The sequence below is a fragment of the Pseudomonas sp. PLB05 genome, assembly GCF_021106615.1.
Taxonomy (GTDB): Bacteria; Pseudomonadota; Gammaproteobacteria; order Pseudomonadales; family Pseudomonadaceae; genus Chryseomonas; species Chryseomonas benzopyrenica.
On record NZ_JAJOHO010000003.1, the window covers coordinates 505145 to 560208 of the forward strand.

Genomic DNA, 55064 nt, shown 5'->3' on the forward strand with positions numbered 1-55064 from the left:
TGGCTACCGTCGGGGAGAGTAATGACAGGCATGGCGCCTCCTCAACTCAGTGGTGACCCATACCAAGGGCCACATGGTGGGATTGGCCAGTAAGCAGCCGCACCGCTGGAAATCCCGCCGCACAGTGGCAGGGCCGCAAGGCATTCCGGGCGACGCGAAAGGATCACTGGAAAGTTTGGGACGGAAATCCTTTCAGAAACTGAGACCTGGCGCAACCTCGCAAGGGGCGGTTGCCCGCTCAACGTGCCACGTCGGGGTACTTCTTGAGGAACTGCTTCTGCATTTCCTGGCAGTTTTCCATCAGCGCCTGGCGATCCGCCGGCGAGGTGTCCGCGGCATTGGCCCGCGCCAGGCACTGGTCGATGGCCTGCTGCTCGTTGGCGCGGCTGACCGGCGTGGCATTGTGGCGATAGACGTAGATGATGGAGCCGAAGACCACGACCGCGAACAGGATCGACAGCAGGATCAACCCCAGGCAACCACCCTTGCCGATCTGCCGGCCTTCACCACCCTGCGTCATCATTCGCTCCTCGTTGTGGCGGGCCCATGCTCGCGCCTGGCGAGGCAGTGGAGCCCCAGGAAAAATCGTCCGCCAGTCTACGTGAAAACCTGGATCGCCACGACCGAGGCAAGCGGTCACACCCCTACCCGCCTGAGTGATCCGTATAAACCTCAGACTTCCAAAAGTTCTTCCAGGCGAAACATATTCACACGAGATTCAACTAAAGGCGTCCTTGGTTAACGCCCGACAAGATTACCCGCATTTAACAGCGCAAGACTGTTCAGCGGCTATTCAAGAAAAGCTCGGCTCCTATTAATCCAGTGTTAAGGGATCCGCCGGAGTATCGATTCCAGGCACTACAGAACAAGGTTCTGTTACCTGAGCGATAACCCTACTTCAATTGTATATCCGCTGGAGGCAGCACATGAACGTCAAGAATAAACTGGCAAAGAGCCTGCTGGTCGTCGCCGTCGTAGCCGCCTGCTCGTCTGCGGCCTTCGCCGCCACCCAAGCCCCCTCGCCCAGCGAAGTGGGCAATTTCCAGGCGCTGTCCACTCAAGGCCAAAGAGCCTTCACCGATATATCCGCCGCACGCCTGGAACTCTTTCAAGGGCAAACGAAGAAAGCGGTAAGCCATGTCAAGGATGCGCAACAGGCACTCAAACTTGCACAGTCGGATAATACGACGCTGGAAAAAGCCGCGAGTGAGTTGCAGGTCAAGGATAATCAGGGCAAGGCCGACACCAGCACGACCGTAACCTCCTGGCTACCGATCTGGGGTGACACCGTGGTGCAGGACAGTTATATGGCCAGCCCGCAAAAAGTGAAAGCAGTGGCGGACGCCAACAACAAGCTCAAACACGGCGACGCCAAGGGCGCCGCGGAAACCTTGCGTCTGGCCAACGTCGATATCGACACCGCCATCGCCCTGGCACCACTCAAGCAGACCATGACGGACGTCGATCAGGCGGCCAAGCAACTGGCCAGCGACAAGTTCTATGAAGCCAACCTGACGCTCAAGCAGGCTCAGGATGGCGTGCGCTACGCCTCGACGGCCCTGGACTTCACGGCGAACAAACACGGACTGCAACCGGCCGGCTCCTTTACCGAAACCGTTACGCCGAGCAGTTGATGGCTTGGCGCGGGCAACAGGGCGATCGCAAGGTCGCCCGGTTAAACGACTCCACGCCCGGCAAGTCCGCCTCGATCACGGCGTACAGCCCAGGCAAACACGAAAAGGGCGATCTCTCGGATCGCCCTTTCTATTACCCGCCACCGATGGGAATTTCGTTTTGCCAGGTCCAGCTGACCCCAAACCCATACCCCTCCCCGCATAAGCCTTGGCGAAACCTGTCTACAGCCGCCGGCACCTAAAACTTCAAGGCGCCAGACATGGGCTGCCGCTGCAGGAAAGGCAGTCGGTGTGCAGATGACACCCAGGCCTATTGGCGTGTTGACGCTCCGCTCCGCCCATCGATCCGCACGAGCCTTCACCTCCCCCTCCCCGCAGGCAGAGCTACCAGGCCCCGCCGATACCTCCCCGCCAGGCGGCTGCCAACGCTCGGATCAAACATGGTCATCCAGCTCTGCGCATATCGTCCTGAAACGCACGATTGTGCGTAATCTTGCTTAATCATGCATGATCAGCTAACACTGGTATGAGGTGTGATTACCCCTACTGCCGTCTTATTTCGGAGCCTCTCCAATGCAACATGTGCAACTCGCCGCCCAACAGCCTTCGGGAGCGATCGAGCAATGGGCGACCCGCGCCGGCTTCCTCATTGCGGGTTCGGCCATGGCCGCGTGGGCACCCCTGGTGCCCGTCGCCAAGGCGAGGATCGGCGCCGATGATTCGACGCTTGGCCTCCTGCTGCTTTGCCTGGGCCTGGGATCCATTGTCGCGATGCCCATCGTCGGCATCCTCGCCAGCCGCTTCGGATGCCGTGCAGTGATCGCGACCAGCTCGGTGGCACTGGCGCTGGTGCTGCCGCTGCTTGCGGTCGCCGATTCGCTTCTCGGCATGGCCATAGCCCTAACCCTGTTCGGGGCAGGCGTTGGCGCCCTGGACGTCGCCATCAACATTCAGGCGGTGATGGTCGAGAAGGACAGCGGTCGCAACATGATGTCCGGCTTCCACGGCTTGTTCAGTGTCGGCGGCATTGTCGGCGCCGGCGGCATGAGCGTTCTACTGGGAGCAGGAATGCAACCTCTGGTGGCGACCCTGGTGTTCAGCGCCCTGCTGATCGTGCTACTCGCGGCCTCAATCAAGGGTCTGTTGCCCTACGGTAATCATGACGCGGAGCATACCCCGCTATTTACACTGCCCCGCGGGATCGTCGCCTTCATCGGCTTGCTGTGTTTTCTGATTTTTCTCGGTGAAGGCGCGATCCTGGACTGGAGCGCCTTGTTCCTGATCGATGCCCATGACGTCGCCCCGGCACAGGCCGGCTTTGGTTACACGGTATTCGCGCTGGCCATGACCCTTGGTCGTCTGACCGGGGATTGGATCGTGAAGACGCTGGGCGGCCTGAAAGTGGTCGTAGGCGGCGGCCTACTCGCCGCGGCAGGCTTTCTGATGGCGGTGCTGGCACCCAGCCAGCCCTTTGCCTTCGCCGGCTTTCTGCTCGTTGGCCTCGGGGCCTCCAACATCGTCCCGGTGCTCTTCAGTGCCGCAGGACGGCAGACCCGGATGCCTCCAAGCCACGCCATTGCCGCGATTACCACCATCGGCTACGCCGGCATTCTCATCGGTCCGGCAGCGATCGGTTTCGTGGCCCAGCATTGGAGTTTGAGTGCAGCGCTGGTGCTGGTGGGGGGCGGGATGGCGTTTGTTGCGCTCACCTGGCCGATGACAGCAAGACAACAAAACGCCTAGCGCTTCACCTTCGCCAGAGCCTGGCGGCCGCTATCGAGCCCTTGGCGACGGCGGAATGGCATAGTCGCCGGTCACTGCTCCTTCTTCCATGCGGATCGAGCACCAGGCTCTCGGCTCAGGCCCCTTTCCAAAGGAACACACCAGACGCCAGGGGGGCATGTCGATCCGACAGGGTCTCGCTGTCACCAAGAAGGCCAAGGCGAACAGGTCGTTGAGTATCAGGACGCCGAGACGGATCAGCAGCCCTGACAGCTGAACGCCTTCCCATCTCATCCCCAAACGAAAAAAGGGCGACCCTTTCGGATCGCCCTTCTTCTTACCCGCCAGCAGTGCGGGTTTTGTTTGGTAGGCACGATTGGATTCGAACCAACGACCCCCACCATGTCAAGGTGGTGCTCTAACCAACTGAGCTACGTGCCTGCTGTGGGTGCGCATTCTACAGCGCGAGACTTTAGCGTCAAGCCCTTTTTTCAGCTAAACGCCTGAAAACGTGAAATTTTTTTTGCGCACTAGGAAAGACGCCGGGCTGGGCGCCGTGGATAGAGCAGGATGGAAAGCCAGAGCGCAAGGGTTTCCACTGTCACCGCCAGCGCCAATCCCAGCCCTATTCCCCAGCCGATGGCTTCGGGGGTAAGGACCACCTGATAGCGATATTGCCGCAGGGTCTCGTCACGCAGCTCGCCGTTGGGCCGTACCAGGATGTGCCAGGCCCGCTGGTACCAGGGCCCCTGCAGCGCCTGCCACTCTTCGTTGAACAGCGCATTACGGCGCATCAGTACGGCGAGGCTGTCGGCATCGCTGCGGAAAACCGGATCCTCACTGGTCTGATAGTGGGCCAGCAAGCCGTCGAGGCTGCCCTCGAAATATTGCTGCGCGGTCCGCCTGAAGCCGCTCAGGGCCTGATCGGACTCCAGGCGATGGGCATCCACGCGCTGCTCGTAGTCGAGCATGAAGCCAGGGATCTGTACCCCTACCAGCAAGGCCAGGGTAAACAACAGCAGACGAATATAGCTGCGCAGCATCGTGAGGTAGGTTCCTGTCTAGACGCGACCCTGGGTGACGATCTCGCCATCCCACCAGAGATGCCATTCCCCCGGCTGGTGCAGGGTCCAGACCTCGTCGCAGGTCAGCGGCTCGGTGGCGATGATGGTGACGACATCATTGGGCGTGGTCTCGGCCTTGAAGTCGATGCGTACTTCCGCATCACGCAACTGGGCCGGACCGAAGGGGGAACGGCGGGTGATATGGGCCAGCTTGGTGGTGCAGAAGCTGAACAGCCAGTCGCCATCGCTGAGCAGGCAGTTGAAGACGCCCTTCTTGCGAAAACCATCGCAGGCGTTCACCAGCTGCGGCAGCAGCATCTCCACCGGGACGGGTTCGGGAAAGCGCTCGCGAACCTGATCCAGCAGACTGCAAAAGGCCGTCTCGCTGTCGGTATTGCCTACCGGTCGGTAGAAACGCGGCTCTGGATGAAAATCCTGCAGCTGGCCATTGTGGGCAAAACTCCAATAGCGCCCGCCCAGCTCGCGCACGAAGGGATGGGTATTGGCCAGATTGACCGCCCCGACATTGGCATGGCGGATATGGCCGATCACCGTGTGGCTCTTGATCGGATAGCCCTGGACCAGCTTGGCCACTTCGGAATCGGCGCCCGGCAAGGCATCCTTGAACAGGTGCAGGCCCCTACCCTCGTAGAAGGCCACGCCCCAGCCGTCTCGATGCGGACCGGTACGACCGCCGCGCTGCATGAGGCCCTGGAGACTGAAGACCAGATCCGTGGGCACGTTGGCACTCATGCCTAGCAATTCGCACATGTCCGTCCCTCCGGGGTGGCTGCCTGATTCAACGGCGGCTGCAGCCGCTGCCCTTCGCGATCATGCTGAAGGGGTCACGGCCCAGGCGCAAGCCTGGATTACAGACGGGGTTCGACGCGCTCGCTGCGGCCACGGGGTTCACGGCGCTCGGCAGGTGCTGCCGCGCTGCGCAGTGCCGTCGGCGATTCCGGCTGCGGATCATCCGCCGGGCTTTCCGCAGCGACCGCCGCAGGACGCGGATGGGAGCGGCGGTACAGCCAGCGACAGAGAACGAAGATCAGGTAGAGCACCACGCCGATGGTGCCGGCCGCCGCCAGATTGGCCACGGCCGACCAGGCACTGTTGCCGACCTTGAACACCAGGTCCAGCACCGTCACGGCGATGGCCGGAGCATAGAGGCCATGCTCGGCATCCACCAGGGCCGGGGTCACCAGCAGCACGGCCACCACCAGGCGGATAGGTTCGCGCAACCAGCGCCAGAGCCAACCGGTGGCCTTGAAAGACACCACCAACAGCAGCAGCGCGGCGACGGCGTAGACGGCCCAGGCGATCAGGTACTCTTGCTCGGTCATTGCGATCCATGGCGATAGCGGAAAGGAGAAGCCTATGATAGCGGTTTTGCCCCGCCCGCGTGTCTTTGCGCGGCGCCCAAGGAGCCCGCATGACCCAAGCCCCCACCGCCCGCCGCGCCCCTGGCGACGATCCTTACGTCTGGCTGGAAAGCCGTGACGCTCCTGAGGTACTGGCGCACCTGGAAGCCGAGAATGCCTACCTGGAAGCCCAGCTGGCACCCGAGGCCGCCCTGCGCGAGCAGCTGTTCGAGGAGATCCGTGCACGCATCCGCGAGACGGACCTGTCGCTGCCCGTCCCTCGCGGCGACTACCTCTACTATCAGCGGACCCAGGCCGGTGACGAATACGGCCGCAACTATCGCTGCCGCCGTCCAGCCGACGGCGATCTCACGCCCGATCCGGCGACCGAAGAATTGCTGTTCGACGGCAACGCCATCGCCGACGGTGGCTTTCTCTCCGTCGGCCGCTTCACCATCAGCCCGGACCAGACCCGGCTCGCCTACAGCCTCGACCAGGTCGGTGACGAGACCTACCGGCTCTATGTGAAGGAACTGGCCACCGGCATAGTGACCGAACTGCCCTTCGAGGAGTGCGACGGCAGCCTGACCTGGGCCAATGACAGCCGCACCCTGTTCTTTGGCGAGCGCGACGAATCCCATCGTCCGCACAAGCTCTATCGCTACCACCTGGGCGATGCCGAGCCGCAACTGGTCTTCCACGAGACCGACGGGCGCTTCTTTCTCGGCTGCTATCGTTCGAGCTCCGAACGCAAGCTGCTGCTGCTGTCCCACAGCAAGACCACCAGCGAAGCCTGGGTGCTGGACGCGGACCGGCCGGACGAGGCCTTCGTCTGTCTGGCGCCCCGCGAAGAAGGTCATGAGTATTTCCCCGATCATGGCGTCGATGGCTGGTACATCCGCAGCAACCAGGACGGCATCAACTTCGCGCTCTACCAGGCCGCCGAGGAAAGTCCCACGCGCTCGCACTGGCAGCTGCTGGTACCTCACGATCCCGCGGTGATGCTGGAGGACGCCAGCCTCGGCGCCCAGGCGCTGGTCTTGAGCCTGCGCACCGCCGGGTTGCCGATCCTGGAGGTTCGCCCCTATGGTCAGGCCTCCTACCGGGTCGACCTGCCGGACGAGGTCTACAGCCTCGATGCCATGGACGTACTGGAATTCGACAGTCCCGTCATGCGCCTGCGCTACGAGGCGCTCAATCGCCCCGCCGAGATCCGCGAACTGGACCTGGTAAGCGGTACCCAGCGAGTGCTCAAGCAGGTGCCGGTGGAAGGCCCCTTCGACGCCGACGCCTACGAGAGCCGACGCCTGTGGGCCACCGCCGCGGACGGCACGCGCATTCCCATCAGCCTGGTCGGTCGGCGCGATCTGCCGCAGAGCGCCCCGCTCTACCTCTATGGCTATGGTGCCTACGGCCACAGCCTGGACCCCTGGTTCTCCCATGCGCGCCTGAGCCTGCTGGATCGTGGCGTGCGCTTCGCCATCGCCCATGTGCGCGGCGGCGGCGAACTAGGGGAAGCCTGGTATCGCAGCGGCAAGCTGGAACACAAGCAGAACACCTTCGATGACTTCATCGCCTGCACCGAGCATCTGCTGGAACAGGGCCTGACGACGCCGCAACAGGTGGTCATCAGCGGCGGCAGTGCCGGCGGTCTGCTGATCGGCGCCGTGCTCAACCAGCGGCCCGAGCTCTATGCCGCGGCCATTGCCGAGGTGCCCTTCGTCGACGTGCTCAACACCATGCTCAAACCGGACCTGCCTTTGACCGTGACCGAGTACGACGAGTGGGGCGATCCGAACGAGCCCGAGGTGAGGGCGCGCATCGCCAGCTACGCGCCCTACGAAAACGTCAAGGCCCAGGCCTATCCGGCCATCCTGGCGGTGGCGGGCTATCACGACACCCGGGTGCAGTATTGGGAAGCCGCCAAGTGGGTGGCGCGGCTGCGCGAGCAGCGGACCGATCAGGCGCCCCTGCTCCTGCTCAAAACCGAATTCGGCGCCGGACACGGCGGCATGAGCGGGCGTTACCAGGCGTTGCGCGACGTGGCCCTGGAATACGCCTTCGTCTTCCGGGTACTGGACCTGACCGGCTAGGGAACGGCGGGGGCTCTGGGCAGGTCTTTTCCACAGCTAAAGGAGAATCTGCCATGCACCTAGATGCCCCCACTCCCCCTCTCGCTCCCCCGCCTCGCGACGCCGCTGCCATCCAGGGCGTGGAACGCCTGGCCTCCGTGGCCGGCGGTGGCCTGCTGATCAGCCGCGGCCTGGTGCGTGGCGGTCTGCTCGGCCTGCTGACCGGCGCCACCGGCGCCTGGTTGCTGAATCGCGGCCTGCGCGGTCACTGCTCGATCAAGCGCACCCTGACCAAGGTGCGTTTCGAGCGCGACGTCCGCCGTTCGTTGGCCTGGCATTCGGCAGCCTCCCAGACCCGCCGGATCGTCATCGCCCGTCCCCGCGATGAGCTCTATCGCTTCTGGCGCGACTTCTCCAATCTGCCGATCTTCATGCGCCACATCGAACGCGTGGACGTGCTCAACGACCGCTATTCCCACTGGGTGGTCAAGGCGCCCATGGGCCGTTTCGAATGGGATGCCGAAGTCACCGACGACGTGCCTGGCCGCCTGATCGGCTGGCGCTCCTGTGGCTATGCTGGTCTGAACAACCTAGGCTGGGTCAGCTTCGAAGATGTGCCCGGTGGCACCGAGGTGACGGCCGTCATGGCCTACGAACCGCCGGCCGGCCGCCTCGGCCACCTGTTCGCCCGCCTGCTGCGCCGCGACCCTGGCACCCGCATCGCCCAGGACCTGGCCGAGCTGAAGGTGCTGCTGGAACGGGCCCACGCCGTCGGCGATCGCTATGGCGCCGTCGAGCGCACCTCGCACATGGAGTCGCCGCTGGGCTGATCTTCGGCTGTACCGCGGCGTCTCGCTCGGGACGCCGCCACCCTCCTCCCAAGCCATTCAGCCTGTACCGGCTTATCTCGTACCGACCCCAAACCCCGCTTTGCGACACCGCGGTGACAACCGGCGTGCAGCCGCTTGCGACGCCTGAAAAATCAATGTTAGCTTTCGAACAACTGAGCAGTTAATGACAACTCGATAACATCGCAGGCCATCCGGTGTGACCAAGCCACTCTTCTTCCAAGCCCTTGAAGGCGCCTTCGCCGACCTTACGCCCACCGGCAAACGCGTCGCGGGCTACCTGTTGGCCAATCCGGAGAAGCTGCCCTTCGAGACCGCCGACAGCATCGCCCAGCGCACCAACACCACCGGCATTTCCGTGGGTCGGCTGCTGCGCTCGCTGGGCTATCGCAACCTCGACGACGTCAAGCAGAGCCTGAGAGACGAAGGTCTGGAAGGCTGGCGCATCACCGACCGCTTCAGTGCCTTTCGCCAGCAGAGCGGACGCAGCGACGCCCTGGACCGCTCTCTGGCCGCCGAGCTCGCCGCCATCGAGGACGTCTACCAGCTGGCCCGCGGTCCGGTGTTCGAACAGGTGGTCCAGCAGCTGACCGGTGCGGACGCCGTGTTCATCGCCGGTATTCAGACCACCCGCGGCGTCCTGGGTAGCTTTCACAGCCTGCTGGAATACATCCGCCCCAAGGCCTTCTACGTCGACGGTCTGTCGGGCACCTACGCCGACATCTTCAACAGCGGCTTCGCCCGGCCCTACCTGGTGGTGGCCGACTTTCGCGCCTATTCCAGCGTGACCCGCAAGCTCTGCGAAGCCGCACGCGATGCCCAGCTGCCCATGGCGCTGATCACCGACTACCACTGCCCCTGGGCGCGGGATTACCCCGCCGACCTGCTGCAACTGCGCCTGGAAGTCGACCAGTTTTGGGACTCCCTGGCCCCGCTGGCCTGCCTGCTCAACCTGCTGGTGTCAGCGGTGGCGGATCGCTCGGGCGATGCCTTGGAACAGCGTCTGGCCAGCAACCGCGCCCTGCAGCAGCGCTTCGGGCAATTCGAATGAGCGCCGGCACCCCTCTTTACTCCAAGGAAGCATCCCGTACCGTGAACCATCCGGAACTCGTCGAGATCGACGCCCACCACTATGGTGTGGACATCCACCTGGTCTATGCGACCGCCGACAACCTGGCCGGCAAGGTGCTCTATCAGGACGGCCACTGCCTGCTGCACCGGGATGCCGCCGCCCGCCTGCAACGCGCCAGCGCGCTGGCGCAACAGGCCGGTCTGCGCCTGCAGGTGCTGGATGCCTACCGCCCGCCCTATGCCCAGCAACTGCTGTGGCGGGTGCTGCCCGACGCCCAGTACGTGAGCGATCCAGCGCAGGGTTCGCACCACAGCCGCGGCGTGGCCGTGGACGTGACCCTGCTCGACGAGGCCGGTGAACCGCTGGATATGGGTACCGGCTTCGACGACATGCGCGAGCTGTCGCACCTGTTCAATCCGGCGCTGCCCGCTGCCGCCCAGCGCAACCGCCTGCTGTTGCTCGGCATCATGCAGAGCGCCGGCTTCACCTTCATCCCCAGCGAGTGGTGGCACTTCGAACTGCCCGACGCCCGTCGTTATGCGCTGATCGACTACCACCATCTCAGCCAGGAGGAGCTCGCCGCCCTGCTGAACTGATCCTGCCGGCGACCGGGTCATTCGAATCCGGCGCCGCGAGCCCATCGCTCGACCGCCTTGCCCACTGCCGAAACACCCATAAACCCAAACAATCCGAGGTACCGGCATGTTCTCGTCTTCGCGCACCTGCGTTTCATCGGCGTCCCGCGTGCTCGCCCTGGTTTCCCTGCTGGGCCTCGGCGCCTGGCAACCAGCCAGCGCCGCCACCGCGACCGACACCCTGGTCATCGGTAAGCCTGCAGATCTGCAGACCGTCGATCCGGGCGTGACCTTCGATAACAACGACTGGACCGTGACCTATCCGGCCTACCAGCGCCTGATGCGCTACAAGGTGGAAGACGGCAAGGGCAGCACCGACGTCGAGGGCGACCTGGCCAGCGGTTGGACCGTGTCCCCCGACAACCTGGTGTGGACCTTCACCCTGAAGCCCGGCAACAAATTCGACGATGGCAGCGAGGTCACCGCCGAGGCGGTCAAGTTCTCGGTCGAGCGCCTGATGAAGCTCAAGCAGGGCCCGTCCAGCATCTTCCCGGCGGACATGGCGGTGACCGTGGTGGATCCGCAGACGATCAGATTCACCCTGCAGAAGCCCTTCGCGCCCTTCCTCTTCGCCCTGGCCCACGACGGCGCCAGCGTGATCAACCCCAAGGTGGCCAGCACCCACGGCAAGGACGTGGACGCCTGGCTGGCCGGCCATACCGCCGGCTCCGGCGCCTATCGCCTGGCCGCCTGGCAGAAGGGCCAGTCGCTGACCCTGGAGCCCAACCCGCACTACGCCGGCCAGGCGCCCACGCTCAAACAGGTGGTGATCCGCATCATCGCCGAGCCTTCGGTACGGCGCCTGCAACTGGAACAGGGCGATCTGGACATCATCGAGGACCTGCCCGAAGACCAGGTCAAGGCGCTGGCGCAGAAGTCCGGCTTCGTCACCACCGCCTACCCCTCGCTGCGGGTGACCTACCTCTACCTCAACAACAGGCGCTCGCCCCTGAACGACGTCAACGCGCGCAAGGCGGTGGTCGACTCCCTCGACTACCAGGGCATCGTCGAAGGCATCGCCATGGGCAAGGCCAAGCTCATGAACGGCCCGATCCCGGACGGCATGTGGGGGCATGATCCGAGTCTGCCAATGCCCAAGCAGGACCTGGAAGCCGCCCAGGCCGCCCTGGGCAAGGCGCCCAAGGTGCGGGAGCTGCAATTCCTCTACTCGGACAAGGATCCGGCCTGGGAGCCCATCGGCCTGACCCTGCAGGCGGGCCTGGGCACCCTGGGCGTCAACCTGAAGATGGAGAAGCTGGCCAACGCCACCTTCCGCGAACGCCTGGGCAAGGGCGACTTCGACGTCGCCATCGGCAACTGGAGTCCGGACTTCGCCGACCCCTACATGTTCATGAACTTCTGGTTCGACAGCACCAATGCGGGACTGGCGGGCAACCGCGCCTTCTACAGCAATCCCAAGGTGGATCAGCTGCTGCGCGACGCCGCCAGCGTTAGTGACGTGGCTCAGCGCAAGGCGCTGTACCAGGAGGCCCAGAAGATCGTGGTGAGCGACGCCGCCTACGCCTACCTCTACCAGAAGGCCTACACGGTGCCGATGCGCGCCGTGGTCAAGGGGTACGTGTTCAACCCCATGCTCGAGCAGGTCTTCAATTTCGCTGCGATGTCCAAGTAAGGGCGACGGGTGCCGGCGCGCTCCGGCACCCGCCTCGCGAGGTATGCCATGGCCTTCTTCCATCTGCTGCGCAAGCAGCTGACCGATATCCTCATCGTGGTGATCGGGGTATCCCTGATTACCTTCGTCATCTCCCACCTGATCCCGGGCGATCCGGCGCGGCTGATCGCCGGCGAGCGTGCCAGCGATGAAATCGTCGCCGGTATCCGTCAGCAGCTGGGTCTGGACCTGCCGCTCTACCAGCAATACTTCCGCTACATGGGGGACCTGCTGCAGGGCGATCTGGGCCAGTCGATCCGCACCCATCGCCCGGTGTTGGAAGACCTCCAGCTGTTCTTTCCGGCCACCCTGGAGCTGGCCCTGGCGGCGCTGCTGCTGTCGATCCTCATTGGCGTACCCCTGGGCGTGCTCTCGGCGGTCTACAACAACCGCTGGATCGATCACATCAGCCGCACCCTGGCGGTGGCCGGCATCTCCACCCCGGCCTTCTGGCTGGGCCTGGGGCTGATCGTGCTGTTCTACGGGCATCTCGGCTGGCTGCCGGGCGGCGGGCGGCTGGACCAGGGGCTGACGCCACCGCCGACGGTGACCGGCTTCTATCTGATCGATACCCTGCTGGCGGGCGATCTCACCGGCTTCGTCAGTGCGGCCAGACACCTGTTGCTGCCGGCGGTGACCCTAGCCTTCGTCAATCTCGGCGTCATCACCCGGCAGATCCGCGGCGCCATGCTCGAACAGCTGGGCGAGGACTATATCCGCACCGCCCGCGCCTATGGCCTGTCGCAGACCACCGTGGTGCTGCGCCACGCGCTGCCCAACGCGCTGATTCCCTCCATCACGGTAATCGGCCTGGCGCTGGGGGACCTGCTCTATGGGGCGGTGCTCACCGAAACCGTGTTCGCCTGGCCGGGCATGGGCGCCTATGTGGTCAAGTCGATCCAGGCGCTGGATTTCCCGGCGGTCATGGGCTTCGCCATCGTGGTGTCCTTCATCTACGTCCTGCTCAACCGCTTCATCGACCTGCTCTACCGGCTGGTCGATCCCCGCATCGGCAAGGTGAACTAGCATGACGACCCTGACCGCTGCGCGCCCCCGCTGGCGCGAGCAGACCGCCTGGCTGGCCTGGCGGATCCGCCGCAATCCGCTGATGCTCACGGGGCTGGTGATCACCCTGCTGGTGCTGCTGTGCATGGTCGCCGCGCCCTGGCTGGCCCCCTATCAGCCCAACGCGCTGAAACTCACCGCCCGCCTGCAGGCACCCAGCGCCCTGCACTGGTTCGGCACCGACGAGGTGGGTCGCGACTTGCTCAGCCGGGTGATCTACGGCAGCCGCCAATCGGTGGGCGTCGGCCTGTTCGTGGCCTTTGCCGCCTGCGCCATCGGCGGTCTGCTCGGCTGCCTGTCGGGCATCGTCGGCGGCGCCTTCGATCGGCTGATGATGCGCCTGATGGACATCATCCTCTCGGTACCTTCGCTGGTGCTGATCATGGCCCTGGCCGCCGCTCTCGGGCCGAGTCTGTTCAACGCCATGCTGGCCATCACCCTGGTGCGCATCCCCTTCTATGTGCGCCTGGCGCGCGGCCAGACCCTGAGCATCCGCCAACTGGCCTACGTCCAGGCAGCACGCACCTTCGGCGCCGGCAAATGGCACCTGGTGCACTGGCACGTGGCCCGCAACGCCATGCCGCCGCTGCTGGTGCAATTCAGCCTGGACATCGGCAACGCCATTCTTATGGCCTCGGCGCTGGGCTTCATCGGCCTGGGCGCCCAGCCGCCCACCGCGGAATGGGGCGTGATGGTCGCCAGCGGCCGCAATTTCATCCTCGACCAGTGGTGGTACTCGACCTTCCCGGGCCTGGCGATCCTGGTCACCGCCATCGGTTTCAACCTGCTGGGCGATGGCATCCGCGATCTGCTCGATCCTCGCCAAAAGGGCAAATGACATGGGCCAGTCCGTTCTGCATATCGACCAGCTGAATTTGGAATTCCCCGGCTTTCGCAGCAGTGCCAAGGCGCTCAACGGCGTCAGCCTGAGTGTGGCCCCCGGCGAGATCGTCGGCGTGGTGGGCGAGTCCGGCTCGGGCAAGTCGGTCACCGCCATGCTCACCCTCGGCCTGTTGCCCCCCGGCAGCTACCGAGTCACCGGCGGCAGCGTCAACCTGGTGGGCCACGACATGCTCGCCTTGAGCGAGCGCCAGTTGATGGAAGTGCGCGGCCGCGAGGCGGCGATGATCTTCCAGGAGCCGATGACCGCGCTCAATCCGACGCGGCGCATCGGTCGCCAGCTGCTGGACGTGATCCGCCGCCATACCGCGCTGGATGCCGCTCAGGCCCGCGCCAAGGCGATCGAATTGCTCAAGGACATGCACATCGCCGATCCCGAGCAGATCCTCGAACGCTATCCCTTCGAGCTGTCCGGCGGCATGCGCCAGCGCATCATGATCGCCCTGGCCTTCTCCTGCGATCCGCAGCTATTGATCGCCGATGAGCCGACCACCGCGCTGGACGTCACGGTGCAGCGCCAGGTGCTGCTCCTGCTGCGCGAAAAGGCACGGGCCCGGGGTACCGCCATCCTGCTGATCACCCATGACATGGCCCTGGTCTCGCAATTCTGCGACCGCGTCTATGTGATGTACGCCGGCGGCATCGTCGAACAGGGGGCTACCGCGGCGGTCATGCAGGCACCCCGGCATCCCTATACCCAGGGCCTGATGGCCTGCCTGCCGGAAAAGGCGGTGCCCGGCAGCGACCTGCCCAGCATTCCCGGCCAGGTGCCCAACCTGGCCCAGCTGCCTGACGGCTGCAGCTTCAAGGATCGTTGCAGTCGGCGCCATGAGCGCTGCGAGACGCGCCCCGCACTGCTGCCGACGGACACCCCCGATCACCTGAGCGCCTGCTGGCTGCAGGCGGAGGACGCCCTGGCATGAACACCTTTTCCCCGCCCGCCGTACCGCTGCTGGAGCTCAGCGGCATCGAGGTACGTTATCCGGTGGGCCGCGACTGGCTCGGGCGTACCAAGGGCCAGGCCCATGCCCTCAACGGCATCGACCTGCGACTATTTTCCGGCGAGACCCTGGGCGTGCTCGGCGAATCCGGCTGCGGCAAGAGCACCCTGGCCCAGGTCCTGATGGGGCTGGTGGAGCCGGTGAGCGGCTCCCTTCAAGGCTCGGCCCGTGGCGAGCGCAACGTCCAGATCGTCTTCCAGGACCCGCAGTCCTCGCTGGATCCACGCCTGCCGGTGTGGAAGCTGATCACCGAGCCGCTGGTGGTGCGGGGTCGCAGCTCCTCTGTCGAATTGCGCGCCCTGGCCGAGCGCCTGGCGGCGCAGGTCGGTATCCGTCCCGAATACCTGGATCGCTACCCGCACCAGTTCTCCGGCGGCCAGCGCCAGCGCATTGCCATCGCCCGGGCGCTGTCGTCGGATCCGGACGTCATCATTCTCGACGAGCCCACCTCGGCCCTGGACATCTCGGTGCAGGCGCAGATCCTCAACCTGCTGGCCCAGCTACAACGCGATCGCGGCCTGACCTTCGTACTGATCTCCCACAACGTCTCGGTGGTGCGCCACCTGGCCGACCGGGTGGCGGTAATGTACCTGGGGCAGATCGTCGAGCTAGGGGCGGCGGCAGAGGTGCTGGAGCAGCCCAGCCACCCCTATACCCGACTGTTGCTGGAGGCGGTGCCGCGGCTGGATCAGCCGCTCACCGGCAATGCCGCGGCACAGCGCACCGAGCTACCGGGCAACCGAGTACTGCCGACTGGCTGTTTCTTTCGGGATCGCTGTCCGCAGGCGGGCACCGGTTGCGAGCGACCTCAGGCACTGCTGCCAGGTGAGTTGGCGGAGGTACGCTGCCATCGCGCAACAGGCCTGACCGCGCCGCTGCGGACCAGCCCCGCGGCAGTCTGAAGCCGGGATCAGCCCGCGCGAAAGATCAGATAGTCTTCCCAGTCGTCTTCGGCGACCTGGGTTTCGCTGAGCATGCGGCCGGACTGGGAAATGCCGGCCTTGTGCACCGCCTCGCGGTCGTCGCAGATCAGCGGGTGCCACTCCGGCAGATCCTTGCCCTCGGCCACCAGGCGATAGCCGCAAGTAGGCGGCAGCCAAGCGAACTGGTCGGCCTGGGCCGGGGTGAGCTGGATGCAGTCGGGGACGAAGCGGGTGCGCTCGGCGTAGCGACTGCACTGACAGGTCTTGAGATCCAGCAGCTTGCAGGCGATGCGCGTGTAATAGACGGCGCCGTCGTCCTCGTCTTCGAGCTTCTGCAGGCAGCACAGGCCACAGCCGTCGCACAGTGACTCCCATTCCAGGGCATCGAGCTGATCGAGGGTCTTGCGCTTCCAGAACGGCTGGGTGATGGCGGCCATGGCAGAGATCGTGGCAAGGAAAGGGGGCGCGCAGTCTAGTGCCGCACGCCGCGAGCGCCAAGCACCGTTCGCGCCCTTGTCGACGCCGCTCGACCGGATTACCGTGCCGGACTCCCCTTTCCTCCCGTGGTGAAGCCATGACCAGCAGCAGCCGTACGCCCCAGTATCCCGTCGATCCCCAGTTCGTCCAGCGCTGGTCGCCCCGCGCCTTCGACCCGGTCGCCATCGAGGAAGAGACCCTGCTCGGTTTCATCGAGGCCGCGCGCTGGGCGCCGTCAGCCTTCAATGCCCAGCCCTGGCGCTTCCTCTATGCACGTCGCGACGACGCCCATTGGGAGCTGTTCCTGTCGCTGATCAGTGAATTCAACCGCGGCTGGGCGCAGCACGCCTCGGCGCTGGTGATCATCCTGTCGAAGACCACCCTGCTGCGCGCCAGCAGTGGCGAGGAAGTCCCCTTCCCCAGCCACAGCTTCGATGCCGGTGCGGCCTGGGCCTACCTGGCACTGCAGGCGACCAATGCGGGCTGGCACGCCCACGGCATGGCCGGGATCGACCGCGAAGGCATCCAGCGCGAACTCAAGGTGCCGGCGGCGTTCAAGGTCGAGCTGGCGGTCGCCATCGGCAAGCTGGGCGACAAGGCCAGCCTGCCGGAGTCCCTGCAGGGGCGCGAGTTGCCCAGTCCGCGCCTGACCGTCGAGGAGCTGGCGGTGGCCGGCCCCTATACCTTCGACTGAGCGGCCAACTCGACGGCGCCACGCAGGGGCTGCCCCTGTTGCAGGCGCTGGAGATTGTCGAGAAACAACCGGACCGCCGCCGCCGGCGGCGTGGGCCCGGCGACATGGGCGGTGAGGTGCAGGTTGGGCGTCCGCCAGAAGGGATGCTCGGCCGGCAACGGCTCCTGACGGAACACGTCGAGCACCGCCCCGGCCAGCTGCCCGCCCTCCAACGCGGCGATCAGCTCGGCGTCCACCACGCTGGTGCCGCGTCCGGCATTGATGAATAAGGCACCTGCAGGCAAGGCGGCGAAGAAGTCCGCATCGTAGAGATCCCGGGTGCTGCCGCTGTCCGGCAACAGATTGACCACGAAGTCCGCATCCCGCGCCGCCTGACGCAGTTCCGCGAGCGGCACCACTCGGGCAAAGCCAGGCAAGGTTCGTGCGCTGCGAGCGATGCCGGTGAGGATCATGCCGAACGGCGCGAACAGGCGTGCGATGTCCTGGCCGATGTCCCCTGCCCCGACCAGCAACAGCCGCCGCCCGGCCAGGGTGCCCGGCGCCCGGGTATCCCAGCGTCCTTCCTGCTGACTGAGCTGCCGCGCAGCCACCTGGCGCTCAAACTGCAGCAGATAGGTCAGGACGTATTCGCCGATGCTCTGGCCGAACAAGCCCACTGCCCTGCTGAAGCGGTAGTCGCAGGGCAGATCCGCCGCCAGCAGCGGTGCGTAGCCGGCCCAGGTCGATTGCAGCCAGAGCGGCTTGACGCCCTCATGCAGCAGGGCTGCGGCACGATCCGGCTGGCCGAGCCAGTAGCATGGCCGCTGGGCAAGACGCACGGCCTCGACCGGGTCCGCCGGCACCTGCAGTTCCAGCTCCGGCGCCAATTGGCGCCAGGCCTCGACATAGCCGGCCGGCGCGTCTTCCAGCAGCAGGACGGCGGTCATAGCGGATCGTTGAGACGCAGCAGTTCTTCGGGCAGGTGCTCGATGTAGTCGTCGCGCTCCAGCTCCGGCGGTGGCATCTGCAGGTGATAGCCCTGCTTGGCGATGTTCTCGAGGACCTTGGCGACGTCTTCCCGGGCCAGCGTGCGCTGCGGGGTGAGCACGAACTCGAAGGCCAGTGCCGGGGGCCCGAAAGCCGCGAGCAAGCCTTCAGGGACCAGAGTCAGGCCCTTGAGCTTGTCGACATAGAGGTACATTTCCGGCTTTCGCGGGCTTCGGTAGATGGAGCACAGCAGTTTCATGGAGTGTCTTCCAGGGGCGCCGGCGGAGTGCGCTGCGCCTGCAGGTGATCGAGAAGGGCCTGGCCGAAACGTTCGCGGCGCCAACCGCGCAGGTTCGCCGGCAGTTGGTAGTCGCCATCGGGCCAACCGGTGAGCAGCAAGGCTTCGAGCACCTTCTTGCGCAGCATCAGTTCCGGCGCCATGCCCAGGGCCTCGGCATCGCGTTCGCCAATGGCGCGCAAGGCCCTGAGCAGCGACGACGCCTCGTGGGGCAAGGGCTCGGCCTGCAGCTCTGGCCATTGGTCAGCCGGGGTGGCCGCACCTTCGGCGATCAGCGCCAGCAGGGTATCGCCGTCCTGGCGCACGGTGCGCGGGTGCATGTCGTCGATGCGCGCCAGGGCCTGCTTGTCGGTCGGCTGGAAACGCGCCAGCGGCCACAGCGAGCGTTCGCGCAGGACATGGTTGCGCGGCTGGTCGCGCTCGCGGGCACTGACCTCGCGCCAGTGGCAGAGCACCCGCAGCACCGCCAACTGCTGGCGCGACAGGCGCCAGGCCAGCTTGACGTCGCGGTAGGCTTCCCAGGGATCGCTGATGCGCCGCAGATTGGCGACCAGTTCAGCGCCATCTTCCAGTAGCCAGGTGCGCCGCTGATCATCCAGACGCGCGTTCAGGTAGTGGTAGACGTCGACCAGATAGGTCACGTCGGCCGCCGCGTAACGCTCCTGCAGCGGGGTCAGGGGGCGTTGCAGCCAGTCCGAGCGTGTCTCGTCCTTGGGGATGTCGACCTTCAGCACTTCGGCGACCAGCCGCGAATAACCCATGGAATGGGCCAGACCCAGGTAGGCCGCCGCCAGCTGGGTGTCGTACAGCGGCTGCGGCAGGCTGCCGGTCAAACGCAGCAACACTTCCAGGTCTTCGCTGCAAGCGTGCAGCACCTTCACGACGGAAGCGTCTTCCAACAAGGCTGAGAACGGCGTCCAGTCGCCAATGCACAGCGGATCGACCAGATAGGCCTGAGCGCCGTCGCCGATCTGGATCAGGCCGGCCTTGGGGTAGAAGGTGTCGACCCGCATGAATTCGGTGTCGAGGGCGATGAAGGGCAGGGTCTGGCAGCGCTCGCAGAGGGCAGCCAGTGCCGCATCGTCGCGGATCCAGTGAGGGGCAGAAGTCAAGGGCGCACTCCGAACAGATGAGCCGACAGTATAAGCCACCGGGGCACGATCTTCGGTGCCTGTCGATACTCCTGCCACACGGGGACGGACGTGGCGTTCAGCGGCTTTCCAGGCGGGTTCGTCGGATGAACGCCTGATGACCGCCCCGAACCAAACGTGACCGAATAGTTTTTTTTGTATTCGCAAGCAGGGCCTGCTAAAAGCTGAGTGTGCGCAGGTACTCACTCGGACTTGGGAATCCGCGGAGGTAAGCGCTTCTCGCCTTTCAATGGAGCTGCAAGAGCATGAAAACAATAAAACTGACCCTACTTGCATTGGCCGTTTCGAGCGCTTCCGGCTATGCCCTGGCGAACGGTCTGGCTATCAACGAACAGAGTGTCAGCGGGATGGGTACCTCCTTCGCCGGACGCTCTTCCTCCGCGCAGGACGCTTCCACCATCTATGGCAACCCGGCCGGCATGTCCCGCCTGGGCCGTGAGGTGTCCCTGGGTGGCGCCTATATCCACGCCAAGATCGACATCAAGGACGCCAGTGGTCGCTACGCCAACGGCCAGGCCGTGCAGGGCAGCAACGACGGCGACATGGTGCCCAACTCGGTGGTGCCCTTCGGCTATTTCGTGACGCCGGTGGATGACCGCCTGCACTTCGGCCTAGGTGTCTACGTCCCCTATGCGCTGATCAGCAACTACGAGCACGCCTTCCAGGGTCGCTACCAGGGTCAGGCGAGCAAGGTGGAAGTCATCACCATCCAGCCCACCGTCAGCTACAAGATCACCGACAAGGTTTCCATCGGCTTCGGTCCGACCATCAACCGCATCGAAGGCAAGCTCAACAGCAACGTCAACTTCGGCAGCACCCAGGATGGCCAGGTCAAGATCGATGGCGACGACACCGCCTATGGTTTCAACGTCGGCCTGCTCGCGGACCTGACCGATGACCTGACCTTCGGCCTGACCTACCATTCCAAGGTCACCTACAAGCTCAAGGGCAACACCGAGGTGACTGGCGCCAACAGCCAGGCCAGCCCCATCACCAACGCCCTGGTCAGCCGCCTCAATGGCAAGTATGACGCCAGTCTCAACATCACCCTGCCGGAAAGCAGCGACGCCTCCTTCACCTATCGTCTGAACAACGACTGGACGATGTACGCCGGCGCCACCTGGACCCGCTGGAGTCGTCTGAAGTCCATCGACGTGGAGAACGAGGGCACCCCCACCCTGCCGGTACTGGGCTCGCCCCTGGCGACCGTGACGGAAGAGCTCAACTGGAAGGACACCTGGTCCTACGCCATAGGCGCGGCCTATCAGCTGAATCCCCAGTGGGTGCTGCGTGCCGGCATGGCCATCGACCCCTCCCCGGCGGACAACGGCAACCGCAACGTGCGCATCCCGGTGGGCGATCGCAAGACCTTCTCGGTGGGCGCAGGCTGGTCGCCGACCAAGGACATGACCATCGATGTGGCCTATGCCTATCTCTGGGAAGACGATGTGTCGATCAATCGCCCCGCTACCTCGACCAAGGCAGGCTACAGCGCCAAATACGACAACAGCGCCCACGGCCTGGGTGCCCAGCTGACCTACCGCTTCTAAGAGCGCCAGGGTCCGTCTGCCGAAGCCGCCGCCAGGCGGCTTCGTGCTTTTCCGGATATAGAGCGAGCATCAGCTACCGGCTGCGATCACCAGCCTGACCTCTTGCCTAGGCCCGGAGCGCCCAGTAACCCTGCTCCTGCCCGGCGTACCAGCGCTGGAAGTCTTCCAGCGACAGGGCGCCGGCCACCAACTGGCCCTGGATCTGGTCGCAGCCGAGCTCGGTAAGGACCTGCAGCGCCTGGTGGGTCTCCACGCCTTCGGCCACCACCCGCAGGCCACGCAACTGGCCCAGCTGGACCAGCAACCTGATCACCTCCTGATCACCGGGCAATTGGCAATGCTCGATGAATTGCCGATCGATCTTCAACTCGTCGATGGGAAAGCTGCTCAGGCAGGCCAGCGAGGAATGCCCGGCGCCGAAGTCGTCCAGCGACAATTCGAAGCCCATGGCCTTGAGCTGGCGCAGGCAGTCGAGCACCTGTACCGGATTGCTCATGGCCCGGGACTCGGTGATCTCCAGGCAGAAGCCGGCGGCCACGGCACCCGTCTCGTCCAGCAGCCGGCCGATGCGGGCGATGAAGGCTGGGTGCTCAAGGTCCAGCAGCGACAGATTGACGTTGAGTTTGAGGGCACCTAGCTGCCGCTCGCGCTGCAGGTGCATGCAACGTTCCAGTACCCAGAGCGTGATGTCGCAGATCTTGCGGCTCTGTTCGGCGATGCCGACGAAGGCGTCCGGCTTGAGCAGGCCCAGTTCCGGATGCTGCCAGCGGATCAAGACTTCGGCGCCCTCGACCCGGCCATCCGGCAGCGCGATCTTGGGTTGCAGATAGAGCCGCAACTGGTCGTGATCCACGGCGAGGTCCAGGGCATCGAGCATGGCAATGCCGAGCTGCCGCTGGCGCTCCTGGTCCGGATCATGGAAGGCGAAGGGCAGCTGCCGCCGGCGCGCATCCTGCAGGGCGGTCTCGGCGTTGGCCAGCAGGGCCTCGGCGCTGGCGCCATGCTCGGGGTAGCAGGCGATACCGAAGGTGATGCGCAGGGATACCCGCTGATTGCCACTGACGAAGGGTTTCTCCACCAGGTTGCGCAGCGACAGCAGCGCCGCCTCCGCCGAGGCGCCGTCGAACCAGGGCAACAGCAACACGAAGGTGTCGGCGCCGATCCGCGCCACGCCGTTCTCTTCCGGCGCCGCGACCCTTAGCCGGCGGGCCAAATGACGCAGGATCTTGTCGCCGCCCTCCTGGCCAAGCAGTTCGTTGATGTTACGGAAGTTCGCCACGTCCAGCAGCAAGACGGCGAAACGCCCGGCTGCGGCGCGCTCGATGCGCTGGCGGATCTCCAGGACCAGCCGCACCTGGTTGGGCAGGCGGGTGAGCATGTCACGAAAGGCCAGCTGGCTAATGCGCCGCTCGCGCGCGGCGAGGGCGGCGCCCATCTGGTTCATGGCGCGACCCAGCCGACCGACCGGGTCCCGCCCTTCCTTGAGGCCCAGTTGATAGTCGCCATCGGCGATGCGTTCGGTGGCCTGCCCGAGGCGGGCCAGATAGCGGTTGAGGGCGCCTGCCAGTATTCGACTGACCAACGCCCCCAAGGCAAAGATGATCGCGCCTATCAGCAGCGAATCCAGCAGAGCCGACTGCTCTGCCGCTGCTATTCCTTCCATGAACATGTCCGCCCCTATGACGACTGCTTGCCCGTCCTGCCCGGGAATGGCCAGGAACAGGGAACGGAAACTGCCAAAGTTATCCTGGTATTCCGCGAAACGAGGTTGATGATCGGCAAACACGGCGCCGAGTTCCGGCGGGGCCTGATCGTAGAGCTGGCGATAGTCGCCGAAGTAGCCAACGCGGATTTCTTCCTCGTTGGCCGAATCCATGATGAAGCGAAAGCTCGAACCGTCCTTGACGAAGGCATAGAGCGACGCCAGCCCGGCCTTGCGGGCATAGCGATCCAGGGTGATCAGGGTTCGCTGGTAGCGTTCGGGATCGGCCTGGGCCGGATCCTGCAATTGGGCGAGATAGTCCTCGCCGAGAATTTCCGGCAGCGCCAGGGCCGCGCTCATCAAGCGATAGTCGATGCTCTGGCTGCTGGCATCGCGGGCCTGGCGATAGCTGTGCAGGGTAAACAACAGGGTGCCCAGGGCATCCACCAGGATGAACGCCAGAAAGAAGGTGGCGAACAGGCTGCGCGGTTTGAGGCTGAGCCGCGACGCAGGGGCGACTTCCCGGGGCGAGGCGGCGCTTTGGGGCGCATCGGGCATTGGGGCTCCTTGTCCAGTTGACGACGACTCCCTCTGGATCCGCACGTGCCGAGGTGGCTTCGCTGGGCGCGCAACCAGGCGCCTTCTTAACGGTTTAACCAGGGTCGTTCAAGGACGGAGATCGCAAAATCCCGGGTATCTCACGCTTGGGTCGATTTTTCAGCCCAGCGACAGGGCCAGCGCGACCAGCACCCCGCTCTCAGCGAGCTCCAGCAGCGCTCCGGCGGTATCGCCGGTGGTGCCGCCGAGACGCTGGCGCAGGGCACGACGCACCAGCAGCGCGACTATGGCGGTCACCAGCAGCGCGGTCACGCCCTGGGGTAGCAGGACCATACCGATGGCCCCCAGCAGCAGCACTCCCTTGAGCGCAGTCTGCGGCAGGTGGCGACTGAGCAGATCGCCGAGGCCACCGGGGCGCACGTAGGGCGTGGTCAGCAACAGCCAGGGCAGCGCCAGGCGACCGGCCAGGGGCGCCAGCCACAGGCCAGCCGGCGCATGCGGTAGCAGGACGACCAGGGCGCTCCACTTGAGCAGCAGGGTCAACAGCAGCGCCAGCACGCCCATGGGGCCGCAGGCCGGATCCTTCATGATGGCCAGGGTCCGCTCGCGATCGCCATAGCCGCCGATCCAGGCATCTACCGTGTCGGCCAGGCCATCCAGGTGCAGGCCGCCGGTGAGGATCACCCAGCAGGCCAGCACCAGCGCCGCCTGCAGGAAGACGCCGCCCGCCGCGCTCAACCAGGCGATCAGGCTCAGGAGCGCGCCCAGCAGCAAGCCCACTGCGGGATACCAGAGCACCGAGCGGCCGACGGCCTCGGCGGGCGGCAGGCCGGACAGCCGGATCGGCAGGCGCGTGAGAAACTGCACGGCAATCAGCAGCGGCAGTGGCATCAGCTCTCCTTCAGCGCCAGTGGCTGCAGGGTCGCATAGGGCACCTCGACCTGCAGCAGGTCCTTGGCCGCCAGACCGCGCTGGCGAGCCAGCAACAGGCGGATGACGCCGCCGTGGGTGACGAGCAGGCTGCGCCGCCCGTGCAGGCGTGGACGCCAGCGCGCCACCGCTCCCAGCACTCGTTCGGCGAAGGCGGCCACGGGTTCACCCCCAGGCGGGGTATAGGCATAGGGGTCGGCCCAGAACAGCCCCAGGGCCTCGGCCTGGTCCTGCATGAGCTCCGCGGCGCTATGGCCTTCCCAGGCGCCGAAATCCAGTTCGCGCAGATCCGCCTCCACCATCAGTTCGGTGCCCTGCTCCGCCGCCAGCCACTCGGCGAAGCGCGCGCAGCGTTGCTGCGACGACGTCAGGATGAGTTCGAACGGTGGCTGCTCGGCAACGGCGGCGCGCATTTGCTTCCACCCCTGTTCCGACAGTGGCGGATCGAGGCGTCCACGAAAGCCTTCGGAGCCCTCGGTGACGCCATGGCGCAGCAGCCAGCAATCAGTCATGGGCGCGACTGGAGACACTGGCTTCGGCGAAGGTCGCCATCTCGCTGTGCAGGCGGCAGGACAGTTGCAACAGGGGAACCGCCAGGGCCGCACCGCTGCCTTCGCCGAGGCGCAGGCCGAGATCCAGCAGGGGTTCGCCGCCCAGGGCCAGCAACACCGCCGCATGACCGGGCTCGGCGCCGCAATGGGCGAACAGTAGCCAGTCGCGGGTGTCGGGTTGCAGGTGCTGGGCACAGAGCGCGGCCACCGAGCAGATGAAGCCGTCCACCAGGGTCGGCAGGCCCTGCTGGGCACAGGCCAGGTAGGCGCCGGTCAGGGCCGCCAGCTCGAAACCGCCCAGGCGGCGCAAGAGTTCATAGGGATCCTGCAGGGTATCGCCATGGCGCAACAGGGCGCGCTGGATGACCGCCACCTTGCGCGCCACGCCATCGGCGTCCAGCCCGGTCCCGGGTCCGGCCAGGGCCAGCGGCGAGGTATCCAGCAGCACACTGGCAATGGCGCTGGCGGCGGTGGTGTTGCCGATGCCCATCTCGCCGCCAATGAACAGATCGGCACCCCCGGCGCAGGCGCGCAGGACGGCGTCGCGCCCGGCCTGCAGCGCGGCCTGGCACTGGTCATGGGTCATGGCCGGGGTCAGGGTGAAGTTGGCTGTACCGCGTCCGAGCGGCAGGTCGATGACGCCGGGCAAGGCTTCCAGGGGCGTGACGGTGCCCAGGTTGATGACTTCCAGGGCCGCGTCCAACTGCCGGGCGAGCACGCTGATGGCCGCGCCGCCGCGCACGAAGTTGCGCACCATCTCGGCGGTGACGGCCTGCGGATAGGCCGAGACGCCCTCCTCCACCACCCCGTGATCACCGGCGAAGACGGCGATGGCGGTGCGCTGCAGCAGCGGCCGGGGCGTACCCTGCAGGGCGGCCAGCTGGATGGCCAGCACCTCCAGATCGCCGAGCGAACCGCTCGGCTTGGTCAATACCGTCTGCCGCTGGCGTGCGGCTTCGGCCGCAGCGGTATCGGGTTGGCGGCAGGGTCCTTGCCACCAGGGCATGCTCATAGCGGGGTTCCTTTGAGGGTCAGGGGGAGACCGGCGACGGTCAGCACCACGCGCTCGCAGCGCGCGGCCAGGGCCTGGTGCAATTCGCCGGCGGCATCGACATAGCGGCGGGTCAGCTCGCCCAGCGGGACGACGCCCAGACCGGTCTCGTTGCTGACGAAGATAAGGTGGCCGGGCAACTGCGGCACGACGTCAAGCAGCTCCGCGCAGGCACTGTCTAGGCGCCGGGGATCATCGAGCAAGAGCAGATTGGTCAGCCAGAGGGTCAGGCAATCCACCAGCAGGCAGGCATCCGGCGCCGCCAGGGCCTGCAGGCGTTCGGCCAGCGCCAGAGGTTCTTCCACCAGCGCCCAGTGCGCCGGCCGGCGGGCGGCATGACGTTCGATGCGCCGGGCCAGTTCGGCGTCGCTGCCCCCGGCGGTGGCGATATAGGTGACGGCAAGGCCGGACTCGGCGGCCAGGCGCTCGGCCAGGGCGCTCTTGCCGGAGCGAGCGCCACCGAGGATGAATTCGCGCATCTAGAGCTCGCAGAGGGCGCGCAGGCGCCCGGTGTCCAAATGATGCTCGACCAGATCGGCCAGGCGCTCCAGATCCCGTTCGCGCAGGGCGTGGTAGTCCAGTTGCTGGGGTTCGGCGAGACCCGCCCAGCGCAGCAAGGCAACGCTGGCGGCGGGCGACTCGAACAGGCCGTGCAGGTAGGTGCCCAGCACCTGGCCGTCGTCGCTGAGGCTGCCATCGACGCGACCATCGGCGAAGCGCAGCACAGGACGCGCCAGCGCCGCGCCCTGGCTGACACCGGCATGAATCTCATAGCCCGCGACCTCGGCCGCGCCGTCGCACAGCCAGCCGTGCACGTTGCGCAGCTGCTTTTCCGCCGCCAGTTCGGTGGTCATGGCCAAGAGGCCCAGACCGGCGCTGTCGCCGGGCGTGCCCTCCAGGCCGAGGGGATCGGCGACCCGCTCGCCGAGCATCTGGAAGCCGCCGCAGATACCCAGCACCCGCCCGCCGTATCTCAGGTGACGGGCGATGGCCGTGTCCCAGCCCTGGGCGCGCAGGAAGGCGAGATCGCTGCGCACGCTCTTGGAGCCGCCGAGGATGATCAGATCCGCTGCGGGCAGTTCCTCGCCCTGGCGGACGAAGAGCAGCTCCACCTGGGGATGCAGGCGCAGGGGATCGAAGTCGGTGTGGTTGCTCAGCCGCGGCATCACCGGTACCGCCACCCGCAGCCGCGGACCTTGCTTGGCGACCTGGCCGGTGGCCAGGCGATCCTCGGCTTCCAGGTGCAGGTCGTGCAGATAGGGCAACACGCCCAGTACCGGCTTGCCGGTGCGGGCTTCGAGCCAGTCCAAGCCCGGCTGCAGCAGGGCCAGGTCGCCGCGAAAGCGATTGATGATGAAGCCGGCGACCCGCGCCTGCTCGCTGGGCTCGAGCAGGTCGAGGGTGCCGACCAGATGGGCGAAGACGCCGCCACGGTCGATGTCAGCCACCAGCAGCACCGGGCAGTCCACCGCCTCGGCGAAGCCCATGTTGGCAATGTCGCCCTGGCGCAGGTTGATCTCGGCCGGCGAACCGGCGCCCTCCACCAGTACCACCTGATAGCGCTCGGCCAGTCGGGCATGGGACGCCAGCACCGCCTCGCGGGCTATCGGCTTGTAGGCGTGATAGGCCTTGGCATCCATGCTGGTGACGGCACGGCCATGGATGATCACCTGGGCACCGACATCGGTATTGGGCTTGAGCAGCACCGGATTCATGTCGGTATGGGGCGCCAGGCCACAGGCCTGGGCCTGGACCGCCTGGGCGCGACCGATCTCGCCGCCATCGGCGGTCACGGCGCTGTTGAGCGCCATGTTCTGCGGCTTGAAGGGCACCACAGCCACGCCCTGGCGATAGAGCCAGCGGCACAGGGCGGCCACCAGGGTGCTCTTGCCGGCGTCGGAAGTGGTGCCCTGCACCATCAGCGTACTCATAGGGGGCTCCGGTAACCGGCCAGACCGGCGTCCAGCCGCTGCCAACCCGACTCGTCGCCGGGCAGGCCGACTCTCAGGGCGCCAAGCGCGGGGAACAGGCGGGTCAGGATGGCCTGGCGGGCCAGGTGTTCATGCAGGGCTGCGGCATCGGGACGCCGCAGCAATTGAAACAGGGCACAGCCGCCGCTGGGTGCCAGGGCGTGTCGGACGAGCAACGCGGCCAGGCGCTCGCCCGCCTGCAGCAGCGCCTCACGCTGACGCTGCTGGCCCTGCTGATCGGCCAGCAGTTGCCGGGCGAGATAGCGGCTGGGGCCGTTCACCGTCCAGGGCCCGAGGTGCTCGTCGAGGCGCGCCAAGAGTGCTGGCGCCGCCAGCACGAAGCCCAGGCGCATCCCGGCTAGCCCAAAGAACTTGCCAAAGGAGCGCAGGACGATCAGCCCGGGCAGATCGCTGAAAGGCGCCAGACTCGCCGCCGGAGTGGGATCCATGAAGGCCTCGTCCACCACCAGCCAGGCGCCGCGGCGTTCGAGCCGGGCGTGCCAGTCCAGCAGGCGGGCTGGCGACAGGCGCTGCCCGGTGGGATTGTTGGGATTGACCACCACCACCACGTCCAACTGGTCGAGGTGGGTCGCGATCTGATCTTCGCTCCACTCCAGCACCTCGTGCCCGGCGCGTTGCCAGGCCAGGGCGTGCTCGGCATAGCAGGGTGCCAGCACCGCGACCCGCGCGGGCGGGCGCAGGGTCGGCAGCGCCTGGATGGCCGCCTGGGAGCCGGCCACTGGCAACAGCGCGGCGGCCCGGTAACAGGCACAGGCAGCTTCCACCAGGCCATCGTCGGGCTCCGGCAGCCTGGCCCAGGCGCTGGCGGGAATCTCCGGCAGCGGCCAGGCCCAGGGGGCCAGACCGGTGGACAGATCCAGCCAGTCGGTCAGGGGAATGTCGTAGGTGCGCGCCGCGCGCCTCAGGCGACCGCCGTGCTCAAGCAAGCAGCAGCCCTCCCAGGGCGATCAGCAGGGTCCACAGCCAGGCACCGCGCCGCACCAGCTTGAGGGCGCGGGTGATGGCCAGGAAGGTCGGCGCCGGACCGCGACCCAGCACCGGGCGCTCGTGCCATTCGCCATGGTAGCGGGCCGCGCCGCCGAGACTCACGCCCAGGGCGCCGGCACCGGCCGCCATCACCGGGCCGGCGTTGGGGCTGTCCCACAGCGGCGCCTGGGTGCGCCAGCTTTCGATGGCGCTCCAGAAGCGGCCAAGGCCGGCATAGGTCAGGGCCACCAGGCGCGCGGGAACATAGTTGAGGACATCGTCCAGGCGCGCCGCGGCCCAGCCGAAACGCTCCAGACGCGGCGTGCGATAGCCCCACATGGCGTCCAGGGTATTGGCCAGTCGATAGAGCACCACGCCTGGCGCACCCAGCAGGGCGAACCAGAACAAGGCGGCGAAGACGGCGTCGCTGCCATTCTCCAGCACCGATTCGGTGGCGGCGCGGGCCACGGCAGTCTCGTCCAGCTCGCCCGTTTCGCGACTGACCAGGCAACCGACGCGGCGACGCGCCTCGGGCAGATTGTTGCGTTGCAGGGCACGCGCTACCGGTTCGGCATGCTCGCCCAGACTGCGCAGTCCCACCGCCAGATACAGCGCCAGGGGCTGGATGATCCAGGCCAGCCAGCCGATCTGGCAGAGCAAGGCGGTGAGCAGCACCCAGGGCAGCACCGCCAGGCTCCAGGCCATCAACCCATGACTGCGCCAACCGCGGCCACCGGGATTGAAACGGGCTTCCAGGCTGTCGGCCAGGCGACCGAACAGCACCAGAGGATGGGCACGGCGGGGCTCGCCGAACAGCAGGTCGAGCAGCATGCCGACGACGACCGCGAAGGCCAACATCATGGCTTCTGGCCCCAGCGATTCTCGAAGACCAGTTCCTCCAGCGGCTGCCCCTGACGCCAGCCCTCCTCTTCCAGCATGGGTCGCGGATAGAAGGCTTCCACCGGCCCCAGGCAGAGAATGGCCGCCGGCTGGGAGCCTTCGGGCATCTCCAGCAGGTTGCGCACGGCTTCCGGTTCGAACAGCGACACCCAGCCCATACCGAGGCCTTCGCAGCGCGCCGCCAGCCAGAGATTCTGGATGGCGCAGGACAGCGAGGCGAGGTCCATTTCCGGCAAGGTACGGCGACCGAAGACATGGGCTTCGCGGCCGTCCATGAGGGCCGCCACCAGCACCTCGGCGCAATCGAGGATGCCCTGCACCTTGAGCTTCATGAAGTCGTCGCTGCGCTCGCCGAGCGCTTCGGCGGTGACGCAACGTTCTTCCTCCACCAGCTCGTGCAGGCGCTGGCGCAGGGCTGGATCGCTGATGCGCAGGAAGCGCCAGGGTTGCATCAACCCGACACTGGGGGCCTGGTGCGCAGCACCCAGCAGCCGGGCCAGTTGTTCGGTAGGTACCTCGCCACCGCAGAAATGGCGCATGTCGCGGCGCTCGGCGATGGCTCGGTAGACGGCGGCTTGTTCGGCGGGGGTATAGGGGGTCGTGGTCACGGCTTGAGCATCGCGGCGGCCGCGGCGGGTGCCGACGGCATGTAGAAGTGAATATAGCTGGCGGTGAGGCGACCGTCGCGGTAGACCGCCTCGGCGACCGCCTTGCCATTGGGGCACAACCCGCGCGCCCAGGGCGCCTCGGGCGACTCCAGGGCGGAGTGGTGATAGGTGTGGCCGCGCAAGGTGCCCTGCTCGAATTCCACCGATTGCAGCGCCAGCGCCGTCAGGCGCGTCTGCATCCGCGCGCTGCCGGGTAGCAGCCCGAGCAGGCTGGCGGATTCGCCGGCCTTGTCGGTGAGTTCGTCGAGCAGATAGAGCATGCCGCCGCACTCGGCGAGGATCGGCTTGCCGGCGGCGTGATGGGTGCGGATGGCCGCGCGCATGCCCAGATTGTTGGACAACGTCTGCAGGTGCAGCTCGGGATAGCCGCCGGGCAGATAGAGGCTGTCCACCTCCGGCAGCGTCGGATCAGCGAGCACGGAAAAGAACTGCAGCTCGGCGCCCAGGGCGCGCAGCAAGTCCAGATTGGCCTGGTAGAGAAACGCCAGGGCCGCATCGCGGGCCACGCCAATGCGCACCCCCGCCAGCAGCGGCTCGACCACGGCCGGTTCTGGCGCGGCGAAGGCCACCGGCGGCGGCAATTCGATGTCGGAACTGGCGCCCAGGGCATCGGCCGCCATGTTCAGACGGCGATCCAAGTCGGTGACCTCGTCAGCCTGGATCAGCCCCAGGTGACGACTGGGCAACTCGATGCCGGCATCGCGCGGCAGGCTACCGAAGAAGGTCATGCCCGCCGGCAGGCTGCCGCGGATCAACTGGGTCTGCCGCGGACTGCCACTGCGATTGGCCAGCACCCCGGCGAAGGGCAGGCTCGGCCGATAGTGGGCCAGGCCATAGGCCAGGGCACCAAAGGTCTGCGCCAGGCCCGCGGCGTCGATCACTCCCAGCACCGGTACGCCGAAGCGCTCGGCCAGGTCCGCCGCCGACGGCTGCCCGTCGAACAGGCCCATGACGCCTTCGATGAGGATGAGGTCCGCCTCCGCCGCCGCTTCCCACAGCAGGCGCCGGCTCTCGGCCTCGCCGATCATCCACAGATCGAGCTGGTAGACCGGCGCGCCGCTGGCGCGGGCCAGGATCATCGGATCGAGAAAGTCCGGGCCGCACTTGAACACCCGCACCCGTCGCCCCTGGCGGACGTGCAGCCGGGCCAGGGCGGCGGTGACGCTGGTCTTGCCCTGCCCGGAGGCCGGAGCGGCGATCAGCAGCGCCGGGCAGTGCCGCGTATCCCCTACCATTCGATGCCCTGCTGAGCGCGCACGCCGGACTGGAAGGCATGCTTGACCAGACTCATGTCGGTCACGGTGTCGGCGGCCTCGATCAGCGCCGGCGGGGCGCCGCGGCCGGTCACCACCACGTGCTGGTGCGCCGGACGTCCGGCCAGATCGGCCAGCACCTGATCGACGTCCAGATAGCCGTGCTTGAAGGCGATGTTGAGTTCGTCCAGCAGTACCAGGCCGATGGCTGGATCGCGCAGGAGCTCCACCGCCACCGCCCAGGCGGCGGCAGCCGACTGCAGGTCGCGGGCGCGGTCCTGGGTGTCCCAGGTGAAGCCCTCGCCCATGACGTGGTAACGCACCTCGTCGGGGAAGCGCTTGAAGAAGAGTTGCTCGCCGGTGTCACGACGGCCCTTGATGAACTGCACCACGCCCACCTGCATGCCATGGCCGAGGGCGCGCGCCGCCATGCCGAAGGCGGAGCTGCTCTTGCCCTTGCCGATGCCGGTATGCACCAGCAGCAGGCCGCGCTCGTCCTGGGCGTCGGCGATACGGGCGTCGATCACCGCCTTCTTGCGCACCATGCGCGCGCGGTGGCGTTCGTCGCGCTCGGGACTGGTCGAATCGGGGGTGTCGGTCATGGGGCGGTTCTCCAGGTGCGGGCGCGGCGGAGAAACGGGCAGAGACGCCACCCGCGCAAGGCAGATGGCGACGCCGCGCGAAGCCCTCCGCATCGCCGAGATGAGCGCAAGCGTGGCCGGTCTCCGGGCTGGTGAGCCGATGCCTGGTGGCATCCGCCGCGCCCCTTCCCGGCCAGGGCCAGTGGGCATCGCGCAGCTACTGCTCAACTACCGTTGCGGGGGCAGCGCCGGCTCGACCGGCTTCCCTGTTTCACCCCGCTCCAGGCGGGGCACCACGTGCAAGGGCGCAGGGTACGGACTAGCCGGGAGAGCGTCAATCGATGGCACCGCCCGAACTCGGCGTCGAGCGGACGGGTCCACCCTAAGCACCCACCGCCAGGAGCTACCGAATGAACGATGCCACCCTCGCCGCCTGCATCAAGGCCTGCCTCGACTGCGCCGCCGCCTGCGAAACCTGCGCCAGCGCCTGCCTGGGCGAAGCCAATCTGGACATGATGCGCGACTGCGTCCGCCTGGATCGCGATTGCGCCGACGCCTGTCGCCTGGCCGCCACCTTCATGCAGCGCGACAGCGATCGCGTCGCCGAAGCCTGCGCCCTGTGCCTGGCCACCTGCCGTGCCTGCGCCGCCGAATGTGGCAAGCACAAGGCCGATCACTGCCAGGCCTGCGCTCGGGCCTGTGAAGCCTGCGCCGATGCCTGCGCGGCCATGGCCGCCTGAACCCCTTACCGCGCTGATACCCGCCCGATCCGGTCCGGCCGCTGGCGCAGCGCCGGATGCAGGGCGGTGCCCAGGCCCGGTGCGGTTGGCGGTAGCAGCCAGCCCTGCTCCAGTACCGGCAGCTCGGTGACCAGCTCACGATAGAAGCCCGCCAGATAGGCTCGCACCACTTCCTGAAAGATGGCATTGGCTGAGGCCAACCCCAGATGCAGCGAGGCCATCAGCACCACTGGTCCAGTGCAGTCGTGCGGGGCGATGGGTTTCTGATAGGCCTCGGCCAAGGTGGCGATCTTGCGCGCCTCGCTCAGCCCACCGCACCAGGACAGATCCACCATCACATAGTCCAGCGCATCGGCCGCCAGCAGATCGCGGAAGGCACCGCGCATCGCCAGGGTCTCGCTGCCGCAGACCGGAATGCCCGCCAGCCGCCGGAAATCCGCCAACCCCTGAACGTGATCCATCTTGATCGGATCTTCCGCCCAGAAGATGTTGTAATCTTTGAGTTCTCGGGCGATCTGCAAGGCGCAGGTCGGATTCCACAAGGAATGGAATTCGCACATCACCTCGATGCCATCGCCGACTGCCTCCCTGATGCGCGCAAAGGGCTCCAGACCCTGGCGCAAGTCGGTGCTGGACAGATACTGACCACCACTGGCCAGGGCGAAGGCATCGAAGGGCCAGATCTTCATGGCGGCAAACCCTTCGTCCATCAGGCTCTGGGCCAGTTCGCCCGGGTTTTCCACCGCCGCCACCTGATCGTCGTAGCGACCGGCCACGCGGGCCTCGCCCTTGGCGATCAGCCGGCGCTGCTCACCACCGGTATTGAAGTTGGAACTGGCGCAGGTGTTGTAGGCGCGCATCCGCTCGTGGACCTGGCCACCCAGCAGCTGATGGATGGGCACGCCCATAGCCTGGCCGAACAGGTCCCAGAGGGCGATGTCCAGCGCCGAAGCCGCTCGGGTTTCCACGCCGCTGCCGTTGAAGCCCAGATAGCCACGCAGCAGCGCCCGGCTGTGGGCTTCGATCTGTAGGGGATCGCGACCCAGCAGCAGCGGCGCGCAAAGCGAGTGGATCTGCGCCTCCACCGCTTCGGCGCCACGAAAGGTCTCACCCAGGCCAATCAGGCCGCTGTCGGTGTGGATCTCCACCCAGAGCAGATTGGGCAATTGCGTGAGCCTGGTGGTTTCGATACGAGTGATGCGCATGGCGCCTCCTCTAGCGTGGTCCGTGGACCTGGTTGAGCAGCGTTTCGCCTCGCCGCAGGCGTTCGATGTTGGCGGCGATGAAGGCATAGCGGCGCGCGAACAGCCCATGGGTCCAACCCGAGACATGCGGCGTGCAGACGGCATTGGGCAGTTCTTCGAAGCGATGCCGTGCGGGTGCCACGAGATCGCCTTCGCCATTGGGGTAGCGGTACCAGACGTCCAGATACGCCTTGGCGATGCGCCGGTCGGCGAGCGCCTGATAGAGGGCGTCTTCTTCCACCACCGCCGCTCGTGCCAGGTTCAGCAGCACGGCCTCCGGCCGCATGGCGGCGAATTGGGCAGCGCCGAAGCAGCCCCGGGTGGTCTCGTCCAGCGGACAGGCCAGCACCACGTAATCGGCCAGGCCCAGGGCCTCGTTCAGCGCCTCGGGCGCAAGGGCGGCATCGGCCCCAAAAGGCACCTGGCCGTCGCGGGCACTACGGGTGATGGCCAGGATGCGCATGCCGAAGGCCCGCGCCCGCTGCGCCACTGCCTGGCCGATCCTGCCAAAGCCCAGGATCGCCAGGGTCCTGCCCTGCAACTCACCGCGCGGCTGGCGCCCCAGATAGGCACTGGTCCAACGCTCGCTGGCGAAGGCCGCCCGGGCGTCCCCCAGGCGCACCTCATGATCCAGCAGGCAGGCCAGGGCGTATTCAGCCATGGGAATCTCGTGCTCGAAGACGTTGCAGACGCGACAGTCCGCTGCCAGCGCTCCGAAATCGATGCCATCGAGACCAGCGCCAGGTACCTGCAGCAGCCGTACCCTGGGTGCCTGCGTTGAACGCTGCAGACGCATGGCGACCAGGACATCGGCGCCCTCGATTTGCTCGTCCCAGGTGGCTGATGCGTGGGCTTCCCGAGGCAAGGAAATAAAGGTGGCCGGGCTGGTCAGGTCCCTGGCGAGCGTCTCCTGGTGCGTGGCGGCTTCGCCAATCATCACGATCTTCATCCGGCTCCTCCCCCCTGCTGAGCAAAAATGGTACCGCTACCATTTTTATTACCCTAGCGCCCAGGAAGTCGTCTGACAACCGCCACCTGTCCTTAGGCGCTAGCGCGCTCGACCCACTCGACACCCAGGTCGCGCTGCTGCGGCCCTCCATCACTACCCGCCAGACGGGCCAGTAACAGTTCCGCCGCCGTGTGCCCCAAAGCCGTGGCATCCACCCGTATTGTGGTCAAGGCAGGCAGGGTATGGGCCGCGAAAGCCATATCGCCGAAACCGATCACCGCCACGTCGCCGGGCACCGCCAGCCCCTGCGCCAGGGCCTCGGTCAGCACGCCATGGGCCAGGGTATCGGAGGTGCAGACCACCAGCAGCGGCCGCACCTTGGTTTGGGCGAGCAGCTGGCACAGGGCCTGGCGCCCCTGCTCCAGGCTGGGCAGTCCGGTGAATAGCGCCGGCGCCGTCTCGGCGATGCCGAGGGTGGCCAGGGCCTGACTCAATGACAGACGTCGCCGGGTACCGCGGGGATCGTCCACTGCCACCTGGGCGACCTGGGCATAACCGCCAGCGTTCGCCCGCTTGGCCAGCAGGGCACCCACTGCCTCGTGGTGAAACCCTACCGCCTGATCGATGGGCTCAGCGCTGAGATCCCAGGTTTCCACCACCGGCACGCCCGCCGCCTGGAGCCGGGCACGGCTGGCCGGCGTGTGATCAACGCCGGTCAGGATCAGGCCATCCGGCCGCCGACTGAGAATGGTCGCCAGCAGCGCCTCTTCATGCTTGGGATCGTGGCCAGTGACGCCCAGCAACACCTGATACCCGGCCTGGGCCAGTCGCTCGGCCACCGCCTGGTAGCTGTCGGCGAACAGCGGATTGGTCAGCATGGGCACCAGCACCGCCACCAGCCGACTGCGATTGGAGGCCAAGGCCCCAGCCACCAGGTTGGGCATGTAGCCGCTTGCTGCTATGGCGGTCAGTACCCGCTCACGGGTGGCCGCCTTGACGCTTGCGGGCGCGTTCACTACCCGCGAGACCGTGATCGGCGCGACGCCGGCCAGGCTGGCCACGTCGCGGATGGTCACGCTACCGGAGCGGCTTCTCGTCTTGCCCGTCATCCTTCCACCCCTGCGCGCTCTGGTCGCAGCCAAAACCACCATGCTAACCGGCCCTCCTGGCGGCCACCATTGGCATTACCCGTCGACGCCAGGGATAATGCCCGCCCTTTCATCGATATCCAGGCCTTCGCCATGACCGATACCAACCAAGATCCCCGTTTGAGCCGCATGAAGCGTCGCCTGCGCAAGAAGCAGTACCTGGGTGAATTCCAGGAACTGGCCTTCGAAATCAAGGTGAGCTTCAAGAACGAACTCAGCGAAGACGACCTGGACACCTTCCTCGGCGACTTCATCGACTACGTCGAAGAGCGCAAGCTGGACTACATCGGTGGCTTCGACAACGCCTGGGTCGAAGGCACCATCATGGCCAACAAGCGCTACACCTCGCCCACCGCGGAAGACCGTACCGCTCTGCTGGACTGGCTCAAGGCCCGCGCCGAAGTTGGCGAAGCCAATGCCTCCGAGCTGCATGACGCCTGGCACCACGACGGCGAAGTCTAAGAGACTGTTCGAAGGCGGCTGCGTGTCGGCCAAACGGCGTTGAAAATGGCTTCGGAATGCTCGTTTACCACTCGTAAACGCTGCTTCCTCAGCCATTTTTGCTTTGTTTGGCTCTAGCTCGCGAGCCTTGGAACAGCCTCTGGGCAACCCTCGTCGGATAGCTTGGCGCCCGTTGCGGTCGTAAAGGGGAATCCGTTGGAAACCAGGTCCTCATGACGACCCTTCTGCAAATCTCCGATACCCACTTCGGCACCGAGCAACCTGCTGTGGTCGCGGCCCTGGAAGCCCATGTCCGCGAACACGGCGCCGATGTCCTCATCCTTTCCGGGGACATCACCCAGCGCGCCCGGCGCGAGCAATTCGCTGCCGCCAAGACCTTCGTCGAACGCCTGGAAAGCTACGGTATCCCGCGTACCCTGGTGATCCCGGGCAATCACGACCTGCCGCTGTACAACCTCTTCACCCGTTTCCTGATGCCCTATGGCAACTATCGCCGCCATTTCGGTCAGGATTTGGAACCCAGTTTCGAGAACGACGAGCTGCTGCTGGTCGGGCTCAACACCACGGCCCCGCAACGCCACAAGGATGGCGCGGTGAGTGCCGAGCAGATCGAGCGGGTGGCCGAACGCCTGCGCCGCGCCGGTCCCGGCAAGCTGCGCATCGTCATCGCCCACCAGCCCTTTGGCGCCCTCGAACTCAGTGACCTGAGCAATCTGCAGCACAACGCCGATCACGCCCTGGCCACCTGGGCCGATGCCGGCCTGGATCTGGTGATGGGGGGGCATATCCACCTGCCCTATGTGCTGCCCTTGAGTCGCCAGTACCCTACCCTGCCCCGCGAGGTCTGGATCGTTCAGGCCGGCACCGCGCTTTCTTCGCGCGTGCGGGGCACCTCGCCCAACTCCTTCAACCGCCTGTTGGTCGGTGAAGGCGCGGAAAAGACCGTGGACGTGGAACGCTGGGATTTCCAGGGCGATCGTTTCGTGGTCGGCGAGCGTCACGAACTGCGCTGGCATGCCGCCCAGGATGCCCTGGCGGAGACCTGAGGCGTCCACGCGGAGCGCCGATGCGCGCTCCTGCGCACTTCCAGCCAAGGAAATTGATTCAAGCTATTGAAACGGCGGACAGACTGCGGGCGCCGCGTAGTCTTAGGACTTTTCGGCAAGAGTAGCCTCCCATGGAATCCCTGACGCAATCGCTGCTTGGCTTTATCGAAACCCACCAGGCCTGGGCGCCGCTGATCGTCGGCCTGCTCGCCTTCGGCGAATCCCTGGTGCTGCTGGGCGTCTTCATTCCGGCCACGGCGCTGATGCTGGTAGTCGGTGGTCTCGCCGGCTCCGGAGTCCTCGCGCCCGTGCCCCTGGTGCTGGCTGCCATCGTTGGCGCCATCCTCGGCGACATCTGCTCCTACATCATCGGCCGCTGGCTCGGTCCCAGCATCGTTCACCGCCCGCCCTTTCGCCGCTATCGCAAGCAGGTGGCCAAGACCCGGCTGTTCTTCCGCCGCTATGGCTTCTTCGCCGTGTTCGGCGGGCGTTTCCTGACCATGATCCGCAACACCGTCCCCCTGGTCGCCGGGATGATGGCGATGAACCAATTACGCTTCCAGTCGGCCAACGTACTGTCGGCCATCGTCTGGGCGCCGCTGATGATGGGCCCGGGCTACCTCGCGGCCAAGGGCGCCAACCATTTCAGTTTTGCCGGCAACGAACCCCTCTGGATCGGTGCGGGGGTCGTCGCCTTGCTGGGCGCCGGCGCCGTGCTGTTCTTCAAGCAGCGGCTGAAACGCGCCTAACGCCGGGCGGCCAGCGCCTCGCGCAGGCGCTCACGATTCAGCGGCACCTCGCGCAGCCGCAGACCGGTCGCCGCCGCCACGGCGTTGGCGATGGCCGCGGGGATGGCGGCAGTGGTGGCCTCCCCGGCACCCACCGCCGGCTCCTCGGGCCGATCGATCAGCTCCAGTTCCAGCTCGGGCAATTCATTGAAGGTCAGCGGCGGATAGGCGCCCCACTCCAGACTGGTCACTCCCTGGTGATCGAAGCACACCGCCTGCTTGAGGGTCCGGGCGATGCCCTGTACCACGCAGCCCTCCAGCTGATTGCGCAAGCCGTCCGGATTGACGATCAGACCGCAGTCGTGGGCCACCACCACCCGCGGGACCCGGATACCCGTGGCCTCGCTCACCGCCACCTCCACCACCGCGGCTACATAGGCGTTCTCGTTTTCGTAGCGCAGGAAGGCCAGGCCCTGCCCCTTCACCAACGCGCCGTCCCAGGCCTTTTCGTGCGCGGCGGGCGGTTGCCACCCGGCCTTGGCGGTAGCAGCCTGTAGCACCGCCCGCGCGCGTGGGTCCTGCAGATAGCGCAGGCGGAACTCCAGTGGATCGACACCTGCCGCCAGGGCCAGCTCGTCCATGAAGGATTCATTGGCGAAGGTGTTGCCGACTGCCCCCAGGGCGCGCAAGGCCGACGGCCGCAACGGTGAATCCCCGGCTTCCAGCCAGTGGGTGGCCACCTGGACATTGAGCAGATCGTAGTCCAGCGGCGCATTGCGATTGCCGCCGCCCCTACCGCCCTTGAGCGGCAGGTTGTAGGCCAGCTGCCCGGCGAGCAGCGCCGCCTTGCCGGTCTGGCCATTGGGTCGGGTCAGATGGGTGGGCGTCCAGTTGGCGAAGCGCCAGGCCAGCAGATCGCCAGTCACACTTAGGCCACCGGCCAGACGCATCAGCATCGCCGGCCCCTTGGGATTCCAGCCGTGCTCGTCGGCCCGACTCCATTGCACCCGCACCGGACGGCCGCACAACTTGGAGAGCAGTGCCGCATCGGCCGCCGCATCATCGGCGCCGTTGTGGCCATAGCAACCGGACGCCTGCTGATAGATGACATGGATACCGTCTTCCGGCAGCCCCAGCAGGTCCGCCAGTGCCGCCCTGAGCTGATAGACGCCCTGGGTACCGCTCCAGACGGTAGCGCCCTCGGCCCCCACGTCCGCGACTGCGCAGGAGGGACCGATGGAATCGTGATTCTGATAGGGCCAGCGATACTCGGCCTCCAGGCGCTGCGCAGCGCTCGCCAGTTCGCCCGCGACATCGCCGGTCTCCTGCTGGATGTCGGCCGGTCCGGCCTTGGCTTCCAGTCGGGCATAGAGCTCGCCCGGCATCGGCAAGTCGGGTATCAAGCTCCAGTCCACCCGTAGCGCCGCCGCGCCCTGTCGCGCCAGCCACGCCTGCTCCGCCACCACCGCGACGAAGGCGCCTTCGTAGACCAGTCGCGCGCCGGCCGGCAGCGCACTGGCATCGATACCGCGGATGCTTACCCCCGCCAGTCGCGCCGAGCCGGTGCAGGGCGGCCTTACCACACAGCCGTGCAGCATGCCAGGTAGGCGCAGGTCGTGGACGTAATCGAAGCTCCCGAACAGCTTGGCGGGGATGTCCTCCCGCGGCACCGAGGTGCCGACCAGACGGTAATCCTTGACGGCCCGGGTGCGCACGGCCTGATTGACCAGCCGCCCCAGGGGCCGCCCGCCCACCAGTTCGCCGTAGCTGACATAGCGCCCGGTGGGATCGCCGCGATAGACCACGCGGCCGTCCACCGTGTCCACCACGGCCAGATCCAGCCCCAGGCGTCGCGATCCCTCCAGAAACAGGAATTGCCGCGCGCTGGCGGCGGCCTTGCGCAACTGGGCACCGCCTACCTGCAAGCTCTTGCTGCCGGCGGTGATGCCCTGGTCCGGCGTCAGCCGGGTATCGCCCTGGATCAACCGGGTGGCGGCGAAAGACACGCACAGCTCCTCGGCCACGATCTGCCGCAGCGCCGTGCTGACCCCGGTGCCTAGCTCCACCTTGCCGCTGTAGACGGTGACCTGGCCCTGGGCATCCACAGCCAGCCAGGCGTCCAGTTGGCGCTGATCGAGGGTCTTGGCCAAGCTCGCATGGTCAGTCGGGGCTGCTAGCACCTGGGCGGCGACCGGCCGCTGCAGGCTGAAACCCAGCAGCAGGACTGCACCGCCGCCAAGAAAGGTGCGGCGTGACAGCGTCATGCCGAGGCCTTCCCGTCGCGCAGCAGCACCGCCGCGCGCTTGATCGCGCGCAGGATCCGATAATGGGTACCACAGCCGCAGAAGTTGGCGGCCAATGCCTGACGGATCTGCGCATCGTTGGGATCCGCCACCCGTGCGAGCAGTGCCTGGGCAGTCATCACCATGCCAGGGATGCAATAGCCGCACTGCGCCGCCTGCTCCTCGATAAAGGCCTGCTGCAGCGCATGAGGGGCCTCGGGCGTGCCCAGACCTTCCAGGGTCAGCACCTCGCGACCGACGAAGGAGGCTGCCGGTAACAGGCAGGCGCGCACCGGCTTGCCATCCGCCAGCACCGTGCAGGCGCCGCACTCACCCAGGCCGCAACCGAATTTCGGTCCCTTGAGGCCCAGTTCGTCGCGCAAGGCCTCCAGCAGGGGCATGCGCGGGTCGACGTCGAGCTGTCGCGGCTCGCCGTTGACCTTCAATTCAATGACCGCCACCGCTATTTCTCCGCGTTACGCGCCGCTGCCACATCCTCGGGGCGGATGTCGGCGGCATGACCGCCAAAGCGGCGGCCGATGTAGGTGGCCAGATCGGCGAGCTGCTGATCGCTGAGCAGTTCCCGAAAGGCTGGCATGAAGGCGTGCTCGCTACGCCCCTGGCGGTCGAGACCGTCGAGCAGGACGCGCACCAGGTTGGTCCCTGTGGGATCGCGCACCGCCGAGTAGTTGCTGAAGGACCGCGGATAGGGACCCGCCGGCCCCTGGTCATCCGGTGCGTGACAGCTGGCGCAAGCGGATTGCAGCAAAGCCGCGCTTTCCGCCTCCGCGGCCGTGAGAGGTCCGGCCTCTCCGGGCGGCTGCACCTCGGCGCGCGCCGGGACCGCTCCGGGTCGCGCCGGCAGGGTTCGCAGATAGGCGATCAGGGCACCGAGATCGGCGTCGTCCAGATGGCGGGTGCCACCACTTACCACCTCCGCCATGGGCCCGGCCGCCACGGCTTCGCCGCGTTGATGGCCTTCGCGCAGATAGCTGGCCAGCTTGGCATCGCTCCAGCCGCCGAGGCCACGCGGATCCGCGGTGAGATTCCAGGCGGTCCAGCCCTGCTGGGTCGCGCCGGCATAGGCCCGGCCGCTGTCGAGCCCCTGACTCCAGGTCCGCGGGGTATGGCATTCCTGGCAGTGCCCCAGCGCCTCCGCCAGGTAGGCGCCTCGCGCCACCTGCGCATCGGTCGTCACCGGTAACGGACCTGGCGTGAAGTTGAGCCACTTCCAGCCGCGGATCAGCGCGCGCTGGTCGAAGGGAAAGCGCAGCGCATTGGCCGGCGGCGCATAGGGCACCGGTCGCTGGATCTGCAGGAAGGCGAAGATGGCGGCGACGTCCTCGTCGCTCAACCGGGTAAAGGCGGTATAGGGAAAGGCGGGATAGAGCTGCTCGCCTTCCCGCCCCAGCCCGTCATGCAAGGCGCGGCGAAACTCGTCCACCGTCCAGTCACCCAGCCCCTGCTGGCGATCGGGGGTGATGTTGCTCGAATAGAGACGGCCGAACGGCGTGTCAAAGGCAACCCCGCCGGCGAAGGGCGCGCCATCCGGGCGGGTATGGCAACCCTGGCAGTTGCCCAGGCGCGTCAGATACTCGCCCCGCGCCAGGGTCGCCTCATCGGCGCCGGCCGATGCGACGCTAGACAGGAGCAGCATCCCCGCCAGCAGGGGCAGGGCAAAGGATCTCATCGGCCCTCCTCGTGAGATCGAACCGGACTGGCGGATGTCGCCGCGGCTTCGCCGTCATCCTAATCGCAGCGGCCAGCCGCGGTGGCGTTCACCCCTGGAGGTGAGATGCAGGCGACAGTTTCGGCCAGCGCGTCAGCGGCGACCTTTACATTCCCGTGTCGGTCCGGCTGCGTTCTGATACGGCGCTATCGGAAGGTTGACGCCGTCCGGTCCTGGTTACCTGTACTCAGGACAGAAAGGATAGACGCGCCTAATCCGAGTACCTATAGGGGTGGTATTACTTATCGCTTGGGCACGAAGCCATCGGGCTTGGCCGCCAGCCAGTCGACGAATTGGCGGATGCGCGCGTCGCTGAGCAGCAACTCGCGGCTGTTGTATTCCAGGGCCAGGGTCTTTTCGTCGAAGGTCTGGTGGATATGGTTGTGGCAGGGGCGGCAGACCCAGAGGGTGGCGGTGATCCGGCTGACGCGGTCGAATCTCTTGCGCACGTAGGCCTTGTCGTGCAGCGAGCGAGGGATCAGATGATGGCGGGTGAGCGGCGCCGCCCGACCGCACAGCTCGCAACGAGCCGGCTGGGGCGGCAGACGTATCGCCTGGGGCATGATGGGCTCCGCACGGGCTGGATGCCCATTCGAGCGGCCCGGGCGGAACGGGGTTCAATAGCCGCCGGCGAGACTCGGCGTGACCAGCACCCGCTTGGCCTGCAGGTAGCTGTTCTGCCAGTAGGGCTTGGCCAGGCTGTCCAGGCGTACCGTGCCACCGGTGCGCGGCGCATGGACGAAGCGCCCCTCCCCTACATAGATGCCGGCATGGCTGACCTGACGGCCACCGGCAGTGGCGAAGAAGATCAGATCACCGGGCTGCAGGGCATTGCGCGCCACATTGGGCGAGCCCAGGGTGATCATCTCGCGGGTCGAGCGCGGCAGGGTCACGCCAGCCGCATCGCGATAGACGTAGCCAATCAGACCGCTGCAGTCGAACCCACCGGCCGGGGTGTTGCCGCCATAGCGATAGGGGGTACCGACCAACCCGATGGCGCGAAAGAGCACGTCATTGGCGGCCTGGGCCTGGCTTTCCAGCAGGGGACGAGAGACGACCGGGGCAGCCGGTGCGGGGGCCTGGGGCGGCCTGCCGGCACAGGCGGCCAACAGTACAAAGGCGCAATACAATCCGAGGCGAGCCGCATGCGGCATTGACGACATCCTTAGTTATCCATCGATCACCGTCGGCCTGCCACGCAGCCTCGACGGGTCCTCGAAGCGCACCGGCGAAGATCGCGGCGATACGCCTCAGCGCAATACGCGCTTGCCTTCCAGGAAACTCACCTTCCAGTACTGGTCGTTCAGGCTGTCCACCCGCACCCCGCCGCTCCGGCGACTGGAGGAATGGATGAACTTGCCCTCGCCCATGTAGATACCGGTGTGACTGACCCGGCCACGGCCGTTGCTATTGAACAGCAACAGGTCGCCAGGTTCCAGGTCGTTCTTGCTGACTACCGGTACTTCGAGATCGATGATCTCGCGGGTGGAGCGCGGCAGGGTCATGCCGGCCCGCTCGCGGAACACGTAATTGACGAAACCGCTGCAATCGAAACCGGCCAGGCTACTGCCGCCACGGCGATAAGGCGTGCCCACTAGCTGGGTCGCACGGTCGAGGATCTGGTCCGCCAGATTCGGCAGCGCCTGGCGCGGGCCGACCTCGCGCTCCCAGTCGAGCTGATGCGGCGACTGGATATGAGGGAAGACCGGACGTTGCTGAGCACCCTCGGCCTCCACAGGCGCGGAGCCGTTGCCAGCGCCACCCAGGCCATGCAGCGAAGCGGTCTGGAACGTCCGGGAGGTAACGGGCGAATCCTGGGTAATGGTGGTGTCGGGACTTTGCGGCGCACTCGCACAGGCGGCGAGCAGACAGACAAAAGACAGGGGCACGAGGGGTGCGAGGCGGTTCCTTGGCATGGGCACGACCGTGTCGTTTTTTCAAAGTTTCGACACCTTGCCGACCTGGATCACAGATGGCAAGTTTTTTTAGCCCTCGATGTGACTTAAAAGCCGAGGAAGGACGTCTACGGCCCTTTTTTTGAGTTGAACGGTCGCCAGACCACTCAGCGACGAACGGTCCGGATTGATCTCGATGAGGTCACCACCCTGCGCCAGGGTCTGCCCGATCGGCGCCTGGATATAGCCGAAGGCCGCCGTGGTACCGACGGCGATCACCAGATCGAAGCCCTCCTCCGCTGCATTCTGCAGACGCTGCAGTTCGGTGATCGGCAGGGCTTCCTCGAACAGGACCACGGGTGGCCGCAGGATCCCGCCGCAAGAGTGACAGCGCGGTGGCAACGGACCTGCCAGACAGGCCTGGGCATCCGATACCGCCTGGCCACACCTCATGCAGGCCAGCGGTTCGAGTTGCCCATGGATCTCGATCAAACGCTCCGCTGGAAATCCCCACTGTCGATGAAAGCCGTCGATGTTCTGGGTCAGCACCCAGCTGCCAGGGTGACGCACGCCGAAAGCGGCGATCGCCCGGTGCGCCGCATTCGGCACCGCCGCGGCGCAGGCCTTTCCGAGTTGAGCCAGGTAGCGCCAGCAGACATCGGGACGCTGCCGCAACATGCTGCCCGACAGCGCCGCCTCGATGGGAACGCCCTCTTCGGTGAGGCCGTTGTACAGCCCACCGAGGCCACGATAGGTCGGCAGTCCGGAGTCGGCGGAAAGCCCAGCCCCGGTGATGAACAGTACCCGCCCGGCCCGCGCGAGCAGACCCCGGGCGCATGCCAGGGCGTCGGTCAATGATTCACCGTCAGAGCCAGCATCACCGACAGCTGGCAGAGCGGACGCCCGCTCTGTTCCTGCCATAGGTTGAAGGCCTCCTGCATCTTCTGCCGATCGCGCTTGGCGGTGGGCGCCTTGTCGAGGATGTTCTGCGCCTTGAGGGCCGTCACCACGTCGTCGGTCGCCAGGAAGGTGTCCTTGCCGGCCATGCGCAGGAAGCGCTGCGCCGATAGGCCACCCAACTGATTGCCACGCTTGGTCAGCAGCTCCCACAGGCCGACAATGTCCTGCCCCGGCCAATCGGCCAGCAACTGGCCGAAGCTGCCGTGGCTGCGCTGGAAGTCGAGCACCATCTGGGCGTTGATGGGCACGCTGCGCAGCTTGCCCAGGTGGCGGATCAGCCGCGCATCCTGCATCAGCCGCTCCAGGCGCTCGCCACCCATGAGCACCACCTTCTCTGGATCGAAGCCGAAGAAGACCTCCTCGAAGGCCGGCCACTTGGCATCCACCAGGCTATGCTTGAGTCCGGCGCGAAAGATGCGACGGGTCAACAGCGACAGATAGCGGTCATCGCCCACGGACCTCAGGGTCGCGGCGTCCACCGGTTGCGGCAGCCGCGCCTCCAGGGCCGCGCGAGAGCCGCAGCGGTTGAGGGCGTATTCGAGCAGCCAGGCGTAATCCCGCATCAGAGATTCATCACCTGGACGAAGCGCGGCGTCGCGCTGTCATCGATCTTGAGACTGGCGAAGTCGAACAGCTCGCGATCCGCCAATTGCGACGGCACCACGTTCTGCAGGGCGCGGAACATGATCTCGGTACGCCCCGGCGTCTTGCGCTCCCACTCCAGCAGCATCTCCTTGACCACCTTGCGCTGCAGGTTTTCCTGGGAGCCGCAGAGGTTGCAGGGAATGATGGGGAATTCGCGCAAGACCGCGTAGGCCTCGATGTCCTTTTCGTTGCAATAGGCCAGCGGGCGGATCACCACGTTGCGGCCGTCATCGGCCCGCAGCTTGGGGGGCATGGCCTTGAGCGTGCCGCCGTGGAACAAATTGAGGAAGAAGGTTTCTACCATGTCGTCGCGATGATGGCCGAGCGCCATCTTGGTCGCACCGATCTCGTCGGCGAAGGTATAGAGGATGCCCCGCCGCAGGCGCGAGCACAGCGAGCAGGTAGTCTTGCCCTCGGGGATCTTTTCCTTCACCACGGAATAGGTATCACGTTCCAGAACGTGGTACTCGACTCCCAGTTCCTGCAGATACTGGGGTAAAACGTGCTCAGGAAAGCCCGGCTGCTTCTGGTCGAGGTTGACCGCCACGATCTCGAAGCGAATCGGCGCGACCTTCTGCAGATAGAGCAGCATATCGAGCAGGGTGTAGCTGTCCTTGCCACCGGACAGGCAGACCATGACCTTGTCGCCGTCCTCGATCATGTTGTAGTCGGCGATGGCTTCGCCGGTAAGACGGCGCAGGCGTTTCTGCAGCTTGTTCTGGTTGACCGAAAGGGTGCCCATGGATGAATCCGCGAAAGGAAAAAACGAAAGGCCGGCATTTTACGCGCAAAGCGTCCGCCGCCCTACCCCGAACGTCAGTCCGCAGCGACCGGCAGCCATGAGCGAGACCCAGGCGCTCATTACAGCGCTCCATCAGGAGCTGCTCCGGGCCCAGGCCGGCCTGTCGGAATACGAGTTGCTGCAGGCCTTGCGTCGGGCGGGGTCGCCCCTGGTGCCCCCGCGCCCGGTGACCGATAACTACGAACTCTTTCGCCTGCACTTTCGCGTCTTCAACGCGCTCTACCGCCTGCGTGACCAACTGCGCGCCGAACAGCGCGCCGAACTCATCATCAGCGCCCTGCGCATCGAACTGCGGCCATACCTGCGCGCCCGTGCCGGGCTGGTGGTAGCCGATCCGTTGCGCGCCTACTACCTGGATCTCACTCAGCTCGAAACCACCACCCCGGAAGACGTGGCCGATCTGCTCAATCACTTCTGGGCACTGGTCAATGGCGAGTCGGAACTGCTGGAAGCCCTGCGTCTGCTAGGCCTGGATCGCTCGGCCGACTACGGCCAGATCCGCCGCCGCTATCGCCAGCTCGCCAGCCGTCATCATCCCGATCACGGCGGCAGCACAGGCCGGCTACAAGCCATCAACGCGGCCATGGATACGCTGCGGCGGCACTACGGTCACCAGCCGACCGTGGACGCTAGGGCGCAGGCACGAGCTTCGGCATAATTGCCTGGTTCCCCAGAGGTTGCCCATGCCTGAACCACTCAAAGACCGGGTCGAAGACTGCTATCGCCAGGCCGAGGCCTTCTTCAAATGCCGCTTTCCTCGTCCCGACGTCAGCCTGGCCTTGCGTGGCCAGCGCGCAGGCGTTGCCCATCTCACCGAGAATCGGCTGAGATTCAACAGGCAGCTCTATCAGGAAAATACCGTCCACTTTCTCGAACAGACCGTCGCTCACGAGGTGGCGCATCTGGTGGCGCATCAGTTGTTCGGTGGCCATATCAGGCCCCATGGCGAGGAGTGGCAGCTGATCATGCGGGGCGTCTATGGCTTGCCGCCGGATCGCTGCCATACCTATGAGCTGCCACAGCGCGCCCGAACGCTCTATCTGTATCGCTGCAGCTGTCCGGATGGTCGCTTCGAGTTCACCGCCCAGCGGCACGCCCTGGTACGCAAGGGACGGCGCTATCTGTGCCGACGCTGCCATGGACCGCTGGCCTTCACCGACGAAGTGATCAGCGGCTGAGCCTGCCGGACCCGTTCCGGGTACCGGCAGGCAGGGAAAGCACTCAGCCCTGGGCGAAGACTTCGTCGAACAGGTTGTGCATCGCCAGGAAGGCGCGCTTGGCCACAACCGGGTGGTACTGCTGCTTGCCCGGATTGTTGGCTTCGGGATCGGTGAAGGAATGCACCGCGCCGCCATAGCTCAGCAACTGCCAATCCACCTGGGCGGCATCCATTTCCTGGCGGAAGCCAGCGAGCTGCTCGTCCGGCACCATTGGATCGGCGGCACCGTGCAGCACCAGCACCGGACCGGTGATACGCGCCGCATCGGCCGGGTTGGGCGTATCCAGATTGGCGTGGAAGGTCACCACGGCGCTCAGCGGGGCCCCGTCGCGCGCCAGTTCCAGAGCCGCGCAGCCGCCAAAACAGAAGCCGATAGCGGCGATCTGGTGGACGTCCACCGCCGCCGTCTCGGCCTGGGCGACCAGGGCCGCATAGGCTGCCTGCATGCGCTGGCGCAGCAGGGCGCGATCGCCGCGGATCGGCGTCATGGCCGCCAGGGCCTCGTCGGCGTTCTGCGGACGCACATTGCGACCGTAGAAATCCACTACCAGGTAAGCCAGGCCGTCGGCCTCGGCCAGCGCCTTGGCCTGCTCGACGGCGCCATGGGACACCCCCATCCAGTTGGGCGCGAACAATACGCCCGGACGGGTCGGATTACCGCTGGTGGCGTACACCAGCTGGCTCTCGAACGGTTCACCATCGATTTCGTAGGCAACGGGTTTTACAGTGACATCGACCATGGGGTCCTCCAAAGGGTGGATAGAAAGAAGCCCGCCGAGGCGGGCTTCTCTATCTTTAAGCGGACAATTCCACCAGCAGTTTGTTTAACCGCCGGACATAGGCGGCGGGATCCTTGAGGCTATCGCCCGCGGCCAGTGCAGCCTGATCGAACAGGATGTGCGATAGGTCGGCGAAGCGGTCCTCATCGGGCTCGCCATCGAGTTTCTCGATCAGCGGGTGCTGCGGATTGATCTCGAAGATCGGCTTGGAATCCGGCGCCTTCTGGCCGCTGGCTTCCAGGATCCGGCGCATCTGCAGACCCAGGTCCTGCTCACCGATGGCCAGGATCGCCGGCGAATCGGTCAGACGATGGGAAACGCGGACTTCGCTGACCTGGGCGTCCAGGGCCTGCTTGAGGCGCTCGACCAGGCCTTCCTTGGTCTTGGCGACCTCTTCCTGGGCCTGCTTGTCTTCTTCGCTGTCCAGCTTGCCGAGGTCGAGATCGCCACGAGCGACGTCGACGAAGTGCTTGCCGTCGAATTCGGTGAGGTAGCTCATCAGCCACTCGTCGATGCGATCGGTCAGCAGCAGCACCTCGACACCCTTCTTACGGAAGACTTCCAGGTGCGGGCTGTTCTTGATCTGGGCGTGGCTCTCGCCAGTCAGGTAGTAGATCTTGTCCTGACCTTCCTTCATGCGGCCGATGTAGTCGGCCAGGGACACATTCTGAGCGTCATCGCCGTTGTGGGTCGAGGCGAAGCGCAGCAGACCGGCGATCTTCTCGCGGTTGGCGAAGTCTTCCGCCGGACCTTCCTTGAGCACCTGACCGAAGTGGCCCCAGAACGACTGGTACTTTTCCGGTTCGCTCTTGGCCAGCTTCTCCAGCATGTCCAGCACGCGCTTGGTCAGCGCCGACTTCATGGAGTCGATCACCGGATCCTTCTGCAGGATCTCGCGGGAGACGTTCAACGATAGGTCGTTGGAATCCACCACACCCTTGATGAATCTCAGGTACAGCGGCAGGAACTGGTCGGCCTGGTCCATGATGAAGACGCGCTGCACATAGAGCTTGAGGCCCTTGGGCGCTTCGCGCTGATACAGATCGAAGGGCGCACGGGCCGGCACGTACAGCAGCGAGGTGTATTCGAGCTTGCCCTCGACCTTGTTGTGACTCCAGGTCAGGGGATTCTCGAAGTCGTGGCCGACGTGCTTGTAGAACTCCTGGTAGTCCTCGTCCTTGAGCTCGGTACGCGGACGGGTCCAGAGCGCGCTGGCGCGGTTGACGGTTTCCCACTCGGCGGCGGTCGGCTGCTCGTCCTCGCCACCCTGCTGCTCCTTGGGCAGCTCGATGGGCAGGCCGATGTGATCGGAGTATTTCTTGACCACGTTGCGCAGGCGCCAACCATCGGCGAATTCGGTTTCCTCGGGCTTGAGGTGCAGCACGATGCGGGTACCGCGCTCGGGCTTGTCGAAGTTCGCGACCTCGAACTCCCCTTCCCCCTTGGACGACCAGTGCACGCCCTCGGCGGCAGGCTGGCCGGCACGGCGGGTATAGACATCGACCTGGTCGGCGACGATGAAGGCCGAATAGAAGCCCACGCCGAATTGACCGATGAGGTTGGAATCCTTCTTCTGGTCGCCGCTGAGGTTCTTCAGGAAGTCGGCGGTGCCGGACTTGGCGATGGTGCCGAGGTGGGCGATCACCTCTTCGCGGCTCATGCCGATGCCGTTGTCTTCGAGGGTGACCGTGCCGGCCTCCTTGTCGAAGCTCAGGCGAATCTTCAGCGTATCCCCGCCTTCGAGCAGTTCGGGCTTGGACAAGGCCTCGAATCTGAGCTTGTCGGCCGCGTCGGAGGCGTTGGAAATCAATTCGCGCAGGAAGATTTCCTTGTTGGAATACAGCGAGTGAATCATCAGGTGAAGCAGCTGCTTCACTTCGGTCTGGAAGCCTAGGGTTTCCTTTTGAGTCTCCACACTCATGCTACGAACTCCGCTATCGATAGGAACGCACCAGATGCCTGGCGATGTCGCCGAGATGGGGGCGCCCGGAGACATTTCAACCTTGGCGCGCTCGGTTCGCGATGCAGGTAGGAATTTGCGCGATGCTGGAGCTAGACGCGGAACTTAACTTTTAACGGTGCGCTCGAACGGCTGTCGTGTAGTTCATAAGGAGAAAACACATGAAAAAGCCCTTCGCCATCGCCCTGCTCTTCACTGCCGCCTTCGGCCTCGCCGCCTGTGACAAGCCTTCCGAAAACAAGGCTCAGGATGCTGCCAAGACCGAACAGAAAGCTCAGGAAAACCTGAACAAAGCCGCCGAGCAGAGCAACAAGGCTGCCGAGCAGCGTAACGAAGCTGCCAACGAGGCCGCCAAGGAGCAATCCAAAGGCGAAGCCACCTCGGTCAGCCCGGCTACCGGTACCGCCAACGGCAACGCGCCGGCTACCCAGCCCAAGCCGTAAGCTGTCTGGATACGAAAAAAGCCCGCTTATGCGGGCTTTTTTGTGGGCGGCTGATTCAGGAGCGCGAGGGATCCGGTTCGGCCTCGTCCTCTTGGACGCGTTCGCCAGGCCGCAGGCTTTCCAGCACCAGCGCGACCAGGCCCACCACCACGGCCGGCAACAGCCAGCCCAGACCCGAGTCGGCCAGCGGCAACCACTGCACGGCCCCGCTCAGATAGGGCACGCTCAGGTGCGCAGCCTGCAGGCCGTCGAGGATGCCGAAGGCCAGGGCGACCAGCAGCACCGGGCCGAGAATGCGTCCGGGCGCCGCCCAGCGGGCGGTGAAGAAGCTCAGCACCACCAGCGCGATGCAGGGCGGATAGATGGCGGTCAGGATGGGCACCGAAATCTGGATCAGCTGGGTCAGCCCCAGGTTGGACACCAGCAGCGAGAAGGCCGCCAGCAGAACCACCAGACTGCGATAGCTGAAGGGCAGGAATTCACTGAAGAATTCCGCGCAAGCGCAGGTCAGGCCCACCGCCGTGACCAGACAGGCCAGGGTAATCAGCACCGCGAGAAAGTCGCTGCCGACACTGCCGAAGGTGTGCTGCACATAGGCATGCAGGACCTCGGCGCCATTGCTGGCGTGGGGCACCAGCGACCCGCTGCCAGCGCCGAGCTGGAACAGGCTCAGGTAGACCAGCACCAGCCCTGCCCCGGCGATCAGGCCGGCGATGATGGTATAGCGCGTCAGCAATTGCGGCGCCGTCACGCCCCGGGCGCGAATGGCGTTGACGATGACGATACCGAACACCAGGGCGCCCAGGGTATCCATGGTCAGGTAGCCGTTGACGAAGCCCTGGGACAGCGCCCGCGAAGCATAGTCCGGCGCTGCCGTGGCAGGACCGCCGGCTGGCCAGAACAGCGCCGCACCACCCAGCACTGCCAGCGCCAGGATCTTCAGCGGACCGAGAAAGCGTCCCACGGTGTCGAGCAGGCGCCCCGGATAGAGCGAGACCACCAGCACCACCAGGAAGTAGGCCAGGCTGTAGAGGAACAGCGGTATGGGTCCGTTGCCCAGCAGCGGCGCGACGCCGACCTCGAAGGACACCGTGGCGGTGCGCGGCGTGGCGAACAGCGGCCCCACCGACAGGTAGCAGACGATGGCCAGGGTGCGGGCGGCCGTTTGGCCGAGCGGCTTGCTCAGGGCATCCATGCCACCGCCGACCCGCGCCAGGGCGATCAGCGTCAGCACCGGCAGGCCGACGGCGGTCAGCAGGAAGCCCAAGGCGGCGCTCCAGACGTGCTCGCCCGCCTGCAGACCGACGATCGGGGGAAAGATGATGTTGCCCGCGCCGACGAACAACGCGAACGTCATGAATCCAAGGGCCAGGACATCCCGGCTTTGCAAAGCTTTCATGGAAGGCAGTACCAGCAATGAGGAAAACGAGGCAGCCCGCCCTCATGGGAGCAGGTCTTGGCGGGGCCACGGCGTGGCCGTTGGAGCGGAAGGTTGCCATCCTAACGAATTACCGGCGAAAAGGCAGCCGGCAGCTGATGAGGCGTCATGAGCGCGCCCATGAAAAAGGCCGCCCGGAGGCGGCCTTTTCTACAGTCAGTCAGACTCAGGCCTGCTTGACTTCCCAACCGGTCAGCTCGGCCAGGGCCTTGCCGATGTCGGCCAGGGACCGCACGGTCTTCACACCGGCGTCCTGCAGGGCGGCGAACTTCTCGTCCGCAGTGCCTTTGCCACCGGAGATGATGGCGCCAGCGTGGCCCATGCGCTTGCCGGGCGGAGCGGTGACGCCGGCGATGTAGGACACCACCGGCTTGGTCACGTTGGCCTTGATGTAGGCCGCGGCTTCTTCTTCAGCGCTGCCGCCGATCTCGCCGATCATCACGATGGCTTCGGTCTGCGGATCTTCTTGGAACAGCTTCAGGATATCGATGAAGTTCGAACCCGGGATGGGGTCGCCGCCGATGCCCACGCAGGTGGACTGGCCAAAGCCGGCGTCGGTGGTCTGCTTCACGGCTTCATAGGTCAGGGTGCCGGAACGCGACACGATACCGACCTTGCCCGGCAGGTGGATGTGACCGGGCATGATGCCGATCTTGCACTCGCCGGGGGTGATGACGCCGGGGCAATTCGGGCCGATCAGGCGCACGCCCAGTTCGTCGCACTTCACCTTGGCATCCAGCATGTCGAGGGTGGGGATACCCTCGGTGATGCAGACGATCAGCTTGATGCCGCCGAAGGCCGCTTCTAGGATGGAGTCCTTGCAGAAGGGAGCCGGCACGTAGATCACCGAAGCATCGGCGCCAGTGGCTTCCACCGCCTCGCGCACGGTGTTGAACACCGGCAGACCGAGGTGGGTGGAACCGCCCTTGCCGGGGGTCACGCCGCCAACCATCTGGGTGCCGTAGGCGATGGCCTGTTCGGAGTGGAAGGTACCCTGGCTACCGGTGAAGCCCTGGCAGATGACCTTGGTGTCTTTGTTGATCAGGACGCTCATTACTTACCCTCCGCGGCCTTGACGACCTGCTGGGCAGCGTCGGTCAGGCTGGTTGCCGCGATGATGTTCAGGCCGCTTTCGGCCAGGACCTTGGCACCGAGTTCGGCGTTGTTGCCTTCCAGGCGAACCACGACCGGCACCTTCACGCCAACTTCTTTAACGGCACCGATGATGCCTTCGGCGATCATGTCGCAGCGCACGATGCCGCCGAAGATGTTGACCAGAACGGCCTTCACGTTGCTGTCGGACAGGATGATCTTGAAGGCTTCGGTCACGCGCTCTTTGGTCGCGCCGCCGCCCACGTCCAGGAAGTTGGCCGGCTTGCCGCCGTGCAGGTTGACGATGTCCATGGTACCCATGGCCAGACCGGCACCGTTGACCATGCAGCCGATGCTGCCTTCCAGGGCCACGTAGTTCAGTTCCCACTTCTGCGCATGGGCTTCACGGGCGTCGTCCTGCGACGGGTCGTGGAAGGCACGCAGCTTGGGCTGACGGTAGATGGCGTTGCTGTCGATGTTGATCTTGGCATCCAGGCAGTGCAGGTTGCCATCCTTCTTGATCACCAGCGGGTTCACTTCCAGCAGCGCCAGGTCGTAGTCCTGGAACAGCTTGGCCAGACCGACGAAGATCTGGGTGAACTGCTTGATCTGGTCACCTTTCAGGCCCAGCTGGAACGCCAGGTCGCGACCCTGGTAGGGCTGAGCGCCCACCAGCGGATCGATGGTGGCCTTGAGAATCTTTTCCGGAGTGTCGTGAGCGACCTTCTCGATGTCCACGCCACCTTCGGTGGACGCCATGAACACGATACGGCGGCTGGAACGATCGACCACGGCGCCCAGATAGAGCTCCTGATCGATGTCGGTGCAGGATTCAACCAGGATCTTGGTGACCGGCTGACCATTGGCGTCGGTCTGGTAGGTCACCAGACGCTGGCCCAGCCACTTGGCGGCGAATTCCTTGGCTTCTTCCTTGCTCTTGACCAGCTTCACACCACCGGCCTTACCACGGCCACCGGCGTGTACCTGGGCCTTGACGACCCACTCGTCGCCGCCGATACGGCCGCAAGCCTCGTAGGCCTCCTGGGGGGTGTCGACAGCGTAGCCTTTGGAAACGGGCAGGCCGTATTCAGCGAACAGCTGCTTACCCTGATACTCGTGGAGATTCATGCTTGTCTACCGTCTTCGTTGGGTATTGCGCATTCGACGCTGTGCGTTCTCCGAGCCGTCCTCCGGACGGTCGCGGGCACCGCGCCACCTGTGACCCCTGCCCTAGTGTGGTGTCTCAC

The 55064-nt window shown here is 65.9% G+C and carries 57 protein-coding genes, 1 tRNA gene and 1 riboswitch (1 of these 59 cut by a window edge); of the genes, 20 read left to right on the forward strand and 38 right to left on the reverse strand.

The window, feature by feature from the left end; genetic code table 11:
- A protein-coding gene (gene thrS, locus LRS53_RS15150; protein WP_017638836.1) for a threonine--tRNA ligase crosses the window boundary here: on the reverse strand, window positions 1–32 show its beginning. 1891 nt of this gene lie to the left of the window's left edge; only the first 32 of its 1923 coding nucleotides appear in the window; it begins with the start codon at window positions 30–32; its stop codon lies off the left edge, out of view.
- Window positions 33–238: 206 nt separating this feature from the next.
- Complete coding sequence (locus LRS53_RS15155) at window positions 239–520, reverse strand: hypothetical protein (protein WP_160922892.1); 282 nt, start codon at window positions 518–520, stop codon at window positions 239–241.
- 406 nt (window positions 521–926) lie between these two features.
- Here LRS53_RS15155 and LRS53_RS15160 point away from each other — a divergent pair, with 406 nt between their 5' ends.
- A complete protein-coding gene (locus LRS53_RS15160) occupies window positions 927–1634 on the forward strand; it encodes a YfdX family protein (RefSeq protein ID WP_231356454.1) in 708 nt (235 codons plus the stop codon).
- Window positions 1635–2207: 573 nt separating this feature from the next.
- A complete protein-coding gene (locus LRS53_RS15165) occupies window positions 2208–3377 on the forward strand; it encodes an MFS transporter (RefSeq protein ID WP_231356455.1) in 1170 nt (389 codons plus the stop codon).
- Between the two features lie 343 nt (window positions 3378–3720).
- Here LRS53_RS15165 and LRS53_RS15170 read toward each other — a convergent pair.
- The 4 genes from LRS53_RS15170 to LRS53_RS15185 form a co-directional block, all read right to left on the reverse strand.
- Window positions 3721–3797, reverse strand: a tRNA-Val gene (locus LRS53_RS15170).
- An 89-nt stretch (window positions 3798–3886) separates the two neighbouring features.
- The gene (locus LRS53_RS15175; RefSeq protein WP_231356456.1) at window positions 3887–4399 is read right to left on the reverse strand and encodes a DUF2937 family protein; all 513 of its coding nucleotides are present in this window, start codon (window positions 4397–4399) and stop codon (window positions 3887–3889) included.
- Window positions 4400–4417: 18 nt separating this feature from the next.
- A complete protein-coding gene (locus LRS53_RS15180) occupies window positions 4418–5191 on the reverse strand; it encodes a class II glutamine amidotransferase (RefSeq protein WP_231356457.1) in 774 nt (257 codons plus the stop codon).
- 98 nt (window positions 5192–5289) lie between these two features.
- A complete protein-coding gene (locus LRS53_RS15185; protein WP_231356458.1) occupies window positions 5290–5763 on the reverse strand; it encodes an MFS transporter in 474 nt (157 codons plus the stop codon).
- A gap of 89 nt (window positions 5764–5852) precedes the next feature.
- Here LRS53_RS15185 and LRS53_RS15190 point away from each other — a divergent pair, with 89 nt between their 5' ends.
- The 9 genes from LRS53_RS15190 (at window position 5853) to LRS53_RS15230 (ending at window position 15948) form a co-directional block, all read left to right on the forward strand.
- On the forward strand, window positions 5853–7874 hold the full coding sequence (locus LRS53_RS15190; protein WP_231356459.1) for a S9 family peptidase: 2022 nt from the start codon (window positions 5853–5855) through the stop codon (window positions 7872–7874).
- Window positions 7875–7927: 53 nt separating this feature from the next.
- Complete coding sequence (locus tag LRS53_RS15195) at window positions 7928–8683, forward strand: SRPBCC family protein (protein ID WP_231356460.1); 756 nt, start codon at window positions 7928–7930, stop codon at window positions 8681–8683.
- Window positions 8684–8900: 217 nt separating this feature from the next.
- Complete coding sequence (locus LRS53_RS15200; protein WP_231356461.1) at window positions 8901–9752, forward strand: MurR/RpiR family transcriptional regulator; 852 nt, start codon at window positions 8901–8903, stop codon at window positions 9750–9752.
- Window positions 9753–9793: 41 nt separating this feature from the next.
- A complete protein-coding gene (gene ddpX / locus LRS53_RS15205) occupies window positions 9794–10369 on the forward strand; it encodes a D-alanyl-D-alanine dipeptidase (protein ID WP_231356804.1) in 576 nt (191 codons plus the stop codon).
- A gap of 106 nt (window positions 10370–10475) precedes the next feature.
- Complete coding sequence (locus LRS53_RS15210) at window positions 10476–12041, forward strand: ABC transporter substrate-binding protein (protein WP_231356462.1); 1566 nt, start codon at window positions 10476–10478, stop codon at window positions 12039–12041.
- A 48-nt stretch (window positions 12042–12089) separates the two neighbouring features.
- Window positions 12090–13106 (forward strand): ABC transporter permease, encoded by a 1017-nt coding sequence (locus LRS53_RS15215; protein WP_068385385.1) that lies wholly within the window; start codon window positions 12090–12092, stop codon window positions 13104–13106.
- A gap of 1 nt (window position 13107) precedes the next feature.
- Window positions 13108–13983, forward strand: coding sequence for a D,D-dipeptide ABC transporter permease (ddpC, locus tag LRS53_RS15220; RefSeq protein ID WP_017638849.1), 876 nt, complete (start codon window positions 13108–13110; stop codon window positions 13981–13983).
- A 1-nt stretch (window position 13984) separates the two neighbouring features.
- Entirely contained in the window at window positions 13985–14968 is a 984-nt protein-coding gene (locus LRS53_RS15225; RefSeq protein WP_231356463.1) for an ABC transporter ATP-binding protein, read from the forward strand.
- Window positions 14965–15948 carry an oligopeptide/dipeptide ABC transporter ATP-binding protein gene (locus tag LRS53_RS15230; protein WP_231356464.1) on the forward strand — a complete coding sequence of 328 codons (984 nt, stop codon included), beginning with the start codon at window positions 14965–14967 and terminating at the stop codon, window positions 15946–15948. The genes LRS53_RS15225 and LRS53_RS15230 overlap by 4 nt, the downstream gene beginning before the upstream one ends.
- Window positions 15949–15956: 8 nt before the next feature.
- On the opposite strand, the gene LRS53_RS15235 is transcribed toward LRS53_RS15230, so the two are convergent.
- Window positions 15957–16406 (reverse strand): YcgN family cysteine cluster protein, encoded by a 450-nt coding sequence (locus tag LRS53_RS15235; RefSeq protein ID WP_068385378.1) that lies wholly within the window; start codon window positions 16404–16406, stop codon window positions 15957–15959.
- A gap of 137 nt (window positions 16407–16543) precedes the next feature.
- Between LRS53_RS15235 and LRS53_RS15240 the strand changes: the two genes are divergently transcribed.
- On the forward strand, window positions 16544–17140 hold the full coding sequence (locus tag LRS53_RS15240; RefSeq protein WP_017638852.1) for a nitroreductase family protein: 597 nt from the start codon (window positions 16544–16546) through the stop codon (window positions 17138–17140).
- Here the strand turns inward: LRS53_RS15240 and LRS53_RS15245 are convergent.
- From LRS53_RS15245 to rnd, 3 genes are read right to left on the reverse strand one after another with little or no spacing between them, the layout of a single operon-like run.
- Window positions 17125–18066: a D-2-hydroxyacid dehydrogenase gene (locus LRS53_RS15245; RefSeq protein ID WP_231356465.1), complete on the reverse strand. Its 942-nt coding sequence runs from the start codon at window positions 18064–18066 to the stop codon at window positions 17125–17127. The two genes, LRS53_RS15240 and LRS53_RS15245, sit on opposite strands and share 16 nt — an antisense overlap.
- Complete coding sequence (locus LRS53_RS15250) at window positions 18063–18365, reverse strand: YcgL domain-containing protein (RefSeq protein ID WP_017638854.1); 303 nt, start codon at window positions 18363–18365, stop codon at window positions 18063–18065. Before LRS53_RS15250 ends, LRS53_RS15245 begins: the two co-directional genes overlap by 4 nt.
- A complete protein-coding gene (gene rnd, locus LRS53_RS15255) occupies window positions 18362–19516 on the reverse strand; it encodes a ribonuclease D (RefSeq protein ID WP_231356466.1) in 1155 nt (384 codons plus the stop codon). The genes LRS53_RS15250 and rnd overlap by 4 nt, the downstream gene beginning before the upstream one ends.
- Before the next feature lie 284 nt (window positions 19517–19800).
- On the opposite strand from rnd, the gene LRS53_RS15260 reads away from it, so the two are divergent.
- The gene (locus tag LRS53_RS15260; protein WP_026083577.1) at window positions 19801–21105 is read left to right on the forward strand and encodes an OmpP1/FadL family transporter; all 1305 of its coding nucleotides are present in this window, start codon (window positions 19801–19803) and stop codon (window positions 21103–21105) included.
- A 106-nt stretch (window positions 21106–21211) separates the two neighbouring features.
- Here the strand turns inward: LRS53_RS15260 and LRS53_RS15265 are convergent, their stop codons facing one another.
- The 11 genes from LRS53_RS15265 to cobO all read right to left on the reverse strand — a co-directional run bounded on the left by LRS53_RS15265 (window position 21212) and on the right by cobO (window position 32277).
- Window positions 21212–23365 (reverse strand): putative bifunctional diguanylate cyclase/phosphodiesterase, encoded by a 2154-nt coding sequence (locus LRS53_RS15265; protein WP_231356467.1) that lies wholly within the window; start codon window positions 23363–23365, stop codon window positions 21212–21214.
- Window positions 23366–23524: 159 nt separating this feature from the next.
- The gene (locus LRS53_RS15270) at window positions 23525–24256 is read right to left on the reverse strand and encodes an adenosylcobinamide-GDP ribazoletransferase (RefSeq protein ID WP_231356468.1); all 732 of its coding nucleotides are present in this window, start codon (window positions 24254–24256) and stop codon (window positions 23525–23527) included.
- A complete protein-coding gene (locus LRS53_RS15275; protein WP_231356469.1) occupies window positions 24256–24807 on the reverse strand; it encodes a histidine phosphatase family protein in 552 nt (183 codons plus the stop codon). The genes LRS53_RS15270 and LRS53_RS15275 overlap by 1 nt, the downstream gene beginning before the upstream one ends.
- Window positions 24800–25858, reverse strand: coding sequence for a nicotinate-nucleotide--dimethylbenzimidazole phosphoribosyltransferase (gene cobT, locus LRS53_RS15280; RefSeq protein ID WP_068385365.1), 1059 nt, complete (start codon window positions 25856–25858; stop codon window positions 24800–24802). Before cobT ends, LRS53_RS15275 begins: the two co-directional genes overlap by 8 nt.
- Window positions 25855–26376, reverse strand: a complete 522-nt coding sequence (gene cobU / locus LRS53_RS15285) for a bifunctional adenosylcobinamide kinase/adenosylcobinamide-phosphate guanylyltransferase (protein WP_231356470.1) — start codon at window positions 26374–26376, stop codon at window positions 25855–25857. The genes cobT and cobU overlap by 4 nt, the downstream gene beginning before the upstream one ends.
- Window positions 26377–27828, reverse strand: a complete 1452-nt coding sequence (locus LRS53_RS15290; protein ID WP_231356471.1) for a cobyric acid synthase — start codon at window positions 27826–27828, stop codon at window positions 26377–26379.
- Window positions 27825–28814: a threonine-phosphate decarboxylase CobD gene (gene cobD / locus LRS53_RS15295; protein ID WP_231356472.1), complete on the reverse strand. Its 990-nt coding sequence runs from the start codon at window positions 28812–28814 to the stop codon at window positions 27825–27827. Before cobD ends, LRS53_RS15290 begins: the two co-directional genes overlap by 4 nt.
- Window positions 28807–29715 carry an adenosylcobinamide-phosphate synthase CbiB gene (gene cbiB, locus LRS53_RS15300; protein ID WP_231356473.1) on the reverse strand — a complete coding sequence of 303 codons (909 nt, stop codon included), beginning with the start codon at window positions 29713–29715 and terminating at the stop codon, window positions 28807–28809. The genes cobD and cbiB overlap by 8 nt, the downstream gene beginning before the upstream one ends.
- Window positions 29712–30362 (reverse strand): 5,6-dimethylbenzimidazole synthase, encoded by a 651-nt coding sequence (bluB, locus tag LRS53_RS15305; protein WP_231356474.1) that lies wholly within the window; start codon window positions 30360–30362, stop codon window positions 29712–29714. The genes cbiB and bluB overlap by 4 nt, the downstream gene beginning before the upstream one ends.
- A complete protein-coding gene (locus tag LRS53_RS15310) occupies window positions 30359–31657 on the reverse strand; it encodes a cobyrinate a,c-diamide synthase (protein ID WP_231356475.1) in 1299 nt (432 codons plus the stop codon). Before LRS53_RS15310 ends, bluB begins: the two co-directional genes overlap by 4 nt.
- Complete coding sequence (gene cobO / locus LRS53_RS15315; protein ID WP_064306628.1) at window positions 31651–32277, reverse strand: cob(I)yrinic acid a,c-diamide adenosyltransferase; 627 nt, start codon at window positions 32275–32277, stop codon at window positions 31651–31653. The genes LRS53_RS15310 and cobO overlap by 7 nt, the downstream gene beginning before the upstream one ends.
- A gap of 97 nt (window positions 32278–32374) precedes the next feature.
- Window positions 32375–32571: riboswitch (cobalamin riboswitch) on the reverse strand.
- 95 nt (window positions 32572–32666) lie between these two features.
- Here cobO and LRS53_RS15320 point away from each other — a divergent pair.
- The gene (locus LRS53_RS15320; RefSeq protein ID WP_093249668.1) at window positions 32667–32996 is read left to right on the forward strand and encodes a four-helix bundle copper-binding protein; all 330 of its coding nucleotides are present in this window, start codon (window positions 32667–32669) and stop codon (window positions 32994–32996) included.
- A gap of 5 nt (window positions 32997–33001) precedes the next feature.
- Here LRS53_RS15320 and LRS53_RS15325 read toward each other — a convergent pair whose 3' ends face one another.
- The 3 genes from LRS53_RS15325 to LRS53_RS15335 form a co-directional block, all read right to left on the reverse strand.
- Window positions 33002–34201, reverse strand: a complete 1200-nt coding sequence (locus tag LRS53_RS15325; protein WP_231356476.1) for a mandelate racemase/muconate lactonizing enzyme family protein — start codon at window positions 34199–34201, stop codon at window positions 33002–33004.
- A 10-nt stretch (window positions 34202–34211) separates the two neighbouring features.
- Complete coding sequence (locus LRS53_RS15330; RefSeq protein WP_231356477.1) at window positions 34212–35189, reverse strand: 2-hydroxyacid dehydrogenase; 978 nt, start codon at window positions 35187–35189, stop codon at window positions 34212–34214.
- A 92-nt stretch (window positions 35190–35281) separates the two neighbouring features.
- Window positions 35282–36298 (reverse strand): LacI family DNA-binding transcriptional regulator, encoded by a 1017-nt coding sequence (locus tag LRS53_RS15335; RefSeq protein WP_231356478.1) that lies wholly within the window; start codon window positions 36296–36298, stop codon window positions 35282–35284.
- Between the two features lie 132 nt (window positions 36299–36430).
- Between LRS53_RS15335 and LRS53_RS15340 the strand changes: the two genes are divergently transcribed.
- The 3 genes from LRS53_RS15340 to LRS53_RS15350 all read left to right on the forward strand — a co-directional run bounded on the left by LRS53_RS15340 (window position 36431) and on the right by LRS53_RS15350 (window position 38594).
- Window positions 36431–36799: a YggL family protein gene (locus LRS53_RS15340; protein ID WP_007159230.1), complete on the forward strand. Its 369-nt coding sequence runs from the start codon at window positions 36431–36433 to the stop codon at window positions 36797–36799.
- 212 nt (window positions 36800–37011) lie between these two features.
- Complete coding sequence (locus LRS53_RS15345) at window positions 37012–37845, forward strand: metallophosphoesterase family protein (RefSeq protein WP_231356479.1); 834 nt, start codon at window positions 37012–37014, stop codon at window positions 37843–37845.
- Window positions 37846–37976: 131 nt separating this feature from the next.
- Complete coding sequence (locus LRS53_RS15350; protein WP_017638873.1) at window positions 37977–38594, forward strand: DedA family protein; 618 nt, start codon at window positions 37977–37979, stop codon at window positions 38592–38594.
- Here LRS53_RS15350 and LRS53_RS15355 read toward each other — a convergent pair.
- The 9 genes from LRS53_RS15355 to ttcA form a co-directional block, all read right to left on the reverse strand.
- Entirely contained in the window at window positions 38591–40837 is a 2247-nt protein-coding gene (locus LRS53_RS15355) for a xanthine dehydrogenase family protein molybdopterin-binding subunit (RefSeq protein ID WP_231356480.1), read from the reverse strand. The genes LRS53_RS15350 and LRS53_RS15355 overlap by 4 nt on opposite strands.
- Complete coding sequence (locus LRS53_RS15360) at window positions 40834–41316, reverse strand: (2Fe-2S)-binding protein (protein ID WP_331275307.1); 483 nt, start codon at window positions 41314–41316, stop codon at window positions 40834–40836. The genes LRS53_RS15355 and LRS53_RS15360 overlap by 4 nt, the downstream gene beginning before the upstream one ends.
- 2 nt (window positions 41317–41318) lie before the next feature.
- Window positions 41319–42545, reverse strand: coding sequence for a c-type cytochrome (locus LRS53_RS15365; RefSeq protein WP_231356481.1), 1227 nt, complete (start codon window positions 42543–42545; stop codon window positions 41319–41321).
- Between the two features lie 281 nt (window positions 42546–42826).
- Window positions 42827–43147, reverse strand: coding sequence for a hypothetical protein (locus LRS53_RS15370; RefSeq protein ID WP_007159236.1), 321 nt, complete (start codon window positions 43145–43147; stop codon window positions 42827–42829).
- 54 nt (window positions 43148–43201) lie between these two features.
- Entirely contained in the window at window positions 43202–43738 is a 537-nt protein-coding gene (locus tag LRS53_RS15375) for a C40 family peptidase (protein ID WP_068385323.1), read from the reverse strand.
- A gap of 96 nt (window positions 43739–43834) precedes the next feature.
- A complete protein-coding gene (locus tag LRS53_RS15380; RefSeq protein ID WP_442968514.1) occupies window positions 43835–44473 on the reverse strand; it encodes a C40 family peptidase in 639 nt (212 codons plus the stop codon).
- Between the two features lie 96 nt (window positions 44474–44569).
- Entirely contained in the window at window positions 44570–45334 is a 765-nt protein-coding gene (locus tag LRS53_RS15385; protein ID WP_231356483.1) for an NAD-dependent protein deacylase, read from the reverse strand.
- The gene (locus LRS53_RS15390; protein WP_017638880.1) at window positions 45331–46002 is read right to left on the reverse strand and encodes a DNA-3-methyladenine glycosylase I; all 672 of its coding nucleotides are present in this window, start codon (window positions 46000–46002) and stop codon (window positions 45331–45333) included. The genes LRS53_RS15385 and LRS53_RS15390 overlap by 4 nt, the downstream gene beginning before the upstream one ends.
- Window positions 46002–46826 (reverse strand): tRNA 2-thiocytidine(32) synthetase TtcA, encoded by an 825-nt coding sequence (gene ttcA, locus LRS53_RS15395; RefSeq protein WP_158895467.1) that lies wholly within the window; start codon window positions 46824–46826, stop codon window positions 46002–46004. Before ttcA ends, LRS53_RS15390 begins: the two co-directional genes overlap by 1 nt.
- A 97-nt stretch (window positions 46827–46923) precedes the next feature.
- Between ttcA and LRS53_RS15400 the strand changes: the two genes are divergently transcribed.
- A complete protein-coding gene (locus tag LRS53_RS15400) occupies window positions 46924–47544 on the forward strand; it encodes a DNA-J related domain-containing protein (protein WP_231356484.1) in 621 nt (206 codons plus the stop codon).
- 25 nt (window positions 47545–47569) lie between these two features.
- On the forward strand, window positions 47570–48064 hold the full coding sequence (locus tag LRS53_RS15405; RefSeq protein WP_231356485.1) for a SprT family zinc-dependent metalloprotease: 495 nt from the start codon (window positions 47570–47572) through the stop codon (window positions 48062–48064).
- A 43-nt stretch (window positions 48065–48107) separates the two neighbouring features.
- Here LRS53_RS15405 and LRS53_RS15410 read toward each other — a convergent pair whose 3' ends face one another.
- Window positions 48108–48845, reverse strand: coding sequence for a dienelactone hydrolase family protein (locus tag LRS53_RS15410; protein WP_068385307.1), 738 nt, complete (start codon window positions 48843–48845; stop codon window positions 48108–48110).
- Window positions 48846–48900: 55 nt separating this feature from the next.
- Window positions 48901–50805: a molecular chaperone HtpG gene (htpG, locus tag LRS53_RS15415; RefSeq protein ID WP_231356486.1), complete on the reverse strand. Its 1905-nt coding sequence runs from the start codon at window positions 50803–50805 to the stop codon at window positions 48901–48903.
- Window positions 50806–51005: 200 nt separating this feature from the next.
- Between htpG and LRS53_RS15420 the strand changes: the two genes are divergently transcribed.
- Window positions 51006–51287, forward strand: a complete 282-nt coding sequence (locus LRS53_RS15420; protein WP_007159246.1) for a hypothetical protein — start codon at window positions 51006–51008, stop codon at window positions 51285–51287.
- Between the two features lie 55 nt (window positions 51288–51342).
- Here the strand turns inward: LRS53_RS15420 and brnQ are convergent, their stop codons facing one another.
- The 3 genes from brnQ to sucC all read right to left on the reverse strand — a co-directional run bounded on the left by brnQ (window position 51343) and on the right by sucC (window position 54945).
- A complete protein-coding gene (gene brnQ, locus LRS53_RS15425; protein WP_231356487.1) occupies window positions 51343–52686 on the reverse strand; it encodes a branched-chain amino acid transport system II carrier protein in 1344 nt (447 codons plus the stop codon).
- Window positions 52687–52891: 205 nt separating this feature from the next.
- On the reverse strand, window positions 52892–53779 hold the full coding sequence (gene sucD, locus LRS53_RS15430) for a succinate--CoA ligase subunit alpha (RefSeq protein ID WP_017638886.1): 888 nt from the start codon (window positions 53777–53779) through the stop codon (window positions 52892–52894).
- Complete coding sequence (gene sucC / locus LRS53_RS15435; protein WP_064306646.1) at window positions 53779–54945, reverse strand: ADP-forming succinate--CoA ligase subunit beta; 1167 nt, start codon at window positions 54943–54945, stop codon at window positions 53779–53781. The genes sucD and sucC overlap by 1 nt, the downstream gene beginning before the upstream one ends.
- Window positions 54946–55064 lie beyond the last annotated feature (119 nt).

Excerpts from the sequence above, each read along its gene's own strand:
- LRS53_RS15180 (WP_231356457.1), bottom strand. The coding sequence starts at position 5,191 with ATGTGCGAATTGCTAGGCATGAGTGCCAACGTGCCCACGGATCTGGTC.
- htpG (WP_231356486.1), bottom strand. The coding sequence starts at position 50,805 with ATGAGTGTGGAGACTCAAAAGGAAACCCTAGGCTTCCAGACCGAAGTG.
- LRS53_RS15320 (WP_093249668.1), top strand. The coding sequence starts at position 32,667 with ATGAACGATGCCACCCTCGCCGCCTGCATCAAGGCCTGCCTCGACTGC.
- LRS53_RS15420 (WP_007159246.1), top strand. The coding sequence starts at position 51,006 with ATGAAAAAGCCCTTCGCCATCGCCCTGCTCTTCACTGCCGCCTTCGGC.
- LRS53_RS15405 (WP_231356485.1), top strand. The coding sequence starts at position 47,570 with ATGCCTGAACCACTCAAAGACCGGGTCGAAGACTGCTATCGCCAGGCC.
- ttcA (WP_158895467.1), bottom strand. The coding sequence starts at position 46,826 with ATGGGCACCCTTTCGGTCAACCAGAACAAGCTGCAGAAACGCCTGCGC.
- LRS53_RS15160 (WP_231356454.1), top strand. The coding sequence starts at position 927 with ATGAACGTCAAGAATAAACTGGCAAAGAGCCTGCTGGTCGTCGCCGTC.
- LRS53_RS15225 (WP_231356463.1), top strand. The coding sequence starts at position 13,985 with ATGGGCCAGTCCGTTCTGCATATCGACCAGCTGAATTTGGAATTCCCC.
- LRS53_RS15365 (WP_231356481.1), bottom strand. The coding sequence starts at position 42,545 with ATGAGATCCTTTGCCCTGCCCCTGCTGGCGGGGATGCTGCTCCTGTCT.
- LRS53_RS15325 (WP_231356476.1), bottom strand. The coding sequence starts at position 34,201 with ATGCGCATCACTCGTATCGAAACCACCAGGCTCACGCAATTGCCCAAT.
- LRS53_RS15230 (WP_231356464.1), top strand. The coding sequence starts at position 14,965 with ATGAACACCTTTTCCCCGCCCGCCGTACCGCTGCTGGAGCTCAGCGGC.
- LRS53_RS15310 (WP_231356475.1), bottom strand. The coding sequence starts at position 31,657 with ATGGTAGGGGATACGCGGCACTGCCCGGCGCTGCTGATCGCCGCTCCG.
- LRS53_RS15185 (WP_231356458.1), bottom strand. The coding sequence starts at position 5,763 with ATGACCGAGCAAGAGTACCTGATCGCCTGGGCCGTCTACGCCGTCGCC.
- LRS53_RS15250 (WP_017638854.1), bottom strand. The coding sequence starts at position 18,365 with ATGAAACTGCTGTGCTCCATCTACCGAAGCCCGCGAAAGCCGGAAATG.
- sucD (WP_017638886.1), bottom strand. The coding sequence starts at position 53,779 with ATGAGCGTCCTGATCAACAAAGACACCAAGGTCATCTGCCAGGGCTTC.
- LRS53_RS15350 (WP_017638873.1), top strand. The coding sequence starts at position 37,977 with ATGGAATCCCTGACGCAATCGCTGCTTGGCTTTATCGAAACCCACCAG.
- cobO (WP_064306628.1), bottom strand. The coding sequence starts at position 32,277 with ATGACCGACACCCCCGATTCGACCAGTCCCGAGCGCGACGAACGCCAC.
- LRS53_RS15215 (WP_068385385.1), top strand. The coding sequence starts at position 12,090 with ATGGCCTTCTTCCATCTGCTGCGCAAGCAGCTGACCGATATCCTCATC.
- LRS53_RS15275 (WP_231356469.1), bottom strand. The coding sequence starts at position 24,807 with ATGACTGATTGCTGGCTGCTGCGCCATGGCGTCACCGAGGGCTCCGAA.
- LRS53_RS15410 (WP_068385307.1), bottom strand. The coding sequence starts at position 48,845 with ATGGTCGATGTCACTGTAAAACCCGTTGCCTACGAAATCGATGGTGAA.
- LRS53_RS15235 (WP_068385378.1), bottom strand. The coding sequence starts at position 16,406 with ATGGCCGCCATCACCCAGCCGTTCTGGAAGCGCAAGACCCTCGATCAG.
- LRS53_RS15290 (WP_231356471.1), bottom strand. The coding sequence starts at position 27,828 with ATGAGTACGCTGATGGTGCAGGGCACCACTTCCGACGCCGGCAAGAGC.
- LRS53_RS15370 (WP_007159236.1), bottom strand. The coding sequence starts at position 43,147 with ATGCCCCAGGCGATACGTCTGCCGCCCCAGCCGGCTCGTTGCGAGCTG.
- LRS53_RS15175 (WP_231356456.1), bottom strand. The coding sequence starts at position 4,399 with ATGCTGCGCAGCTATATTCGTCTGCTGTTGTTTACCCTGGCCTTGCTG.
- cbiB (WP_231356473.1), bottom strand. The coding sequence starts at position 29,715 with ATGATGTTGGCCTTCGCGGTCGTCGTCGGCATGCTGCTCGACCTGCTG.
- LRS53_RS15245 (WP_231356465.1), bottom strand. The coding sequence starts at position 18,066 with ATGACCGCCGTCCTGCTGCTGGAAGACGCGCCGGCCGGCTATGTCGAG.
- LRS53_RS15210 (WP_231356462.1), top strand. The coding sequence starts at position 10,476 with ATGTTCTCGTCTTCGCGCACCTGCGTTTCATCGGCGTCCCGCGTGCTC.
- LRS53_RS15190 (WP_231356459.1), top strand. The coding sequence starts at position 5,853 with ATGACCCAAGCCCCCACCGCCCGCCGCGCCCCTGGCGACGATCCTTAC.
- LRS53_RS15260 (WP_026083577.1), top strand. The coding sequence starts at position 19,801 with ATGAAAACAATAAAACTGACCCTACTTGCATTGGCCGTTTCGAGCGCT.
- LRS53_RS15265 (WP_231356467.1), bottom strand. The coding sequence starts at position 23,365 with ATGCCCGATGCGCCCCAAAGCGCCGCCTCGCCCCGGGAAGTCGCCCCT.
- LRS53_RS15375 (WP_068385323.1), bottom strand. The coding sequence starts at position 43,738 with ATGCCGCATGCGGCTCGCCTCGGATTGTATTGCGCCTTTGTACTGTTG.
- LRS53_RS15155 (WP_160922892.1), bottom strand. The coding sequence starts at position 520 with ATGACGCAGGGTGGTGAAGGCCGGCAGATCGGCAAGGGTGGTTGCCTG.
- LRS53_RS15400 (WP_231356484.1), top strand. The coding sequence starts at position 46,924 with ATGAGCGAGACCCAGGCGCTCATTACAGCGCTCCATCAGGAGCTGCTC.
- cobT (WP_068385365.1), bottom strand. The coding sequence starts at position 25,858 with ATGAGCATGCCCTGGTGGCAAGGACCCTGCCGCCAACCCGATACCGCT.
- LRS53_RS15340 (WP_007159230.1), top strand. The coding sequence starts at position 36,431 with ATGACCGATACCAACCAAGATCCCCGTTTGAGCCGCATGAAGCGTCGC.
- ddpC (WP_017638849.1), top strand. The coding sequence starts at position 13,108 with ATGACGACCCTGACCGCTGCGCGCCCCCGCTGGCGCGAGCAGACCGCC.
- LRS53_RS15270 (WP_231356468.1), bottom strand. The coding sequence starts at position 24,256 with ATGCCACTGCCGCTGCTGATTGCCGTGCAGTTTCTCACGCGCCTGCCG.
- LRS53_RS15165 (WP_231356455.1), top strand. The coding sequence starts at position 2,208 with ATGCAACATGTGCAACTCGCCGCCCAACAGCCTTCGGGAGCGATCGAG.
- sucC (WP_064306646.1), bottom strand. The coding sequence starts at position 54,945 with ATGAATCTCCACGAGTATCAGGGTAAGCAGCTGTTCGCTGAATACGGC.
- LRS53_RS15335 (WP_231356478.1), bottom strand. The coding sequence starts at position 36,298 with ATGACGGGCAAGACGAGAAGCCGCTCCGGTAGCGTGACCATCCGCGAC.
- LRS53_RS15330 (WP_231356477.1), bottom strand. The coding sequence starts at position 35,189 with ATGAAGATCGTGATGATTGGCGAAGCCGCCACGCACCAGGAGACGCTC.
- LRS53_RS15195 (WP_231356460.1), top strand. The coding sequence starts at position 7,928 with ATGCACCTAGATGCCCCCACTCCCCCTCTCGCTCCCCCGCCTCGCGAC.
- LRS53_RS15390 (WP_017638880.1), bottom strand. The coding sequence starts at position 46,002 with ATGCGGGATTACGCCTGGCTGCTCGAATACGCCCTCAACCGCTGCGGC.
- brnQ (WP_231356487.1), bottom strand. The coding sequence starts at position 52,686 with ATGAAAGCTTTGCAAAGCCGGGATGTCCTGGCCCTTGGATTCATGACG.
- LRS53_RS15345 (WP_231356479.1), top strand. The coding sequence starts at position 37,012 with ATGACGACCCTTCTGCAAATCTCCGATACCCACTTCGGCACCGAGCAA.
- cobU (WP_231356470.1), bottom strand. The coding sequence starts at position 26,376 with ATGCGCGAATTCATCCTCGGTGGCGCTCGCTCCGGCAAGAGCGCCCTG.
- LRS53_RS15240 (WP_017638852.1), top strand. The coding sequence starts at position 16,544 with ATGACCAGCAGCAGCCGTACGCCCCAGTATCCCGTCGATCCCCAGTTC.
- LRS53_RS15355 (WP_231356480.1), bottom strand. The coding sequence starts at position 40,837 with ATGACGCTGTCACGCCGCACCTTTCTTGGCGGCGGTGCAGTCCTGCTG.